The organism is Bremerella cremea, from assembly GCF_003335505.1.
In the GTDB taxonomy this organism is placed as follows: domain Bacteria; phylum Planctomycetota; class Planctomycetia; order Pirellulales; family Pirellulaceae; genus Bremerella; species Bremerella cremea_A.
In genome coordinates, this window is record NZ_QPEX01000028.1 from 115,344 (window position 1) to 173,014 (window position 57,671).

The following is a 57,671-nucleotide window of genomic DNA, read 5'->3' on the forward strand; positions in this document are numbered from 1 at the left end:
CGTCGCACGAAAGAGCGACGGAGCGAAGGGCAGCTTGTACTTTCAGGCGTCTCCCCGGTTCTACTACGGCTTCAAGGCAGATTGACAAGGCAGTCTCCGTGCGGCCAGCCTCGTGGTTTTGTCTCCGACCCGAGGCTGGCCTTTTCTCCATCTACGACAAGCCAAGTCGTGTTGCAGAACAAAAAACGAAACAATTCTCTTCCATTTCTTCACACCGTTGATGGGCAGGCCGGGGTTGCAGATGACTTAGCCCTGTTTCTTTTTTGTTGGTCCCCGCTCGTTTCGTTTTTCCCATTGGGCTGTGAATCAATTAGGGAAAAGCGAGATTGAAAAATCACCGCCGCCTCGAAATCTGTTGGCGGCAGGGTCCGAGACTCTCGGCGTTACAAAAGTTGTATTCGTGAGGACATGCTCAAGGCTCTGCCCGGCCTGAGTTTCTCATCACGTTTGGGACTCCTACCGAGAACACCACGGCCTGATTGAACGAACGAGCGGGGTTCGCCAACAGATACTTTTGGATTGGTCCATACCTTCTCTGCTTCTCGTGGTCAGTTCCATGAGATTTTCGGGGGAATCCGGCTGGGAAGGAGTCTTGATGGCGGCGGTTGGCCTCTCGGTAGTGGTCTCTGGCCGAAAACATGGCTCGCTGGCCAATCTTCGGCTACGCTCTGCGTAATCAAAGTAATAGCACTGTATGAAACAAATTGTTCTTCTTGTTCGGGATAGCGGTAGGTCGTTCCGACGACGGATGGCTTCGTGTAGGTGATCTGGCACGTCTGGGCTTTGTGGTTTCGCCTGCTCCATGTGCCGCTCACGTTGATCCAGCCCAAGTTCTCAAGGAACGTGCGGCAGGCAAGGTAGTAGTCGTATTCCCATTCTGGCAGCTTCCCCTCGTTGGCCAACTTTTCCCACCAACACTGCATGGTCTTCAAGGGAATGGCACCATCTTCGTGGACCGCAACGGAATGCCGGATGATGCCGTGAAGAAAGTGGGCGTGTCGCCGATCAATGACTCGGTTCCTTCCCGTGCTTTCGTGTCTTTGGCCGTACTCGTCGTACCAGACACGCACGTTGATTTTGACAGTTGCGGACCCTGACTGGATCAGATGGAACCGTGCGATTCCGAAGCACTCTCGAATCTGCTCGTCGAGTTCAGGACGTTGCGGCTTGCCGCTTCCGCACTTGGCCGGATCAAAAATGTTTGCCACATATTCAAGGCAAGACCGGAAGTTGTTGGTCCTTCTTTCAAGACCATCCTCCCACTGGCCACTGAAGCACCCATGCTCCTTGTAGGCGGCAAGGGCTTCCTCGACCGTGGCGACTCGTCTCAGACGACATGAAATCCACCAAGAGAACTTGAGCCGCCTTTGATGAGCGTCGGTGATGCTCCTGATGTCGCTGAGACCTGTCTTGCCAACTGAAGGAACCACGCCGTCAGGCCCCGAGCCACAATTGATGGCTCGCCCCAGCGAGCCATCCTTTTCCGAGCGAAGCGAGGACAAAGCTGGCTGAGGTGACTTCTTCTCCAGAATGCTCACTGCCACAGACGTTCTACGAGGTGTCCTTGCTTCATCGTGCTGCTCAGCCTCGTGACGTGCCCTGATCTCTTCCTTGTAGGCTGCAAACTTGTGGACCTTGCTCTCGTCGATTCTCTTCTCGATGTTTTCGAGAATACGATTGATCCGAGCGACGTTGACGGTCTCCTTCGCCCTGAACTCCTCAAGCCGGTAGTAGCACCAGTCATCGTAGGATTTCAACATCTCTTCCTCGAAAGGCTGCCATCGTCTGAGTAGTAGAAGACGCTCCTCGTAGCTGGAGTGAAACGGAAGCTTCGCCAGCGAGCCGGACTTGTCGTCGGTCGTGATGGTTCCTTTGGTCTCGAAATCGCACAGTATTTCATTGTGCAAGAACCAACGACGGATCACGTCTTGCATTCGATCTGCCGTGCGGTTGAAAGCAACCACAGAGTTGTAGCGTGCTTTGAGGTAGCTGTTCTCGCCACGACGGGAACGACAGAAGTACCCAAAGGGAAAGTCGGCTTCCAATAACTCTCTGGCTCTTTCTTGGTCGATTTGCCACGGATGGTGAGCGTCGGTGTCTTGGTAGAACATCGCCTGCCCATTCTTACCCCCGGTGTAATACGAGGGCCAGTTCTTAAAGATGTGCTGCTCGACGTGCCACGGCCTAAAGATATTAAGAGCGACATCACGCTGAGCAGAGAAGCCGGGAATGTTCAGACCGCCTTTCCAGAGATGGTAGTTCTTCCAGTCTTCCTTGGTGATTGTGTGGTAGACTGTCCCATCGCCCCATGTGGCTTTCTGGCCGGGATCGAAGATGTTGATGTACGGCTCGAATGCAGCAAAAGTCTCCTGTGCAAACTCCTTCCTGCTCATGGGAGCAGGGAGTCGGCATCGACGCTCTTCATGCTTTCTGTCCTTCGTGGTCAACATCGTATCGTTCAACAAATAAAGAACGCCTCAGCGGGTTTTCAGTTGGGGAACGGAAAAGCACCGGGCCGAGGCGTCCAGTTGTGTTGATCGATGTCTTCGGTGCTTTCTTGGCGTCCGTTCCCCGCACCTTTATGTAGTGTGGATTGTCCCAGAATCTCTGGAATACGTCAAAAATCTCTGTCAGTTGAAGAGATTCCACTTTGAGGCTCAAAATCGGGATCGAACCGACAGCGGCAGCCAGTACAACTTTTGGAATGATTTAGCTGTGATGCTGAAGTTCTTCGTTTACGACCTGTCGCACAAGTTCATCTGGGTCCGTGAGCATCTGCTGCAACAGCGGACCTGCTTCGGAAGACTCGTTCTTCAGGCCAGAGAGTAACCAAGCTGTGAGGCAACGTATCGCCGAGTCCTCACTCTTGGTGCCCTCGGCCATGATCTTCAACATCTCACTGTCCTTGCTGGGATCGATCCGCAGTATCAAGGCGGCAGCAGTGAGGCGGCTGTGTTCGCCGTCTCCGTCCAGCCATCTCAGAAGGACCGGCAGAGCATCTTCTGCTTTCTCAACGTGCTGGGAGACCACCGAAGCTGCACAGATTCGGACGATCCGGTCAGCGTCGTCCAACGATCTGATGACTGAGTTCAGGACCGCCGAGGTGTCGCCTTCCCACTCGTACAAGATTTCGAGGGCCATGACCCGAACGTAGTCGTCGTCATCTTCGAGAGCGTCTGCCAAACCAAGGACCGCTTCGTCACCAAACGGTCGTAAGGATTGGACGGCCTCCTCGACTCGCTCGATGTCAGTTCGATGAGCGAAAGTGCGAAGGTTGTCGATGAATTGTCCGTGGTCCTGCATGACGATGTTCTCTCGTTGTAGTTACCGCCATCGATACAAAAGTTGGAATGGCTGAACGCTCAGACGGGCTTTGTGTCCTCCGTGTCCAGAATCATGATGCCAACAGAATCTTGTGGACCCGATCCATGTCTCGGAGCGTCCACTACGACCCTGACGGCCTTCTCCAACCAAGACCGGAGATCGGCCAAGTCTGGGCGGTCGCCGTACATCTCGATGTAGAGCGGTGCGATGAAGCGATGGCAAGGACGGTCGCTCAAGGCATCAGTCATCAAGTCGTTGTAGACCCAAGCTGCGTCATTCAAGTCATCGAACAGGAGGGCAGCGGTTTCATTCACGCTCCATCCGAGACCAGTCCAATAGTTTGGGTTCCTGAGTGTGTCCGCCTTCATCAAGACGTACCTCGGATACTTCTTGGTTCCTTTCCGAACAAGAGAGATCATCGGTATGTCGTCGCTCATTCACTTTCTCCTTCTGGATGCTCGGGCACAAACTTCCCACCGTTCAGAACGGTGGACCGCCGAATGACAAGCGGCACATCGTGCTTCAGTCGCCGTGGGTTTCGGATCGCCAGATTGACGATCCCTTGGCCGGTGATCCGAACTGTCATGAACAACACCGGCACTTTCTCGCCGGTCGTCGGACAGTCGATCACTCCCGTATCGAGGCTGAGAACTTCGCAGTCGGTTACAGGCATTTTCATGTGAGAAACTCCTCTCGGTGGAAGGGGGAGAACAAAAAACGCTCCCCAATTAGCAGGTGCCTACTTTCCGAGCGGGTTGTTCCCACAGTGGTCGCAGGCGGAAAACTCGTCGGCCACGGGAGCGTGGCAGATCGGGCACAACCACTCGACACCGCAGTTCCAGCAAGGCTGGTCGAGATCAAAAACTTCAGCGTGGCAGACTTCGCACCGCCATCTCGCTCGTGGCTCGACTTCTGACGACGGGGAACACTCATCGTCTGGGCGGAACGGCCAAGGAGCCGAATGATCGAACCATGCGTCTTTGCCTTGAGCCTTGAAGTCCTCGTACTCGGGAGTCCCGCCGAAGAGGAGTCGATGGCCGAGCCATTGAATGCCGTTGTAGAGGAGAGCAACCAAGAGTGCGATGACGGCCACGAAAGGCAGAGAGAGGACTCCAGCAAGGATCGCTGGCAAACTGAAGGGCAAACTGCAAAGAAAGGCGAGAATCCAGAAGCGGCTAATGACCGTGAGGGCGTTGTTCTTGGACATCTGCGATCTCCCAGTTCGAGGTTGAAAACTGGGACGAGTAGCAGGTGCCTAATCTGAGCAGCAGTGATTGGCCAATCAGTTTCTTTCTGGGGTGACGTGACCGAGAGCATTGAAGCAGGTATGATACGCAGCATGGATGCAGCATACTACGGCCTTCTTGGCTTCTTCATCGGGGTGATTTCGGCTCTGCTCGGAGTCTGGCTTGGGAAAAGTTGGAAGAACCCCAAACCACCTAAATGATGCGCCCAATGCCTTAACGTGCGGGGCGAGACAGAATAGGCGATTGCAGGTCGAGGTGAATACCTTCGCCTTGTCGCTATCCCACATCACGGTTTTAATTCTCCACGGCAACCTAAATTCGTGTGGATTGCCCCAACAGTGGCCAATTCATCCGTTTGCTTTTTTGTCCTAACGTTGGATTTGCTGCGATTAGTGCGTGAACTTTCTGTGTTTTATCCGCCTTGAGAGTAGAACGACGGGCTTCACGTTTTGATGACTCTCAATGGAAAAAATTATGCGATCTGCTGTAATACTTGTGATGCTTTCGTTTTTCGTGGTCCAAGTAGCGGGTTGTGGATCGGGAGCAGCGCTTGAGTATGGAGACGCTGCCGCTCATTTCAATGAGGATAAACTTCTCGAAAAAGGTGAGCCGTATCTTGGAGAAAAGATCGTAGTTAAAGGCACTGTCACAAAGCATGACATCACTGACCCAGAGAACAGCAAGGTCTACTTGGGCCACTCGATTTGCTGCAACTTCGGCGATCTAAAGAAAATGGCCGAGAACTGCAACGAGGGCGATTCAATCTTTGTCATGGGCATCCTCAAGAGGCTTGAGGATGGCGACATCCTGCTGGAACCAGCGATGAAGAGAGACCCCAAAGCAGAATTCAATCCGGTGGAATGACGTGTTGGTTTGTAGCGACACGAGACACAGCGAGCGAGCGCTGGTACGATGCGGGTTAGAGGGAACTCGCCTCCACTGGGAGGCTGTCCCAGATCACGGGTTCGATGCCCGTGTGTCAGTCACCGAACTGGGTGTCAGTTAGCGTGTCAGGTTAGCAGAGAGGCGTTTCCGTAAGTCCTTGAATAGCAACAGTTAAGACGGCCAAGTTGGACCCCCGCCGCCTCCACTAGAGCCGAGTTGTGAGAAATCGCAACTCGTTTTTTCTTTGGTTTTACGTCCTTTGGCACAAGTTAGACGGTCATTCGGTTATTGCGCCGACACCCCTGTCATTCGGGACTGGATTGACTCGCTAGTCGCGACGTACTGGACGGGCGAATGGCGTTATTAGCGGTGTTTACTGTTCTTTAAGCCATAAGCCAACTTGGAAGCCGTTGTAGTAGTCTTGTATACAGTTCCCAATGGGGCTGGCCTGATCCGTTTGTGTTGCAAAATAAAGAAACCAAAAGCTCCCTGCAAAACCCCTCCATTTCAGTTCCACCCATCGACGACCATGAGCGGCTACGTCGGTTCTTTTCTTTATTGGACTCATGAGGATAAATACTCCCATGCGGTTCACTTCGTTCACGGAATACGTTCACTGGCGAGAAGGTTTCCTCGCACCAGACAAGTCCAGATGGGTTGGGATGCCTCGCCTGAACACGACTTCGATGACGAACCATCAGCGGCGGAAGCTCTATCCCACGAAGCCGCCAAAGCCGAAAGCGGCAATCTCCGGTGTGCCGGTCTTCCGACCATATCAACCAGCGAAGCCGCCCCGCTTTGTCCCTTACAAGCCTGCCCAGCCAGCCAAAATCGTGATGACAAAGCCGAAGGCGTCGTCATCCGATTAGGCGTTGCCTTGAAGTTCGTCGAAGGCATCATCGTGAGACATGCCGTGGATCGTTTCCCATTGGCTGGAAGCGTTCGGCATTGCCAAGACCGATTGGCGATGGGGATTGCAGACCTGCTTCACTCCCAGCCGTTGCAGCAGCAAGAGAAGATGGGCTGGGGTGGTTTGCTGGGCCAGCCGGTCTTCATCTTCTGTTACAGCAACGACTGTGAGCAAGCCGAACTCACTCGAAGGCAATCGCAAACGAAGTTTCGTTTCATCAGTCCAGAGGTACATCGCCCGAAGTGAACCGATCAACTTCAATCCCGAAACATCGTCCGTCACGCCAGCCCACATCTTCCCTCCCCGGTCATTGAAGAAAACCAGCGGCAGGCGATAACCAAATCCCATATCACCGTTCTCGCACAACCATTGCGTGAGAAGCTGGTAGAGAAGGTCAGCGGGCCATTCAGCGTGTTCGTTCGCACGAACTGCAAACTCCCAAGGATATGCTTGGTCAGACTCTCGAAGCGGCTGGGTCAAACCAAGCGTCATCGTCAAATAGTCGTTGCGTGCTGCCGTTGGCTTGAAGGTCAAGGCACATGCACCGGGAAGGGTGTATTGCTCCCATGAGAACGGATACACCGATCCGAGCGGTTCGGTGTCACCCAACACCCTGCGAACCGCATCGCCTCGTTGTTCCCACCGTGCTTTCCATTCAAGGTCTTGCTGTTGTTTTGCCATGGTTTTAGTCGGTTCAGTCAACGTGTTTCCAGTTGTCCCATCATGTGACAAATAGGATCACTTGAAATCAGTTGCGGCAACTCCATGGTTTTCAATGTAGTCGTGTCCCAGACAGGCATGCCAAAAAGACTTTACGCAAATGGGCGGAAAACCAAAAGTTCCTATGCTAGTTCTGGCTTAGAGCGAGAGCCAGCAAAATGATCATCGCTTGTTACGTTCGAGTTTACAACAGCCACCAGCAAGGCAACCGTCAACGTGCCGAAATCCAGAAAGTGGCTGGAAGCAAACGGCATCGACTAAAAGCAGATTGAATGGGCTGTTTTACAATATCATACGTCGCATCGTCTGATGCCCTTCTTCTTCGCTCAGCCGAATGGCCACGCTGATCGATCGAAATGACTTCGCGCCCGTTATCCTTCGTCGTCGCTTTTTCACGCATGGCCAACAGCCATAGATCGAAGCATTTTTGAAACGCGTTTGGCCTGAGCAGCGCGAGCAGGCGACCAATCGTGTCGCGCGAAGGAACGCCTGCAGGTAACGCCAGTCGCTTCTTCAACCAGTCGGCATGCGAATTGGCCCAGACCGTAATCTACCGCGCCCCATCCGCCCCAGCGATCACCGCCAGCACGCAAATGACAAGGAGGTCGCCGAGCAAGTGCTGACGATTAATATGGCAATGTGGATCTTCAAGCTCTTGAAAGTAGTCAAGCATTGAAACAACATCATCTGATCCAACTGACGAGACATCAACTCTTCCAGGCGACGCATGACACGATTGGGAAAAAGCAATATCATCGCAGAAAGAAGACAACCTCGCTGCCGCAGATTGCCCAAAGTTCGTGCTGGCCGTGCGGAGGTTACCGTCTCCCATCGCTTAAACGGGGATGTTGAATAAGATGAAGGATCTAGGATACCGAAACCAGGTTGGTAGCCCTAGTTGGCCATTGGAGGAAAGGTGGCGTAGGTTGGGGCCATTGCTCATAGAACGTCGAGAACGAATTTGATTTATCGATTTTGCTTATACGGATTTCTGAAGAACCAACGCTATTTCGCACCGTTTTGGATCTTGGCGTTTTTGGACAAGGGGCTATCGTTTGCCACAATTGGCATACTGATAGGATTCCGCGAGATCAGCGTGGCCCTGCTTGAAATTCCCACAGGTGCCGTGGCCGACACGGTCGGTCGACGCTGGGCGATGATTTTCTCGCATGTGGCCTATGTGGCGGCGTTTCTGACGTTTGGGTTTACCACGTCTCTTTACGCTTTGTTTGTGGCCATGTTTGCCTTTTCCATTGGCGAGGCATTTCGTACGGGAACTCACAAGGCAATTATCTTTGCTTGGCTCAAAAGCCAAGGGCGAGAGAAGGAAAAAACGCAAATCTATGGAATCACCCGCAGTTGGTCGCAAATGGGATCGGCAATTTCGGTGATCATTGCGGCGGCGCTCGTCTTTTGGTTGGAAAACTATACCGTCATATTTTGGATCAGCGCTGTTCCGGCCGCGTTGAACATCTTCAATTTTCTGAGCTACCCGAGTTCACTCGACTTTGCAGGCGACAAAAAGCCGCAGCGGATGGAGGCGATGCTCTCTCTGTGGCAAGCAACATTAAGTTGTTTTACCTCGAAGAATCTTCGCCGTCCGATCAGCGAGTCGATGGCCTACGAAGGGATGTATGGGGCGAGCAAGGATTACCTGCAACCTTTGCTTCAGAGTGTTGCGTTGGCGATGCCGCTGTTTACTGCCTGGGAAAATACACAGCGAACGGCCATTTTAATTGCCGTGGTCTACGCCGTTCTCTACGTTCTGGGCAGTTTCGCTTCGCGATATTCCGGGCCAATCGCCTTGTACTTAGGGAACGAGCAGAAAGCCGCGCGTTATCTCTGGGCTGCGTATGGGGGGACGTTTGCGTTGCTGCTGCTGGGGACGATAACCCATTGGAGCATTCTGGCGATTGGCAGCTTTATTGTGTTGGCCGTGATGCAAAACATTTGGCGGCCGATCCTCGTCAGCCGAGTCGCCGACGAAGCGGATGAGCATGCCATGGCAACCGTTTTAAGTGTTGAATCGCAAGCGAAGTCGTTGGGAGTCTCACTTCTGGCTCCTCTTATCGGCTTTGCCATCGATCGGATGCCGACGGAATATCAGTTAACCCCGATTGCCATTTTGGGGATGGCGATCGCTTTGGTGGCCTTACTTACTTCGCCTAAGCTTCCTTCGCCTGACCAGGCAGAAGCGGGCTCGCAAGGATCCGATCCAAGTTGAACTCTATCGGAGCATTGCGTTTTCGGTCGTGGGATGATTTTGTGACGTGATGTTATTCGGTTCCAGCCCAATGCCTATCGTGCAGGCCAAGGTTCATTTTCAATTCCTTGAAGCCAGCGAAGACGACCGGAACGACGAAGAGAGTTAATAGCTCGACCGTCATGCCACCAATCACCGGCCAAGCCATCGCTTTGGCGACATCGCTTCCCCGCCCGGTCGAAAGGATCACCGGGATCAGCGCGATGATGGTGGTAAAGGTCGTCATCAAGCAGGGGCGAATTCGTTTCATGCCTGCTTCGACGGTTGCGTTGCGGATATCGGTGATGGTTTCCAGGCGTTTGCGCGTGAAAACCTGGTCGAGGTAGGTTGCCATGACCACGCCATCGTCGACGGCGATTCCGAACAAGGCAATGAACCCCACCCAGACCGCCGTGTTCACTTCCACCGAGTTGACGGCCAGGCACAGCATGCCTCCGGCAAAAGCGACAGGAATTCCCGCAAAGACCGCCAGGGAGATTGGGATGTGACGAAATTGTAAATAGATGATGAACAAGTTGATAAAAATAACCAGTGGAATCACCCACATAAGACGCTGATTGGCTTCTATTTGATTTTCGAACGAACCGACGGGCTCAAACGAGTAGCCGGGGGGCAGTTGCAGCTTTCGGTCCTTTTGTGCGGCCAAAAGACTTTGCTTGACAGACTCTGCCGTTTCCAAGTCGCCCATCGTGCCCGAAGGCTGAAAAGAAACATGGGCGACAAGTCGCGCGTCTTCGCTGTTGATAGCCCCAGGGCCCCAAGTCGTTTCCATGGTGGCGAGATTCGACAGCGGGATGACTTCGCCAGAGTGGGTTACCACTGGCAAGTCATCCATTTCGTAAAGTTGTTCACGTAGTTGGCGTTCGTATCGCACGCGGACCGGATAGCGTTCCCGCCCCTCGACCGTTTGGGTGACATTGGCCCCGCCCAGGGCGGTCTCGATCACTTGATTTACCATTGCGGTCGACATCCCATAACGGGCGGCCATATCGCGATTGACATTGAATTCGACATACGGTTTACCGAGCACAATATCTGGATTGACCGTCGAGGCATTCACTTGAGGAAGAGTCTTCAGGTACTGGGCAACTTGCAAGGAAGCGTCGGCAAGCCCGGCCAGGTTGTCACCAAAAATTCGAATAGCCATCGAGGCTTTGATACCACTTTGCAGCATCACCACGCGTCCTTCGATTGGCTGTAGGGGCGAGGCTGGCGTCACGCCGGGCAAGGTGGCCACGGCGTTGATTTGTTCCCAGATATCTTGCGTTGTCACCCCCTCTCGCCATTGATCGGCAGGCTTGAGCATCACGTAGGTTTCGATCATTGCGGCAGGGGCTGGATCGAGCGCGGACTCTACGCGGCCAATCTTGCCCAGCACATCTTTGACTTCTGGGATTTCCTTGATCAGTGCATCTTGGGTTTGCAGAACTTCCATCGCTTGAGAAAAACTTGCTGCTGGATAAAGCGACGGCATGTAAAACCAACTTCCTTCATCCAAAGCAATCCAATCGTCCGACTCAAGGCCGGTAAAGGTATGTTTCAACTCAACATAGCCCGGAACTTCATTCAGGTTGGCGCCTAATAGTTTGGCCCCCTGCTCGGCTGGTTTCAGCACGGTGGGGAGTCCGATCCATGCTCCTAGCCCCAGCAAAATCACCATGCTGGGGATCAGGAGAAAAGTACCTTTGCGGGCCAAGAACAAACGAAGCAGCGGTTCGTAGATCCAAAGAATCAAACGGCTGGTCGGGTTCTCGTCGACCGGTCGCAGGCGTTCGCTGGTCATCCAATACCCCAGTAGGCCGAACAGAACCGCCATGATTATGGAGAGGGGAAGCTGGGAAACCCCGGTTGCCGCTTGCAGCATATCACCGAAGAAAAAGCCGAGCGTGAGGCCGGTAATTGCCAGGCCCATCGCTGCCAAGATTCGGAGTTTGCGGTTGGCCTGCGAAGACCGCAGTAAGTAGCGACTTAGTAGTGGAACCAGCGTCACGGCGACAATTAATGCCGCGATCAGAGAGAATGTTTTCGTCCATGCTAAAGGGGCAAACAGTTTGTAGTCGCGTCCTGTGAGCATGAAGACGGGGAGAAAACTAACCACCGTGGTCATCACGGCCGTCACCACAGCCGGGGCCACTTCGCTGGCAGCTTCAACGATGATCTGCCGACGGCGCGGGCTTCCGCCAGGTCGTCCTTCGCGCTCCCAACTGGCTAATTGGTCGTAGATCGTTTCCGAAACGATGATTCCCATATCGACCATGGTGCCAATCGCGATCGCGATTCCGGCAAGCGACATGATATTGGCATCGATGCCAAAGATGTACATCGCCACAAAAGCCATGAGCACGGCGACCGGCAAGGTAAGTGCTACGACCAAGCTTGCGCGTACGTGCAGCAGGAACAGTAAGATCACAAGCGCCGTGATCATGATCTCTTGTGTTAGTGCCGAGGTGAGCGTGGCAATGGTTTCGTTGATTAAGCCGGTTCGGTCATAAACAATGTTGATCTTCACGCCGTTCAGGCTGGGTTCGACCTGTTTGATCTTTTCTTTCACTCGTTCGATCACGGCCCTGGGATTTTCGCCATAGCGCATCACGACCACCCCGCCGACCGCTTCCGTTCCGTTCAAGTCGATGGCACCACGGCGGAATTCTGGTCCCAGTTGGACATGTCCCAGGTCGCGAATCCGCAAAGGAATTCCATCGCGTGAACGGACGACGGTTTCTTCGATATCTTCGATCGCGGTAGCGCTATCTTGATTGTCGCCGATGAAACCCCGCCCCCGTATGATGAACTCCATTCCGCCAGATTCGACCGTTTTGGCGCCGACATCGATGTTCGACTTCCGTACCGCATCGACTAGTTGGTCGAGCGGGACGTTATGAAAACGGAGACGATCTGGATCGATTTCGATCTGATATTGCCGCACGTAGCCCCCCACGCTGGCCACCTCGCTGACACCAAGAACCGATTGCAGTTCGTACTTGACGACGAAGTCTTGCAGCGAGCGAAGCTCGGCAAGGTTCATCCCTGGCGGAGGATCAAGCGTGTAATACAGCACTTGTCCTAGGCCGGTCGCGTCGGGTCCGAGGGTGGGCGTGACGCCCTCGGGCAGCATAGCCGACGCCGTCCCCAGTTGTTCCATCACCCGGGAACGAGCCCAATAGAAATCGGTGCTGTCATGAAAAGTAACCTGGACGAAGCTATAGCCAAACAGGCTCTTACCGCGCACCGATTCCGCTTCCGGCACGGCCAGCATGGCCACAGATAAGGGGTACGTGATCTGGTCTTCGATGTCCTTAGGAGAGCGACCTGGCCACGCTGTAAAGACGATCACCTGGTTCTCACCGATATTCGGAATCGCGTCGATCGGCACGTGCTGTGCCGCAAACCAGCCAAAACAGACCAGCGCGGTTGTCACCACGATCATGATCAGGGGCTCATGAACACAGAAGGAGATAATTCGACGCATCATGTTAGCGAACTCCTGCTGGCGAGGCTGGCTGGTTAGGGGCTGGTTGGCTTACGGTGGTCTCGGGAGGAATCGCCCGGACGTGCTCGCCGCAACGAAGCATTTCGCTGCCGTAATACGGATTAAGCAACTGATCGCTAAGCTGTAGCCAATCTCCTTCCCCTTCTGGCACCATCGGGCAGAAAAACTGGTGGAACGGTTGCGAAGAACTGCTCCCCCGAACTTCTGTCGACAAGGTCAACACGGCATGGCTGATTGGTTTGAAATTCTTTCGCGCTTCGGCCAGCGAAAGATGGTGCAGATGCTCGGCGTGCTTAGCAATCGTGGCCAGTTGTTCGCGTACCGATTCGCTGAATTGCTGGTCGTTGGAAAGATGCGTGGCAAGTTGGAACAAATGCTCTGCGGCTTCAGGGACAGGAACTTTATCGGAAGCGAGTTGGTTTTGAATTGCGAAGTAGGTTTGATACATGGCTTCCAAAGCTTCTCCGCCGGCCCCTTGGATGTTGGCAATTTCGATGGAATCAAATTTCATGGGGGTGTTGCGAACCTGGGGTTGGACGTAGCGAGTCGGATCGATCAGGCTTGGCTTACCGGCAAGTTGCATTTGCGAATCGATCAAGAAGTTGCCAGTGGTCGCCACCATTTCTCCAGGTTCAACACCTTCCAGAACGACCGCTTTGTCTTTCAAGATGGGGCCTAGCTTGATATTGCGGAGCTCGAAGCGGCCAGGTTCCGTCTCGACGTACACCACGCTGTTTTTACCGGCGGTTAGCAGGGCCGAACGCGGGATGACAATCGATGGTTGGCGTCCAATGGGTTCCTTGGTAAAGCCATAACGTGACGTCGGGACGAGATCCATGCCGCAGATCGGACACTGACCTGGGGCATCGCGGATGATTTGTGGATGCATGGGGCTGATCCACTTCCCGGCAAGCTGCTCGTCATAGACTTTACCTTGCGAAGTAATCGGTATTTCGATCCGGGCTTCGGCGTAATCGCCAGGGCGAAGCCTGCCATCTTCGTTATTCAGTTCGACTCGAACCCCAACGGTGCGATTTTTCTGATCGACTTTGGGATCGATAAAGGCGACGCGCCCCGTCAATGTTTCCCTGGGACGAGACGTTAGCTCGGCTTGCACTTCTTGACCGAACCGAATCCGGGAAGCATCTTCCGGATAGAGTTCCAACATGAGCCACACGGTCGAAAGGTTCGCGATTCGATAGATTGGTTCGCCAGCCGAGATGTACTTCCCCTCTTCGGCCAACTTCTCGATCACGGTTCCGCCGATTGGTGCATAGATCGTAAGACGAGATTCAGGCTTGCCGGTCGTTTCTAGCTCGCTTAACTGCTGCTCGGTCATGCCTAGCTCGATCAGTTTTTGGCGCGAGTTACGCAGTAGTTTCTCTTGGGCATCGCGAACGGACTCTAAGGAAGCAACGTTCATGCGCTGCGCCATCGCGCGGGATTCAAGGTACTCGGCTTGGGCCGCGTAAAGCTGCGGGCTGTAAACAACCGCCAAGTGATCACCCTGAGCGACAACAACTCCGGTGTAATCCGCAAAAAGTCGTTCAACCCGGCCGTTGATGTAGGCTGCGATCGTGGCCTGGCGGCTCTCATCGATTTCGATCGCACCAATCGTTGCCACGCTTGTGGAAACAGGTTCGGAAAGAACCGGCGCTGTTTGAATCTGGGCCAGGCGGCGCTGGGCTGGCTCGATCTTGACGGCGAATTGATCCAAGTCGGCACTTCCACTCGAGGCTGGCACCAGTTCCATGCCGCAGATCGGACAGCGACCTGCCCCTGGTTGCCGAATTTGAGGGTGCATGGGACAGGTGTAAATCTGCTGCTCGCCTGCCGAGGAGGACGCTGACGAAGAGTCTGCCACGCCGATCCAACCGACTCGCTGGGCAATTCCCAGGAGCACAATCAAGAGGACGCCGGTTGCCAGAAACAAGCCAAACGGTACCAGACGTCCGATCCACCAGTGCAGCGTTTGCCGTTTTGGTTCGGGAGGGGAAGACGCATTTCCAAGAGGGGATGACGTGGTCATTGCGAGGTTTCCGCAAGTAAGAACGTTCGGGAAAAAAGGAGCGGCTGGATCGAGACGCCTACCTGACGTTTGGACCGCGCCGGAAATTGCTTCGACCAGCCGCTCGCATTCAAACTACCTGGCGGCTACGAATGATCGTGCTCGCCGTGGGGGCGAGTATCGGCATGGTCATGCCCTGCCGAGGCCAGTTTCTCGGTCGTTTCTTCGTCGGAAAGGGCATCCCACTTCGGCAAGCAGTCGGGACAGCAGAAACCAACCGTGGTCCCGTTCCATTCTGTGCGCCCGCCGTCCGCAACCACTTCGCCACCCATAATGGGACAGAGAGTGTTCGCGGTAGCAGATGTGTCGGAAGCGGTTGTCGGCTCGGAGGAAGACTGAGAACAACCGACCACAAGGCCCATAAGGACAACGGAAGAAAGTAAATAGCGCATGGTGAACCTAATTAAAATTAAGAGAGACAGATTGCAGACCTAATGCATCAAGCGCGCGTAAATTTCACGCCAGATGTAAGAACGCGAGAAGCGAATGAAAAGAGATGCAACCGTATTAGGTCAGCCAGACGCAGAGAAAAATTCGTCGGAAGCTCGTATCCGGGATGGCAGCCGTGGGGACACGCGATGCCAACTGGCAAGGACTACAAACCACGACGAACGGAGTCGTTGAGGTATCGAAGGCCAGCGTGCTGAGGCAAACCGTCTCAGAGGTTTCGGTATTGAAAAAAGAAGCGTTCGTCGCCGGGGCTGTCAAATGACAGTGACATGCTGAGTCAGCTTGAAGGGAGTCTCCGGCGACATCCGGACGAGGTGCCGCTTCTTTACGGCAATGCGAGCAGCCTGCCGTTGATGGGGCTAAGGGAGCCACATCACAACAGCCACAAGATGTTGTGCAGGCGGCTTCTCGGAGACAAGGGCAAGAGGACGTATTGGCCAAGCATATTGTCTGAACCAACAGCATGATGGCTGTCGTAAGAACAGACGCTTTGCCAAGAACCCCAAACACGCTTATCTCCTGAGAATCATACGGAAAAGCCGCGCTGTTCGTTCTGTTTTGGAAGAGTAAACAGCGCAGAGCTTCATTGAAGTCTAGGCCCGCAACACTCTTGCGTCAACGTCGAATAGCGAGCCAGGCTTCATGGCGTATCGCTAATTCGAGCCTGGTAAACCAGTTAAGGCGATATCTTGCCCGGCGGCTTGAGAGAGTTTCGCGAGCGATGTAGCCAAATCGCCGATGGCCTGATGGTAACCAACTTCTAAGGTCAAGAGGCTGCGGTAATCGCGAATCACACGATCGAACTCAACCGTGCCGTTGCTATAAGCTTCTTGGTCAGCGGCCAGCGTTTGACGGGCTTGAGGTAGAATGGTGGCCTGATAGAGCATGGCCGTTTCGTGGGCTCGATGAGCCTCGGCCAAGAGATCGACAATCAACGCTTCATAGCGATCGGTCAGTTCTTCTACAGAGTTATGAGCCGCTTGGTGTTTCCATTTCGCTTCGTTCTCGATCGCATCGTATTTTTCACGCCAGATAGGGATGCTCACTTGCGCTCCGAGAGCCCAAGGGTCTTGTCCCACGTCGACAATTGTGCTGGGGGGGCGATTGTTATCGGTGGGGTAGTAGCTGGCCGAAAGAACGAATTCGGGACGCCGCATGAGTCGGGCAACTTCTACGCCCCAGCGCGAGGCCTGAGTCCGCATTTGGGCAGCTTCAATTTCAGGCTGATTCTGTAAAGCTACCAGAGTCATTTGTTCCGCGTTGGCTTCGGGCAAAATCGGACTAAGCGTTTGCGGAGAAGCGATGTGTGTTCCCGCTGGCTGGGCCGTTAAACGATTAAGTTCCGCTTCGACACCTTGCCGTTGTCGACGATAGGTCAGCAGGCGTTCTTCCAGTTGAGATAGCTCTAACGTGCCGAGCAATACGTCTCCTTGCGAAGCGGCCCCGGTGGCGATCCTGGCATTGGCGACGTCGATTAGTGATTTCAGGAGTTGCTGGTTCGCTTCCGCAATTTCGATTTGTCGAGCGAGAACGTACAAACGATACCAGCTGGTGCGAACGGCGGCTTGCACCCGTAAGGCTTCGGCTTCTAGTTCCGCGTGAATGGCGTAGGCGTCGAAAACCGCACGCTGTTCGTCGGCGCGCAGTCGCGCCAACCAGGGGACCGCTTGGCTGAATGCCATATTAGCTCGCTGCGAGCCGGAGGCGGTTTCCAACGCATTGCCAAATGCGTTCACACCGAACCTGGGATCGGGTAGCTTGTCAACGTACTGTGACTTGGCAACGGCGCTTTGGTATTCGTGATAAAGACGCGTTAAGCGAGGATTCCGATCACGGGCCCGTTGTTCCAGCTCAGCCAAGGCATCTGCTGGGGAGTATTGTTGGTGGGCCACGAGCGTTATCGTGGAAGGCACGATCTCATGAGCGAGGACATCCGCAGCTTGAGGTATCCGAGCCGTCGAGGCGGAAGGTGCGGGGGACGCGATGAACTGCTCTGCAGCGGGAGCTAGGGGGCCCATGTCGTCGGAACGAGAGGGTTCGGTCGCGGCACAACCACCCAGCAGGGCGAGTGTTGCTAGCGGAAAAAAGTTGATCTTGCGAAGTGCCAACATTCGGCAGTCTCACCATGGATAGACGGAGCCGGATGGATCTTGTTCCATCGGTCCGCTTAGAGATTCGAGTTGGGCACGGTCCTGCAGAAAGATCGGAATATAACGAAGGCCCGGAACGACCGAAGAGAGCGGCTGGGCGCGTTTTTCCAAAGATAACGGACAGGTTATTCCGTTTAGGAAGACTTCACAGCCTTGCTGCGTTCAGGCCAAGCTACCTGAACGCAAGGAGGGTGGAGTAAAGAGACAGCTATTGCAGATCCCATTTCAAATTTGTATTGGGCTCTGATTTTACGTCGAGCTCGTGTTTGCTATTCACATTGCAGGAAGGTGGCAAGGTCTAGGAGTCCGGGACCTGACGTCCGTCTTCCCAAGTGATCCTCTTGCCGTTGGGCCAGCTGGCATAAAACTCGACACGTTTCTTGCCAGGAGTCGATTCGCCATCGAATTGACCGTTGGCGATCATGATAACCTGAGTTGGTCCTGCGCCTGCTTCTTTGGAGTTGGGCATCAGGACAAGCTTACCTTCTTCGATGGGTTTGCCTCGAAAGGTAACCGTACCGGAGACAGAAAAGCGATGCAGACCGTCTCCGGCTTTGCCGCAGCCAACGATTGTGAAGTGCTTTTCGCTGGTCATTCTCTCACAGAGACACTTACCGAGCGGGCGATCCGCCCAGACAGGTGGTTTCTAGTTCAACATTCGGTCTAACCCTGCCAAGGCCACAGGCCATGCCACTTGTTGGGTTTCTTGAGTCTGCCACCACCGCTGCACGATTTCCGCGAGTGCTTCGTGGCCGGCGTGCGCGACCTGCCAAAGCTGCAGGGCGTCGGCGAGGGTAACGGTCCCTGGCCGGATCAATTCCACCTCTTCGGCGGCATACAGGATTGCCGGCAGAGTTGCCAAACGGGCGACCAGGGGAACTCGGCTTGGTTCGATTAGTTCGCTGTACTTGGGAAGGTCGATATTCAGCTGAGAGATCAACCAACCCAACCGCGCAACCTCCGGCAATTGGGGGTTGGGATCGTACAGTACCGCTTCCAGGCGAAGGCTATTGTAATTTAGGTGAGCCGTACCACGGCCAGCGCTGACCGGGAGAACCAGGATGACGGTTGCCAGTTCTGGAATAAAGTCTTCAGGCAACACGCGATTTAAGAAGTAAATCAAGCCTGGTCCGCGAGCTTCCCAGGCCTCTTGGATGGGGCGTCTACGGAGAGAAAGCTCGTGCGCTGCTTTGGGAACTGCCGCTTGGTAGGCGTTGGCTAAGTCGGCAAGGGCTCCTCCGATGGTGGTGACGTAGGAAGATTCACTCATTTCGAGGCCACGCGTCTTGCGCAGCACGGCGCTGGCTAGTTCGGTTTTGCCGCTGAGTTGAGCCGAAAGTGGCAAAGCGTGCCGCCAGAACAGTTTCGGCGCGATCCCGGCTCGTTCAACCTCGTCGACTAAACGCCTGGCTGGCGGAGCAACTTGGTCGATTAGCGTTTCCGAGACGTTCTCTGGGGCTTTTCCCGCAAGAATTTGAGCCGCATGCAAGCAGCTCGTCCAGGGACTTTCTTGCCAACGAAGTTCCAGATTCATCCTTAGGTTCCTTCCGTTGGGGCAGGAATATGTTCTAAAATCATCTCTTTCGTCCGGACCGGCTGGTAGCTGACAAGGGAAGTTGCTTCCCGTAGGTTACCAGGCCGATTCCCCAACCTTACGTTCTACACGCGCCTTGGGAGAGTGGAACTCATGCTGAAAGAAAACGGAAACCGGTGGACTATCGCCGATTCTACCGATTTGTACGAGATAGACCGTTGGGGAAAGGGCTATTTTAGTATCAACGAGGTAGGCAACGTTGTTGTCCATCCTTCCAAGTCGCCGGCCAGCAGCATCGATTTGAAGGCAGTCGTCGATCGGATGGAAGATCGTGGTATCGACTTGCCGATTTTGCTCCGTTTTAGCGAGATCTTGCAGAATCGTCTGAAAGAGATTCACGATGCTTTTGCGACGGCGATCAATGATTATGAATACCAGAACAAATACTCGTGTATCTACCCGATCAAGGTGAACCAGCAGCGGCATGTTGTCGAAGAAGTGCTGGACTACGGCCGCCCCTACGGTTTTGGGCTGGAAGCTGGTAGTAAGCCAGAGCTATTGGCCGTGATTGCGATGACGGACGACACCACACCCATCATCTGCAACGGCTTCAAAGATGCCGAATACATCGAAATCGCCATGTACGGCCAGAAGTTGGGCCGAACGATTATTCCGGTGGTCGAGAAGTATACCGAATTGGAGTTGATCCTCCGAACGGCTGAGCAGATCGGCGTTCGCCCCAAGATTGGTTTCCGGGTGAAACTGGCCTCGCGTGGTAAAGGCCGTTGGTCGGCCAGTGGAGGCTACCACAGCAAATTCGGTTTGACCGTGACCGAAGTCTTACGCGCACTGGACGAACTCAAGTCGCGTGGGATGGAAGATTGCTTCCAACTGCTGCACTATCACCAGGGAAGCCAGGTCAGCAACATTCGTTACGTGAAGGCCGCCCTGATCGAGGCCGCTCGCATTTATGTTGATTTGTCTAAGCGAGGCGCCGGCCTGAAGTATTTGGACGTCGGTGGTGGCTTGGGGGTCGATTACGATGGTTCGCAAACCGACTTCCATTCCAGCATGAACTATACCCTAGAGGAATACGCCCGCGACGTGGTCTCGCACGTGCAATCGATCTGCAACGAAGCGGAAGTGCCTCACCCTCATCTGCTGTCGGAAAGTGGTCGAGCGGTCGTGGCGTTTCATAGTGTGTTGGTCTTTGGCACGCTTGGTGTTGCTGAGCAGGGCTTAGGCGAACTGAAGAAGGAGTTCGACGACGAAACGCCGACTCCGCTTCGTGATCTGAAAGAAGCGTACGCTTCGGTCAGTCCTCGGACGGTGCTCGAGAGTTTTCACGATGCCCAAATGGCCTTAGACATGGCCCTGTCCATGTTTGGCAACGGCAATTTAACGCTCGAAGAGAGAAGCGAAGCAGAGACGTTGTATTGGAACTTGTGTTTCAAAATCCGTGGTTTGATCTCGGAATTAGAGCACGTGCCGGAAGAGTTCGAAGGGCTCGACCGGATGCTGTGCGATACGTACTTCTGCAACTTCTCGCTGTTTCAGTCGTTGCCCGATAACTGGGCGATTAGCCAGTTGTTTCCCATCATGCCGGTCCATCGCTTAGATGAAGAACCACAACGGCACGCGGTGATCGGGGATATTACTTGCGACAGCGATGGTAAGATCGACCAGTTCATCGATCGTCGCCACATCAAGCGTACCCTGCAGTTGCATCGCTACGATGGCAAGCCGTACTACATGGCCGCGTTCCTGGTGGGGGCGTATCAAGAGGTGCTGGGTGATTTGCACAACCTGTTTGGCGATACGAACGCCGTCCACGTCGAACTAGACGAACAAGGCGAACCGACCTTCACGCATATCATCAAAGGGGATACCGTTCAGGAAGTGTTGCACTACATGCAATACAACGAAGAAGAACTGACCCGCCAGATGCAGCGGAGCGTCGAGCAATCGATCAAGAAGGGAGTGATCGAGCAGCGCGAAGCCGGCACGATCATGAAGTTCTACGAATCAGGTTTGCGCGGCTACACCTACCTCGAATAAAGCTTCGATCGTAGGACGCTTTGCTTCGATAGTAAAAATACCCTGCAGCATTCTCCGATTTTCGGCAATGCTTGCAGGGTTTTTTTGTGTTGGAAATCAGGGGTTAAGGTTCGACAGGATCGACCGTTTTTCTGACTGTGTAGTGAGCCTCTTTCGGCCACATGGTTTTTCCTTGGCCAGCGACCTCGTTGTCAAGGAAAATCTCGTACACAAAGCCTTCCCGAAGAGGGGATTCAAGTGTGATGGTGATGGCAAGGCGGTCAGCGGACACTTGGGCGGACGTAACGTTTTCGAGACGTCTTTCCTTATCGTTCCCTCCATAAGCCGGCGTTGATTCGCGCGTATAAGAGGCAACCGTGAAGTTCGACGGAAGGCTACCCAGCGAGGGATCGATTTGTTGGGTAAAGCGGATCTGAAACCCGGTTGGCGTGAGCGTGACTTCATCGATACCTGCCGGCAGATGGACTGACTTCGGCCGCATACGGGTGAATGTGCCGACATTGTTGCCGCCTCCCCAGCCGGCGTCGCGGATATTGCCGATGTAGACATCTCCATCCGGGGCCACGGCGCAGCTAACAGGGCCTAATAGTCCTTGCTCGGCCTCTTTCGGAGGATCAACGGTTAGGGGATAGACGGCCCCTTGAATGACGTCGCCAACCTTTTCAAAGCTCATACGGACGAGACGCCGAGTATCGTACTCGCAGCCGATCATATCTCCTTCCCACGGCCCGTACAGGTCGTAGCCGAGACGATCTCTTTCCTGCGCCGGCGTTTCCAGGAAGCAGATCCCATTCACGCTCCTCGTCCAAGGGTGTGGAATAGCGATCGACGGTGGCGTTTCAACTGGGGCAAAGCCGGGCTGGCGATCAATCTTGTTAATGAACCCATACCGTAGGCCAGGCACCACATGGTTTAGTTCATTGAATGGATTCCAGTTGCCTTGGTTGTCGGTGACAAATAGTTCGCCAGCTTTGTTGCGGGCAATTCCCATCGGAAAACGATGCCCGGCGGTTAGCTCTTCGATGCGGTATGTTTGCTCGGCCGGGTTCGCGGAATCGGGAATCAGCTTCAGTACCGTACCGCGATACTTGGCTGCTGCCGCATTACGATCGTCTTGCTGGCATGGAATCGCCAGGTAATAGTTCCCTTCTTCATCTTGGGGCAAACCAACCACCCAGTCGTGATAGTCGTCGGTGTGTCCCCACCCATCGCTGAGCGTCGTAACACGTTCGATCTGACCATCGCCATTTTCATCCCAAAGCCGCAGCAACGCGTACTTGTTGGCGACGTCGATATATTTACCGTGCGCCTTGATTCCATACGGGGCGGCGTATTCGTCGCCAAATTGTTGATAGCTGTCTTCCAGGCCATCGCCGTCGGTGTCGGTAAGTTTCCACAGCCGCCCTTTAAGCGAAGCGGCAATCAAAGTTCCATTGGGCTGCCAATCCATCGCAATCGGCATCATTTCGGTGGTAAGCGGAAGACGCGTGGCATCCCAGCCTGGAATGATATCAAGCGGAACAGCTTCCGATTTGCGAACAGGAATCGCAGGAGTTGCTGGCAAGACTTCGCCAGGAAGGTCGAGATAAAACGTTAGCGAAAGCGTGGCTGCCGCGTCTCCGGAAAGCCAAACGATGCCTTGGTCGTCGACGCTAACCCCTGGTGATTTGTCGACATCGATGTGCACATCGCCTGCGGCAAAACGGTATGTGCCCTGAACGTTGGAATCGAGCTTCAGCGGGCCTGTGACCGTTTGGCGAGGAAGCTGCAAGCCAATTGTGCCCCCGGCTGGGACATTCGCGAAGGTCAGCACGCGGCGAAACGCGTTGACAGGCTCATCCTGACTGGTCCATTCTGGCGACAACATTTGCTCCACTTCAACCGTGACGGGATCGGTCTCGCGGAACGTAAGCTTATGCGACCAGCTCAGCCTATCCCCTTCGTAGTCGATCTCTTGGAAGCGAGTGAAGAACTGGCCGTCTCGGATCGGTTTAAGGAGCTTGCCGGACGCGTCTTTAAGCAGCACTTCAGGACCATTGGCAGACGCTTGTAGCAGGCCCCGCCCGCCAGGCTCCCAGTGCCACGTCTTGCCTTCGCTTCGTTGGCGAGCGACATCACCCACCCACCACTGTGCGAGCGCAGCTTTTTCGAGGTCGTAAAGCACGTTGTTTCGATTCGGAAGACCAACCAACAATGGCTTGATCATGGTCTCTTTCGGACCGAACTTGATGACATCGGTGAGGACGATCGGCCTTGCGGCGGCATCGTGTAACCCATGTTGCCGGACGATCCGTAAAGGATCGGGTTTCGGCGGCGTAAAGCCTGGCGTGTTGAGTACATGCCAGACGGCGGCCAACTGGGTGTCGACGTTGTTATCGAGAATACCTTGCACAGGCAGCTTGACACTGGGCATCTCCATCCGCGGGACGATACGGGCCGGATCATGCACCCAGCGATAAAACCACGGTTCACGAAGGCGTTTGCCGAGCATCGACAAGTCTGGGCCTTTAGCATTAAGGGGGGCCTTAGGAGGAACCATTTGGCCTACCTGGTGGCAACTTGTGCAGCCGAAGCCATCGGTGGTTACCAAGCGAGCACCAGCAACCGTCGCGGCCAGGCCATCGGTATGAGGAACTTTGACCCTGTCTGGTCCATTCGGAGGAATGCGATCTTGCGCTACGAAGTAATCGACCAGGGCGGCTTGTTCTTCCTGCGAGAGATCAAACTTGGGCATTCGCACTTTCAGCCAAGGACGGTGGATTGGCTCGCTACGGCGAATGGCCGCGAGCAACGCCTCGTCATGGAGTTTGTCTCCCACGCTGTTGAGGGAAGGAGGAACCATGGCCGGTAGCAACGAAGACAAGTTGCTATGAGCCTCCGTCACTTGCTGAGCGACTTCCGCTAAACCGCCACCCACACCACGCGGATGGCAGGCCAGGCAGTTGTTCTTGGTCAAAATCCAAGAAGCGTCGGTCTGGGTGTTGGTTTGATGGGTTGCACGCGAGCGTTGACGGATATAGGTCTTGATGGCCTCTTGATCGTTTTCGGAAAGCTTATACCCCGGCTGTCCTGTCGCGGCGATGGGCTGGGCGAGGCATGCTTCACGCCACAGATTGCCTGGGCCTAGCGAAGGAACCTCCTTGCCAGGTGGAAGGTTCGCTGCCCCTGGCATCTGGTGGCAGGCATTGCAGCGATTGGCGGCAACCACTTCCCTGCCCCGCTGGATCTTGCGCGCGTCGAAGGGGCGAATGGGGGTTCGTGCTTTGGAATTGTCAGAGCTGAGGGTTGCTAGGAATTGGGCGATGTCATCCCGTTCTTTGGCATTCAGGTCGTAAACCGGCATGCGGTGATCGGCGTTCAGCTTCGCGGGATCTTTCAGCCAGGTTTGGAAATAGCCAAGCGGGCGTTTCTCGGCAATGTTCGTTAGATCTGGTCCACCCATGACATGGGACGTACCGAGTTCTCCTAACTTGTGACAAGCGGTGCAGCCCAGGGTAAGGAACAAATTCTTTCCGCTGGCCGCCGATCCTTTCACGGGCAACGATTTTTCTGGGGTTCGCGATTTCGATTCGGCAAGAAGATATTCGACGACCGCTTCTACGTCATCTTCCGGCAGATCGAAGTGAGGCATCCTGCGAAGGGTGTCGTCTGCGTTTTCTTGCTGGTGACTGCCAAGCCAATCACGGAGCCAGGGCTCGGAAATGTTGCCGTCTAGGAAAGCCAGCGAAGGCGCTTGTAATGCTGGCGGTTCTCCTTGCATTTCATGGCAAGCAACACAGCGGAAGCCTGCGACGAGTTCCCGTCCGCGCTCGAACGGCTCTTCGATCGAGTCATCAATATCGTGATAGAAGTACTCGGCGGGGATCGGTTCGAGCGGGAAGTCTGGGCCTGACCAGAAAAGCCGCAACTCGGCCTCAGGCTGGGTCTTGGCAAAATCAACTTGAAATGGGTGCCAATCAAATTTCATCGCTAACGGTTTGCCGGATACCCACTGTGGTTTGGCGGTATCGACATCGAGAATGACCTCGCCTTCCAGCGTAACACGTGCTTTGCCGCAGACGTGGGCATGAATGGTGTACTCCCCTGGCGTGCGGCTCAAGAGAAGGCCATCCCAGCGCGCACTAAACTTGCCATCGCTGATCCGTGGATCTGGCGAGGCTTTTTTCCAAGCAAAAGAGATCGTTGGATCGATGCGGACACATTGCGAACCATCGGTTCCGCGCATCGTGGTAATTAGTCCCCGGCCGAAATCTTCATCGAACTGGGCTTGGGCTGGCGTGGTAAAGCAAGGAAATGTTGAGAAAGCTAGAGCCAATACGGGCGCGAGAAAACGCATTCACGGAATCCTGAAGAGGCCGAAATTGAGGAGGTCGAGCGAAGGTGGGTGGTTAATTCAACTTAGCCCAAATCGAGAGCCGGGTCGAGCATTATTGGTGCCGTACCCACCTTCCCCCGCTGGATCTAGCAGATTTACAACAAATTTCGGGACACTGGCGCGTTGTCGTCATGCGATGGTGCATCGATCGCAGCTTTGTTTCGGCCTGCCTCGCAATTCGGGGGAGATGCAGGCAAATCAGGGCTGGCATTGATCTTGCTACGAACTCTGCAAACTTCCTACACTGCCGAAGCGACGGATTTCGGGCTTGATAGGGGGTAAAGAAGATGGAAACGATTCACACCAATGTTCTGATTGTCGGCGGCGGGGCAACTGGCCTCTGGCTGCTCGATCGTTTGCGCCGCGATGGACGCTCGGCTCTCCTGCTCGAAAGCCACGCCTTGGGAACCGGACAAACGATTGCCGCCCAGGGAATTTTGCATAGCGGGCTAAAATATTCACTTCAAGGACTGCTGACTGCGTCTGCCCGGCAAGCTCGTGAAATGCCCCGGCTGTGGCGTACTTGTCTCGAAGGAACTGCTCAGCCGAATCTTTCCCGAACAGAGGTGCGTTCACAATCGTTCTATCTGTGGGGAACTAATTCCGCTTCTTCCAAATTGGGGATGCTCGGAGCACGGCTGGGATTACAAGTTACCCCCAAGGCGGTCAGCCCACACAACGCTCCAGAAATTCTACGAACCTGTCCAGGGGCCATTTTTCTTGTCGGAGAACAGGTCATTTCGTGCGGTTCTTTTTTGGAGAACCTGGCGAAAACGAATCGACAACAGATCGTACAGGTCGCAAAACAGAATGGAACGCGTCTGATTACCGATAGCGCAGGGAACGTGACCTCGGCTGTGGTGACTTCTGCGGATAATAGGCAGGTAGAAGTCACCGCCGATTGGGTTGTGCTGGCAGCCGGTCAAGGGAACGCTGCTTTGCGTCAGTCGATGGGACGAGATCCCAAGCGACAACAAACGCGACCGCTGCACATGGTGATGGTTCGGGGAGGGTTGCCTGAATTTTATGGCCATTGTGTCGAAGGTGCGACGACACGGGTCTCAATTACCTCGGCCAGATCGGAACAAACGGATATCGTTTGGCAGGTTGGTGGTCAATTGGCTGAGGAAGGCGTGACAATGACCCGTGCAGAGTTGATCGCCAAGGCCCAGCATGAGCTTTTAACGACTTTGCCGGGGCTTGATCTGTCGGCAACGCAGTGGTCGACGTATCGGGTTGATCGTGCTGAAGGGGTAACCGTTACCGGTGGTCGGCCTGAATCCTATCGAGTCGAAAAAGAGGGCAATCTACTGACTGCTTGGCCAACAAAGCTGGTGCTTGTGCCTCAACTGGTCGACCACTTGGCCGATACGATTGCCAAAAGAACTTCGAGCGTGCCTCGTATTTCGCCGGCGATAATCGACTGGCCACGGCCAAACGTCGCGCAAACGCCGTGGGATCGTGAAACGGAGTGGACCACCCTCCCCTTGCCTGCTTCCGCTGCGGCTTGAAAAACAAAGAAAGTAAGGCCACATGCCAACTAGGCCACTTGGGAAAACAGGGCTCAACGTAGGGCCAATCGGATTTGGGGCGTTCAAGATCGGACGCAACACCAAGATCAAGTATCCATCGGCCTACGATCTGCCAGATGAAATTGACGTCGCTCGATTGCTTGATGGACTAGTGGAACTGGGGATTTGCCACTTTGATACCGCTCCGGCCTATGGGCTGAGCGAAGAGCGGGTTGGAGCTTGGCTTGCGCAAAGTTCAGCGTCGGTCGTCGTTTCCACGAAGGTGGGCGAACTCTTTGCCAATGGAGAGTCGCGATACGTCTTCGACGAACTCTCGGTGAGAACGAGCGTTGCCAATAGCTTGCGGCTTCTGCGGCGGGATGTTTTAGACATCGTGTTGATTCACACTCCAGCGGACGATGTACGTGTGCTAACGGAGACGCCGGTTGTCGAGACCTTGCGATCGCTACAAGAAGCTGGGGATATCCGTGCGATTGGTCTTTCAGGTAAGACGCCAGCGGCCGCGACGCTAGCACTCGATTGGGCCGATGTGTTGATGGTCGAGTTCCACGCGGAAGATTCGTCCCATGCTAAGGTGATTCAACAAGCGGCAGAACGAGGGCTTGGGGTGTTGGTCAAAAAAGGACTTGCCGCAGGACATCTTCCGGCAGAGGAAGCGATTCCATTTGTCCTCGGCCAGCCAGGCGTAACGAGCTTGGTAGTGGGAGGGCTAAATCTTGAGCACATGGCCGACAACTTGAAGATTGCCCGTCGCTGTTTAGCAACCGGTTGATTTCATCGGATCGGCAACCTGATGGAGATAATTTGCTGGCAGGCTATCGCTTGCGAACACAACGGAAGCCGGTGAAATTGTTGCTCATCTCTGGGGCAAGTTTACTGCGGTACCAGACCATGGCCTCGCTGGTTCCCGTTTGATCGGAGCTAAGCCAACTGCCTCCCCGCGTCACTCGTTTCTCACCAGTGCTGGGGCCAGTGGGATTGTCGGTAGCGATTCGGTCGTAACTATCCGCTGCGTACCAACACGCGGTCCATTCAGCCACGTTCCCGGCGAGATCAAACAGGCCATTTTCGCTCGGAGGGTAGTTTTTTACGGGAGACGTTCCTGAGTAGCCATCAGCGGCAAGGTCACGGATGGGAAAAGTCCCTTCCCAGAGATTGGCTAATTCTGGGCTACGATTGTTTCGCGACTTGGGCCAAGGATAGTTTTGTTCGAGCCTCTTTCCTCTGGCTGCGGCTTCCCATTGAAACTCGGTTGGTAAGCTCTTTTCTGCCCAAGTGGCATAAGCCTGGGCGTCGTACCAACTGACTTGGACGACGGGGTGATCTTCCTTACCAACAATCGAAGAACCGGGGCCGGTGGGGTTTTTCCAGTTTGCTCCTCGTCGCTGAGAAAATTGTTGCGTTGGAATGTCGAAGATAAGCGATTCGCCACGTCGCTCGGCATCGGTGATGTAGCCGGTCGCTTCTACGAATTTTGCGAACATGGCATTGGTGACTTCAGTTTGTTCGATCTCGAAAGGGGCCAGTTCGATTTGGCGTGTCGGACGAACGTCGCGCGGGCCAGACTCGTGCCCGATCAGATAGATGCCGCCTGGGATGGTGACTTCATTCAGATTGTCTTCCGGCGAAGCAAGAGACAGCACCGGCAGGGACGCCGTTGGCTGGCCAGCGATGTTTCGATAGACCGTCGTACCTACGATGGCCACGATCAGTATCGCAGCAACCAGAACGATCTGTTTGTTAAAGCCAAGGTTCATCCATGCTCCTCGGGCTGACGTTGCGGAACGTCAGCTCAATTTCTGCCGCATTCGCCGGCTGTAGGCTTCGAGCTTGCGTCGTTCGGTCTCGCTGAGCGAACCCATGCCCGATTCGCGGACTTTGTCCAAAATACGTTCCGCTTCTTCGTCGGAATCGTTGTACGGATCGTACTCGTCTTCCTCAGTATGAACCCTCAGACGTGGACGGGAACGCAGCGACCATTTCGGTAGAGAAATCTTGCTGGGGATGATTCTTCCCAGGTTAATGCCGCTGAAAAAGTAAGCCAGACCGAGCCCGATACCTGCTAAGTGAGCCGAGTAAGCGACCTGTTCATCTTGGCCAAACAGGTTTAGCAGCAAAATGATTACCCCTGCCACCCAAGCCGGCACCGGAAAGATCATGCCGAGGTAGAGCGTCATTTTGGGATAAAGGCAAATGAACAACGTCATGATCGTCGAGATTGCCCCCGACGCCCCGACCATCTCGTAGACGGTGGTGGGAACTTTGAAGTTGAACTCAGCCAAGGTCACCAAGTTCCAGACCAGGCCACAGAAAACAATGCTGATGAAGTAGATCTTCAAAAACTCAGCTTTGCCATAGCGGTCTTCGACGAAACGTCCAAACATCCACAAGACGAACATATTCATCAGAATATGCCAGACGGTCTTGGTGTAATGGAGAAAGCCGTAAGTAAGAAACTGGTACCAGAGCTTGGGCTCGTAAAGCGTGTCGGCATGGACGCCGAATGTATTGATCAGCTCAAGTTGAAAGACCCAGTCGATCAAAAATATGCCGACGTTGGCATACACCAACAACATGGTGGCGGACTGCCCTGACATGTTGAAAGACATCTGCCCTTCAGGTTCGCGGTAGTATTCCCGATCGTAGAGACCCATTTCCTAGCCCAAGCTGGGTGCCGAATCATTGCACGTAGAGTAGTGTGACGTGCCTTCACACACCTTATCTTAGGTGCGCCGAGGAAAAAAGTGCAGTGCAGTTCAAGAAAGGAAAGTTATCTCGCTTGAAGTCTCGCGCGGGTGCCAATGGCGAACAAGTGATAGCTTAGGAGGAGGATCGGCAAGAATGCCCCGCAGGAATCTCCTGGAACTTGAATCGCCTACCCATGGACAAGGTCAACTGGATAACTAGTTGATCTTGTTCAGTTGGCCAGTGTGAGCGAGTCAGAACTCGATTGCTCAAGCCGCTGCTGCTCTAGCCTTTGCATCACTTCGTCGCTGGCCCGCTTCAGTTCTTCGACCAACGTTTGATTGGTACGGTAGAGCTGGCTGTTGATTTTCAGCGTTTCTGTGAGATAGTCCATCAGCCGAGTCTTGTACTTGGCAATTTGTTCCTGTTCGTAGACGACCTTGGACTTATCATCTTGTAGCTTGGCCTTCTCTTGGCTGCGGTAAGCCACAACGTCCTTGGCGATTTGTTCCGATTTTTTGAACATTTCGATCGACTGGTTCAGGACATAGGCCGTGTCTTGCAACGCTTCGACCTGAGCTTTGTAGGCGTGAAACTGGAAGGCAAAGTCGTTTAACGGGCGGTAGTACAGTTTTTCATCGATCGTCACAATTCCCTGATCCACCAAGGCTTTCCCTTTTTCGCCGGCAAGGGACATGATGACCTGCGTGCCTTTGGTGATTTTGGTCGGAGAGCCCTGCTTCAGGAAGCCAGCGATGGCAAGGCCCGAGGCTGGCTCGAACTCTTGGGTGACGCCGGTGGTTTCCGTTTCGGCGTCGACCGTGACTTCGTAGTCTTGTTGGAAGGTCACCTTGCTCATGACGGTTAGTTCAGGATCATCGTTCTGGGCGGCTTCGCCGGTACGTTGGAAGCGGACGACCATTTCGTCAGACAACGGTTGGGGCAAGCCCAGACGAGCGCCGGCATCGCGAAGCAACGTGGCCAGTTGTTCGTCGTCCATGCTTTCAAAGATTTCATACTCGTCGACCGGCATCTTGTCGTACAGCATCCAGGGATTCGACTGGCTGATTGCTTTTTGCTGGATGGGCTCGAGCTTGGTGGTCGGTTCAACGGTTAGATTTTGTGCGTTAACTGCTTTCACGACAAATTCGCCAATGAAATAGGCCGGAACCTGAATTTTGGGCTGTTCGGGCGATAAGGGCATCTGGCCAAACGCATAGACGATATCGTTCACTGCTAACGAACGAGGTGGCTGAGTTGCTGCGGGCGCGGCTGCCGGGGCTTCTGGATCGCCCGAAGCTGCGACTTGGATAGGAGGCAGCGACAAATTGATTTGATTGTTGTTGATGGCCCCTCGGCTTACGTTTCGCCAGAGACGACCACGATCGTACATTATTCGCTTTAGTTCGGCTTCTGCGCCGGAAAGGCTGTCGGCTTCGTTTTCAACAACATTTAAACGCCCCGTACGCGGATCGAGCGAAAAACCGTTTTCTAGCTGTTCAATCTTGGCTTCTTGGACTGCGACCTGCTCTTGCAGCTTTTCGGCTGTGTTTTTCCAGGATGTTTCGGTTCTCAGCGTGGCAGCGGCTAGCACAAGGTAAGCAAAGCCAGCGCCAAAGGTCAGGAACAAGCCCAACACGTGCAGAACATTCCAGTTGGCCGCGTTCAGGTACGAGAAGAACCCAAACAGCAGAACGAGCACGGCAATGACAATGTAAAAGACGGTCATGTGGGCCTAGGTTCTGATAGTTAACGGTCGTGACGGTAATAGAAAAGGATTGGGGCCAGATCTGCGTTCTAGCATCCATTGCCCTCCATGAGGCAAACGAGGGATGCGCAAATCCATCCGTGTATTGTACTTCAGACCCTTGGCATTTCACGCAAAATGCGTAAGCATTCTGCAGAAATCACCTTCAGATCATAAATTGGGTATTTTGGGTCGTCAAGTCTGTTGTGTTCAACGGCCATTTTCCTAACTGCAAATCTTAAAAAAGGTTAGGTCACAAAATGACTTAACTACCGGTCTTACGATCGACAAAATCGTTCAAGTTCGAACGATTGTTTGTCGAAAGATATCGACAGCGGAACGTTCTCCCCCGGAATGGTTCGCTGCAAAACGAACCCAAGCTTCTTATGCCTTGCCGGCCAAGTGGTCGGACAGGCATAGGCTGTCTCTACCTAATATTCCAGGGATGGAATTCATGGCAAGTTCCGAGCCAGCGATGCCGCAGGACGCGGTTGAGCTGATAGGCATGGCGATCGAGATGGCATCGTGTGAAAAAACGATGCGGGCCGCGATTGCGCAAGTAGTTGCTCCGTTTAATCTTTCGGAAAACGCCTTTTTTATTCTAATCCTCTGCCATCAGAATCTGCGGAAGACGCTTTCGCAGTCTAGCTTGGCCAAAATGGTAGGGATCTCGCCTGCCCAGCTAAGCCACTTGGTAGAGCAACTGCGGCAAGAAGACTGGATTCATCCGCAGCGCGATCCGCATGATCGGAGACGGCAGTTTTGGACGCTGACCGATAACGGCAAACAGCGCCTGGAAGAGATACTGCCCCAGTTCCACGACGCCTGGCAGTTCGATCAGTTGCCAGTCGATCCGCGGACACTAGTTGCTGGTTTGCGAAAGCTCGTCTCCATCTTAGGGGCATCGCTGAATTCCCGACCGGTCGCCTCCCGATCGGTTTCCCTTTCCAAACCCCACGCCGCCTAAAGGGAACTAGGGTCATCATGAGAAACCATACAGTTCATTATCGGAACGCGTCATTCGCCAACATCCTGGTCTCTTGGACGATGTTGGTCGGTTCGCTCATTGCAGGAGCCCTGCTGGCCGGTTGCCGGTCGCAGGCGTTTTACCGCACGCAAGCAGACAACGATGCTTATTTTCTGGTCGCGGAAAAGAACAGCGATCCACGCTGGCATTTGGATCGCACTTCAATCACTCCGGACCCTCGGTCGCGTATGTTCGATCCGTTTAGCCCCGACTGCCCGCCGATGCCAACCGACGACCCGGCAGCCCATCAGTTTATGGAAGTGGTGGATGGGAAAAAGGCCTACTGGGGCTGGGAACGTAACGGCGTTACCAACGAAGTCGCGAACCCCAACTGGCTGGCCTACTTGCCACTCAACGAAGAAGGAACACTGCTTCTCGATGGTGATAAAGCCGTGGAAATCGCTCGCTTGAACTCGCCTGATTATCAGCGAGCACTCGAGGATTTGTATATCTCAGCGTTGAATGTCAGCTTCCAGCGATTCCGGTTTGATGCGCAGTTCTTTGGGGGTTACGAAACCTTCTTTACGGCAACTGGTCCGGCTCGGGCTGGCTCTTCTTCCAGTGTGTTGGAAGCGAACACCCGTAATATCCAAATGGAAAAGCTGTTCGCCACCGGTGGTCAATTGGTGGTTGGCTTAGCCAATAACATTATGTGGGAATTCTCGGGCCCGGACACACATTCGGTGAACTCGTTGATCGATTTTTCGCTGGTGCAACCGCTTTTGCGGAATGGTGGCCGCAAAGTGGTGTTAGAGAATCTGACCCAGCAAGAGCGTGATCTCTTGGCCAGCGTGCGTTCGATGGAACGCTTCAACCAGTCGTTTTACTTAGACATCATCGCCGGTCGCGGTTTGGCCCCTGGACCAGGCAACGTGGGAGGCGTTCCTTCCATTGGCCCCAACGGTGCGTTCAACGCCAGTGGCTATTACGGGCTATTGCAGCGTCAACAAACCATTCGCAACCAGGAAAGCAATATCGCTTCGTTACGGAGCAGCTTAGCCCAACTGGAAGCGTTCTTTGAATCGGGGCGAATCGACTCGTTCCAGGTGGAATTGACCCGGCAGTCGCTGTTCCAGACGCAAAGCTCGCTCTTGTCGAGTAAAACGACCCTCCAGAACTCGCTTGACCAGTTTAAGATCACGATGGGGCTTCCGCCGGAAATCAATGTCCAGCTAGAGCGAGATCGTTTCTTTGAACAATTCAATCTGATCGACCCGGTGTTTACACCAATCACCAACAAGTTGAACGATATTCAAGGGACCGTTGGTACGTCGCTGCTGGAAGTCCTGCCTGATCCTGAAGAGATCGATCCCAACAAGCCATTCAGAGGCGAACTGGTATGGGACGAGAACGTGAAGCAGCGGTTTGAGAACCTGCGCGCACTGACTGCCCAATTGAAAGCCATCTTGCAGTTGATTGATGAAGACCTGTATCCGTTGGTGGAAGAGGACGTTGCTTACCTAGAAGAGGTTTTGCCTACGCGTGTCGAGGACTTGCAAAAGATCCAGGAGAAGCTGGCCGGCTACAGTGAGGAAGTGCCGCAGGAAACGGTTTCTAACGGCGTGCTCAGCACGAAACGCTTGGAAGATCTGCCGCCGCAGCTGCGTATCATTCTAGGAGACTTGAAGCAGCGATTCGCACAGCATCGAGGCATTTTGGATAAGATTGACCAAGAGGTCGCTGTGCTCTTGGAGCAGGGCCCCAATCTGACGCCTGATCAATTGTATACCCAGGCCAAGGGTGTTGTTTTTGACCCGGTTCCGGATGAAGTGCAAACGTTGATTGCGGATGTTCTAGGCTTGTCTCTTGTTCAAGCGCGTGCCCGAACCGAGACGGTCAGCCTAGTACCGGTCGATATTAATTCCGAGACCGCTTTGAAGGTGGCTCGTATTCATCGCCTTGATTGGATGAACGCCCAAGCGGCCTATGTCGACGCCTGGCGAAATATTCAAGTTGTGGCGAACGATTTGCTTAGCGATCTAGACGTCGTCTTTAGTGGGGAAATTGGCAACGTTGGAGGGGACAATTCGGTTAAATTCAATAGCGACAATGGTCGCCTGCGGGCTGGTTTGGAATGGGATGCTCCTTTGACTCGCTTGGTGGAACGTAACAACTACCGAGAATCGTTAATTGCTTTCCAGCGGACACGACGTGCCTATTACCAATATCGAGATCGAATCAGCCAAGGGCTACGAAGTACGCTTCGTACGATGGACTTGAATCGCATTAACTTCGAGCTACGGCGAGCCGCCGTTCAAGTGGCGATTTCTCAGGTGGAACGGACACAATTGCGACTTCAAGAGCCTGCCAAGCCGAATCAAACCAACCAACAGTTCAATTCCAGTACGGCTCGAGACTTGTTGAATGCCTTAGATAGTTTGTTGTCTGCTCAGAACGATTTCCTCTCGGTGGGCGTGAGCTACGAGGTTCTTCGTCGCGGGCTGGATGTCGATATGGGAACGATTCAATTGGATGATCGGGGGATTTGGATTGATCCAGGTCCCGTCGACGGTAAGTTCTGGGAAGAACAGGTCGAGAATATGGGGCCTCAAAGCGATCTGCCCGACTTCCACCAGGAACAGAGAGCCTTGGAAGGAATTGAATCGCGAACCGAGGCGAACCCTGCCGACGACCCAGATACGCCGGTAGAGATTTTAGAGGAGTTGCCACCTGGGCAACTGATGCAGCCAGAAGGCGTTCAGCCGGTTAATCCCAATTTAGAACCTCCGAACTAAAACGGGGTCAGTGGATTAATGTTGCCCCTAAACCCCATTATTCTCTTAGTTTTGCGGAATTAGCCGAATTGCCTGTTGCTTGATTCTGGTCCAGTAGAAAGAATTTAGCTAGCGAGGCTGACAAATGTTTCGACAATCTTTGAGCCTGAAGGGAATCTTTTAGCGATTCGCGGGGTTTCATCTCCTAGGCGCGCCGAGATGGCCAAGGATTTTTCTCGGTGCACAAAGCTGCGACTGAATTGTCGATAACATTCGGCTATTGCACGATTTAGGGGCACCGCCTTCGACAAACAGCGTCAAAAAATGGCGTGCAAATCGGAGGCTTGTCGGTTAGAATGGGGGACGCCTTCCTCAGGGGCGATCCCTCCCCTTCTTTACATCCTTGTGCATGGAAATCCATGGTTCGCTCCATGCACCCTTCCCGCATTGAGAAATTGTCCATGGCTAGCGCTAAGTTCGGAAATCCAATTTCATCGACTGCTTCCCCAGCGGCTCATCGCGCGAGGCGAATGTCTCGGCGGGGTTACTTCGCGAAGGTGGCGGTGGCTGGGCTCGCACTGGCAGGTGCGGCTGGCTACTTCTTTATTTCCACGGGAAAGCCAACCGTAGTCCTCAACGAAGAAATGTTTCACTTGGTTGAAGTGGGAGATTTCGTTCACGACGTTGTGGAGCAAGGGGAAGTCGAGAGTGCCCGGAATGTGGATGTGATTTCCCAGGTACGTGGCACCCGCGAGTCGAAGACGTTTGAGATTCTGTGGGTGATCGAAGAGGGAAAGGTCGTCCAAGAAGGGGATCTCCTCGTACGTCTCGATTCCTCGGCACTGGAAGAAGAAGCGAAACTGCAAAAATTAGATCTCAGCGGGTCGTTAGCCGGTTTAGCCAAGGCCCAGAACACATTGGATGCGGCTCAGATTGCGATGACCGAGTATGTCGACGGTCTTTTCGTGCAAGAGAAGCAGGAAATCGAAGCCGAGATTACCTACGCTCAGGAAACTTGGAAGCGGGCACAAGAATACTTCCACTATAGCTCTCGCTTAGCGGCTAAGGGGTACGTGACCTCGTTGCAGCTAGAGGGGGATGAATTTGCCGTCGAGAAGGCACAGACCGAATTGGCCAATGCCAAGCTCAAGCTGAAAGTTCTGGTCGAGAACACCAAAGAAAAGAAAATTAAAGAGCTGCAAAGTGCGATTGGTGTGGCTCAAGCCGACCTCGAATCGGCCAGAGAGCGAAATAGTATCGAGCAAAAGCGGCTTGAGTTCATTGAAGAGCAAATCGAGAACTGTACCCTTCGGGCACCTGCTTCGGGCCAGGTGGTTTACGCCAACGAGCGAGGCAATCGTGAAGCCTCGGAATTTATCGTCGAACCAGGTGCGACGGTGCGAGAACGTCAAACCATTATTCGCCTGCCTGACTACAGCGCGATGCAAGTCAACGTAATGATCAACGAGTCGCGGGTTTCGCTGGTGGATGTTGGTATGCCGGCGACTATCACGCTGGACGCGTTCGACAAAATGACCCTTAAGGGCAAGGTGATTAAGGTTAACGAATACCCCGAACCGATCAGCCGTTTCGGTCCCCAGGTCAAGCGTTACGCCTCGATCATCGAGATTGCAGAACCTCCGAAATTGATTAAGCCGGGACTAACCGCGAATGTGGCGATCCATGTCGAGTCCTTGGAAAATGTTGTCCAGGTGCCCGTGCAATGCGTGATGCCTCATGGAGATCATTATTACTGCATCGTACGTAACGGCGAAGAACTCGAGCCACGCCAAGTCGAAGTCGGCTCGAACAACTCCCGTTTTGTGGTGATCAACAGCGGACTACAGGCAAACGAGTTGGTTTCGTTAAGCCCCCGCCGCATGCTAGATATGGTGGTAATGCCCGAAATCGCTCCGGGCGAGAAGCCTGCACGTGACTTGCAAGGGGGGGATTCCACGGAAGGTCCTAGAGGCCCCGGCGGTCCTAGAGGAGAAGGTCGAGAAGGCCGCCCTGGTGGACCAGGAGGACGTGGGCCAGGCCCAGGTGCCCCGAGTGAAGGTGGCCCTGGTGGGCGCCCTTCGCCTGGCGCAGGACCAGGCAGCCCAGGCGAACAGGATACTGCAACGGGAGAAGAACGCCTCGTTGACCGTGCTGCTCGGGAAAGAGGCCCAGCCGGCGATGGCTTTGCTGGCGAACCGTCTCGCTTCTCCCAGAAACCCGATTCCGCTGGTCCGGCAGGCTCGCAGGATGATACGGTCCGGGTTGCCGAAGACCAGCCTACCAAGCCAGTTGGAGGCGCCCAGTGAATTACGCCACGCGCGTAGTTGAACTCAAGAAGATTTATCACCTCAAAGGGGAAACCGTTCATGCCCTGCGAGGCATTAACTTCGATGTTCCTGAGGGTGACTACGTTTCGATCATGGGAACCTCAGGTTCCGGCAAAAGCACCCTGCTGAATATGCTCGGTTGCCTCGACCGCCCTTCATCAGGCCAGGTGGTCCTGGGTGGTCACGATACCAGTACGCTTAGCGACGATCAGCTTTCCTACTTACGGGCGTCGCGGATTGGCTTTGTGTTCCAGTCCTACAACTTGATCCAGCAGTTGACGGTGATCGAGAACATTGAAGTTCCTCTTTTCTATCGAGGCAACGTTACCGCTGCCGACCATCGCCGCAGCCGCGAGCTGGCCAAGATGGTTGGCCTGGGCGATCGGATGGGGCACCGCCCGACTCAGCTTTCAGGTGGGCAGCAACAGCGTGTGGCGGTTGCGCGAAGTTTGATCAACAACCCTGATTACATCTTGGCTGACGAACCGACTGGCAATCTCGACTCGAAGACCACCGAAGAGATCCTGCAGTTGTTCGAGACCCTCAATAATGAAGGGCGAACGATTATTCTCGTCACGCACGAAGACGATGTTTCGCACCACGCCAAACGTTCGATCCGCTTAATGGACGGGCTGATCAAAGAAGATCATCCGGTGGAGAATCGTCGTTCGGCCATGGGGCGTGGTGGCATGGATACTTCGGCCCTGAGTATGACTTAACCTAGAAGAAGACGTTTAATATGCTCGGACTTCGCATCTGGAAACTTGGAATCAAAAGCTTGCTGCTGCACCCCATGCGGTCGCTGCTGACGATTCTTGGTATCTTCATCGGCGTTGCGAGCGTGATTTGGTTGCTGGCAATCAGCGAAGGCATTAGTGCCAAAGCACAGCAGCAGATCGAAAAACTGGGTGCTGAAAATATCATCGTTCGCACCGTAAAGCCGCCGTCGGAAGCCACGGCAGAGCAGCGCGGGCCGTTAACGTACGGGCTAACTCGCGACGACTGGCGTTTGCTCGACGAAACGTTGCACTCGGTCGATACGGCCACCCCTATCCGAGAAATTCGCCGGCAGATTCGCCGAGGACCGAACACCGTTCATGGACGATTGGTCGGCTGCACGCCGGAGTACGCACAGCTGAATCACTTGGAAGTCCAAGGAGGCCGGGGGCACTTTATTTCTCAGGTCGAAGTCGAACGTGAGTCAAACGTTTGTGTGCTTGCCGCCGAAGTTGCGGAAGCTTTGTTTCAGTTTGAAAAACCGATCGGCAAAACCGTTCACGTTGACCAAGACGAATATGTCGTCGTCGGCGTGCTGAAGCCTAAAGGGGCGACGGCTGCTGTGGGGGGAAGTCTCTCAGGCCAAGAGTTCGATAAAGATGTTTACATTCCGATTACCACATTGTGGCAACGGATGAGCGACTACATCATTACCCGTGAAAGTGGGTCGTTCTCGGGAGAAATCGTCGAGCTTAACCAAGTGACGCTCAAAGTCGGCAATGTGGATCATGTGATGAACACCGCCGAATTAGTCCGCGAAAGTCTTTCGCATCACAATCGGCTGCGTGATGTCTCTGTGGTTGTTCCGCTAGAGCTGCTGGAGCAAGCGAAGCAGACCAAGTTTATGTTCATGGTCTTTATGGGTTTGATTGCGGCCATTTCTTTGCTGGTCGGTGGTATTGGGATCATGAATATCATGCTCGCCACGGTCACCGAACGCACGCGAGAAATTGGTATTCGCCGCGCTCTGGGGGCCAAGCGAGGTGATATCATTCGCCAGTTCCTGGTCGAAACCATCGTTCTGTCGGTGGTGGGTGGTTTGACTGGGGTGTTAGGGGGGCTGCTTTGCATTCCTGCGGTCGACCTGGCCCGTTTTCTCGCCAACGCCTACGATCCTGCCCTTGTGGCCGAACTGCCAGATACCATTCGAGACGTTCGCCCCTTGATCGTGCCGCTTTCGATTCCGTTGGCTTTTGGAATTTCGGTGATTGTGGGGGTCGTGTTCGGACTTTACCCCGCCAGTCGAGCCGCTGATCTCGACCCGATTGAAGCCCTCAGGGCGGCGAATTAGAGCGTTTCCTGCACTTATGCCATCACTGCTGCCGTGTTTCGGCATGCTACCTCAGTTCCACAGTGATCGCGTTTGTCTGGGGGAAGGCCATTCTCGAACCGGGCGAAGTGCGTTATTCTGATACGTTCTTCGCAATGCGGAAATTTCTCCCAGATTCCACAAGTTCTAACGATCAGGCGGCGAGGATGGCCAAGAAAAAAGCCCCGAAGAAGGAAGCTCCCAAGTCAGACGTCGAGTTGACGAAGAAGGACGTCTATACGCTGAAGCAACTAGTCAGTATGGCTGACAGTGTTGTCACGGCAGCTGGACGGGTTCGTGATCCGAAAATGGATATTCCGACTCGGACGCTCTCGAATGTGCGTTTCAATAAGACGCAACGAATTTTGGAGATGGGCAAGAACACCACCGGGCGACAGCTCTTTAACTTGAATCAAGCCAAGAGCTATATGCAAACCATGCTGGTGGGCAGCGGTTGTAAACAGCTGATTGAAGAAGGCAAGTCGACCAGTATCCGAGGTCTCTACTACCTGCTTAAACACACCATCGCCGGCACCAAGGAAGAAACCTTCTCTGATCAGGCCGAAAGTGATCCGATTATCGAAGACGTGGAAGTGCTGTTGAATGTACTTCGCGAAGAGCTGCACCTCTATGCTCAGAAAAAAGGGGACATGGTCGGCAACATTGTCCTGCGAGACAAAGGGGACGAGATCGACTGTTCGCGAATGGGGAGCGGCGGTTACGGCATACCTTCGATTGTCGAGCCAGATACGATCGAGTTCGTAAAGTGCGATGCCAAGTTTGTCCTGCATGTCGAAAAAGGTACCGTGTGGCAACGGTTCAACGAGGACAAGTTTTGGCGCAAACATAATTGCATTCTGACGCATGGTGGCGGACAGCCATCGCGGGGTGTGCGGCGGCTGCTGGCTCGTTTGAACAGCGAACTCAACCTGCCGATTTACTGCGTACTCGATAATGACCCTTGGGGGTACTACATCTACAGCGTGATCAAGCAAGGCTCGATCAACCTGGCATACGAATCGAAACGTATGGCCGTGCCCGATGCCAAGTTCATTGGCCTGCGCTCCATCGATTACGAACGCTGCAATCTTTCTCCTAGCGTGCAGATTACGCTGAACGATTCCGACCGCAAGCGGGCAAAACAGATTGCCAGCTATCCTTGGTTCGAGCACAAAAAGACCTGGCAGAAAGAAATCCAGAAGATGCTCGACAACGGGTTCAAATTAGAAGTGGAAGCGTTGATCAGTCAGGGTGTGAGTTATGTCACCGAAGAGTACGTACCAGCCAGATTAGACGAGCGATCTTGGCTGGACTAAACAGCTCTGAAAAATTGGCATCAGTAGCCCACTATTGAGGTTCAGATGCTTGCCATGATCCAGGGCAAGCACTTCCCGTTAGGACGAGTAATGTACGATCTTGAAAATCTCCCCCCGGAGTTAATCGACTTTCCGGCGGTCGCTAAGGTGCCGGTTCAGTGGGGGGATATGGATTCGTTCCAGCATGTCAACAACGTGGTTTACCTGCGTTGGTTCGAGACCTCCCGCGTTTGCTACCTGGAAGTTTCTGGATTGAATCCAATTCTAGAGGGCTCGGGCTGTGGTCCGATTCTCGTTTCGGTCCATTGCAACTACCGCAAGCAGTTGCGATACCCTGATCAGGTGCTTATTGGTGCCCGGATGGTTAAGCTCGGTGGAACAAGCATGAAAGTCGAGCACATCGTCTACAGCACGGCGCAGCAAGCTGTCGTGGCAGACGGAGATTCGAGCGTCGTGTACTTCGATTATGCTAATCAAAAAGCAGTGATGATTCCGGACGAAGTCCGCACGATGATTGGGAAAGCCGAAGGCAAAGAGGTTTAACAGCCTGCTAGTTGTCTACCTCAATTGCTTGGGGCTGGCCGCTATTTTGCCAGCCTCCTCTAGGCCCGCGTTGGCGGTTTTGGTTTTGCGGCTGATTGCCGTTTGGCTGTCCGTTGGGATTTTGATTGGGCTGCTGCTGATTGGGGTTTTGCTTTTCTAGCAACTGATTCAAAAGCTCGCGAATCTTGTCCCCCCCGACTCCTGTTCGTAAGTTAACGACACGAACGGTGGAAGCTTGCTTGGCAGATTCGTCGATTCGCTTGATCATATCCATCACTAAATTCATCAACGGCTCTCCCTCGGCAGAGATCAGCAGCGTGTTCGAGATATCGTCGACGCCGATCGACAGCTTGCCATTAAAGCCTGAGCCAGTCTGCGAGATGTAATCGCTGGCATAGCGTTCCGGAGTTTTCTCGCGGTCGCCACCTCCTTGTTGCTGCTGCTGTAGCGATTTGTCGTTGGACGACAGAAGATCGCGAAAGACTTCCTTAACCGATTCGGCAATGGCCGTAGCCCGGGAATAGCGTACTGCATAGGTTGAGTTCAGACGCGTTCTTTCTTCGGTGACCGGCTCTGGTTTGTCGTACAATTTGACCAAATCGCGGACCGTCGCCAATTGCTCGGCGCTGGCATTCTGCACGACGATCGTGTTGGTATCGGTGTCAGCCAAGAACTTCAGCTTTTTGCGTTGAGAAAGACGTAGAGGATCTTCTTTCTTTTCATCTTGGCCGAAGCTATAAAACCATCGCGGCATCCCAGAGTCTTCTTCCTCTTCTTCATCAAAGAAGTCTTCTAGATTGAGGGAAACCCAGTAGGCGTTCGCGTATTTCAATTCAAAGACTTCCCAGTCTTTAGGCGGAGGGGTGATTTCCGCGAGAACTTCTTCCAGCAAGTCCAGCATGGCCGGGTTTTTTGAGGAAAGCGTTAGCCGTCCATTGGCATCGACCTGGATCACGACGGGCTGATTGGATGCCTGCTGGCTGTCTGGTTTCTCTGAAGTGTCTGGAAAATAGCGTTGCTTGAGTTCTTCTTGCGAAAGCTCATCCAGTTCTTCCTTGTCCGGGGCTTGCTGGGGAGCTTGGGCAACGGTTTCATCGTTGGCGGGTGGCAACGAGTCGGACATTACCGCAGCCAAATGAACTGGGACACGAATGCGGGGACGATGCGAGGCCGTGTCATCCTTGGTGGGCTGGTCTGTTTTCTTGGCTTCGTTGGCTTCACTGGCTGGCTTTTCAGGACATTCGGCCTTAATCTGGGGAGCTTCAATTTCCAGCGGGGCCGGAGAAACTTGTGGCCAAACCTCTTTGAGTTTCTTCAGGATTTTCTCGGCATCGTCGGAAGAGCCTAGCTCCAGCGTTCTGAGACGCCCACCTTGCGGATCGCCGTTCGCGGGGATTTCCCCCAGTTGCACCAAGAGATTTTCGATCGATTCCAACTCGATGTCGTTGGCCCACAGCAGGAGCCGATTGTTGACGACATCGGCATCGACGCGAAATTTATCTTTGCTTTTGTTCTCTTGCTGTTGCTGACCATACCCGTAATAGGAGTAGTAACCACGGCGACTGTTGCTATCGTCCTCTTCTTCGCCTTCACCCATCATGAAACGGATTGAACCGGCGACGTAATCGGCTTGCAGGCGACGAAGACGTAAGACTTTGAATTGACGTCCGCTGCCGTCCAATTTGTTAATCAACGCTTCGATAGTGATTTTGTCGGCTGGGGTCGCGTAAGCGATTAAGGCCTTGTTTTTTTCGTCAGCTACGAGTTGAGTGGACGGATCGAGATTGCCTGCCTGTAGAAGCATCGCTTGCAGGGCTTTGGGGTCGAGTTGGGCTAAACGAAAGACTTGCACCCGTTGGAAGTTAGCGCCGATGGTCGCACCTGGTTGCGGCGGAACATCAAACATCTTCACGGCTTCAGCGATGATCACCAATTTATCTGGCGGAGCGTTGGCGATAATGCTGTTCTGGCGCGAGTTGATGACCAAACGAATATCGTTGTTGCCGCTCGAGCTTCGTTTGGCTTTGTTGCCCCCTTGTTGTTGGGCTTGCTGCATCTGCTGCATCATTTGTTGCTGCATCTGTTGCATTTGCTGCATCATTTGCGGATTCATCGCACCGCCACCCCCACCGCTTGCTTTTTGCATGCCGAGCAGGGATTGCAGTTGGTTCATGACATCCTCTGCCCGGGTATAGCGAAGGAAGAATTCATGGACTTTGGCCGAGCGTACTTCTGCTGATTGTTCTTCTTGCAACATATGCTGCATCTGTCGAAGATTGGTTGCCACGTCCATTACTTCCAGGCGATTAGAGGTCGCCAGCGCAGACATGCTGCCGTACTTGCTGAGCATTGGCTTCAATTCTTCTACGGCATCTTCGGCGATTAGCCAGCTGAGCGGAAACGAGACTTTGACAAACTCGTGCTCGTCGCAATGACGTAGGTCTTCTGAATGGACCCGCGGAACGCGGGCCGGGTTAAGCCCTTCCAATTTGGCCACGACCATCCCTTCTTGTTGTTGCAAGATGGTGTAGCCGCGTGTCATTAAGCGTTCGTTCAGCAAATCACGAACTTCATCGACCGAGTATGCCCGTTGGGTCGTAAGGTTCAGATAGTCGCTGGGAAGCTCTTGCCAATCGAGGCTGGTATTCGAGATATCTGCGAGCCAGTCCAGCACATCCGGCCAAGCTTGGCCACGGAAGTTGAATCTCACCTTGCCCTGATCATCGGGGCGTACTTTTAGCTCTTCAGGATCTGCTGGTTTATCGGGTTCATCTTTTCGCTTGATTGGCCCTTGGGGGGCTTCGTCAGGTTTCTTTTCGCCTTCAGGTTTGCCTGCGTCTGGTGTTTCTGCTGATTTGCCCTCTGCTGGCTTCCCCTGCGGAGGCTGGCCTCCCGGCTGGGGGCCATCTGGCCGAGGCCTTGGACCACGACGTGGGCCGCCTGGGCTCGCTTGGGCTTCCACAGTACCACCAAATGGGTCTGAGTTAGCTTGACCGAACGCTGTCGACGTAAGAGATACCGCAAGAATCGAAGCGATGGCAAAGAGCATCCAGATGGGTCCGGCTCGAAATTCCGTGCAGGGCTTCTGAAAGTACATGAGGGCAATGGTCCGGCTGTGCGATAGGCTGGGAGACGAGAATGGTTATCGAAAACACCAATTATCTGTGCATGATGCTTAAACTGCAATGAATTGCCAGTGAAATCCCCTAAATATGGAGGATTGCTGGGTATCTCTGCAGGCGGTCAGGCAAGTCAAATAGTTAGACGCAGGAAAAACCACTTTGGTTTTCCCGCTAGCTCTTGTTTGGTGAAAGGAACCCTATAACTTAGAGGAAACTTACGGCGCCACAGGGGGGACGGCGATAATGCTAGTAGAGCTGATTTCCCTAGTGAAGAAGTTTTGCCCTGGTTTTGGGGAACTTTCCTCGCTACAAGCCCATCTACTGCTTGGCACGAGACGATGGTCTCTGCTGTCAGTAAGGAACTGTTTTTGTAAGTCCTTGCTAGTAAAGAGTTTTTGGTTGATTGTATTGAATTATCGTACTTCGCTCGGCATCGTTCCATGAATTTGCAACTTAACGACGAACTTCTTTCTGCTTTCCTGGATGGGGAAGTTTCGGCGGAAGAGCGTCAGCAAATCGAAGCCATGCTTGCCGCATCTCCTGAGTGGCAAAGGCGTTATCGCCAGATGGTCGAAGCCGTTAATCTGGTACGTACCCTGCCTGAGGAACCTTTGCCCCGCGATTTTTCGCAGGGCATCCTGGCTCAGATTGCCCAGCGTCAGCAGGCAGAGCGGCCTGGCGAGCTTCCGCCTAGTCCACCACTAGCGGAGGGGACTGCCTCGCTCGTGACGGTTGCTTCTTCTGCAGACCGCTCGAATGCCAATCGGTTACGGAAGAAAAAATCGACCGTCTCCCCAGCTTGGCTGGCCTTGGCGGCCTGTGTGGTGGTGGCAATGGGGTTAGGGATTGCTTTGCAGACGGGCATGTTCGAGCAAGATCAGAACCAGGTAGCGGTAAATGGGGGAGATCAAACCCCCATTAGCGCTCCTAAAGGTACCCTCGCTGCGAATTCGGATTCGCAAAAAGAAAGCGAAAAACCTGCGATCGAGAAAACACCGGCGGATCCTCAAGGCTCACCTTTTCCTGATGTTGAGCAACTAGCCAACCAGCAAAATCCACTTCCCCAAGAAGAGTCGGCGATGGACGCTGGGGAAGAAAAGAATCGAAATGGTTTTCGCATCCGCGTTCGGACAAAGCCTGGTCAAGGTAAGGATATGCCAGAGACCATGGTTCGTCCCCCGGCAATTGCCCGCAGTGTGTACAACCTAGAGAAGCAAGATGATCAGGGGCTCGACCAGAGCGAATTGATTCCGATCGATGATCCGAACGTCTCGACGGAATTGGTCAATTGGATTGATGCGGATCAAAATGGCGATATATCTGATCCTGAAATGCAGCAAGCTTGGTTTCGGTTCTCAAAACCAGATATGCAGGCCCCTGCGATTACCGAGCCAACGTTGAAATTGATCGATCATGATATGAACGAGAAGATCTCGGCTGCTGAATTTCACTTGACGATCGCTTCGGTGCGGTGGAATTCATCCGAGGAGATTCGGCGAATTTGGTTCCGCTTAGATGCCAATGCAGATGGCTACTGGTCGCGAGAGGATTTCGCCGGCAACGTTCGTTTCGCACCCATTCAAAACGAGATCACGCAGTGGCATACGCTATTAGATCGTTCGCGTAATGGTAGGGTCTCACGCGTTGAGTACTTGCTTTCGGCGGGCTACATGCAATTAACCTTGAAGAACTGGGAACGGAAAGTTCTCAATCCTCGAGTCTTTGATGAAACGCAGAAGCTTTTCGTTGAGTTCGATCGGGACGGCAACGGCCAGCTAGCGGGGCGAGAACTGCGGCGATTAAAGGAGAGTCGTACCGAGCTGAAATCGCTTCTGGACGATGTCGATCAGAATGGAATTTCCGCTTACGAGCTTTATCTTTTAATCGAATCGAAGCAACTCTAGCTGAACCTTCGTTGGATAGAAGGAGTAGATAAGCTGCGGGCAACCGTGTGCAAAACCTACGCGCCGGGGGATTTGGAGGTCTACTTCCTTTCTTTCCTCTCCTGAAGGCGTAGAATGAGTGTTCTTAGACGGACATGGGCCAGCATGTTTGTTTGAGTCAAGGTCGAGAGCGTTCTAGCAAATACCCACTAGGCATGGGCAGCCTGTGGTGAGCCAGTAACGCCCGGGAGCAGAGGCGAAGATGATCGATGGAGGCAGCAGCGTTGCACGGAGTGGCAGCATTTCCGGCAGCGTAAATTCTGATGCGACTACGGACAGATTTGATACAAGTATCTTGGCTCCGGTAGGAATGCGTAGCCAAGAGAAAGCGATCCAAAGCAATGCATCGCAAAGTGGAGAACCAGAGTCGCTTCGAGCTTATCTGACCGAGATGGGGAAAATCCCTCGGCTTACGCCAAAGCAGGAAGTGGTTCTAGCGCAGCGAGTAACGAGAACTCGAATCGCTTTCTTGCGGAGATTGCTGGCGTGCGGTGTCGTCTCGACGCGCATTTGTGATTTGTTGGTCGAGGTCCTCGAAGGGGATCGCCGGCTGGACCGTACCTTAGAAGTTACGATCAGTAATGCTCAGGAAAGAGCCCTGTGGCAAGATAAGATCAAGCATGCCATCGAAAGGCTAACCGAGGCGGCCCAGCAAGATCACGAAGATCTTTCCGTCGTGATGACGGCAAAGGAGCAAACCGCCGAGCAACGCCAGCGGGCTATCGAACGGTTGATGCGAAGGCGTCACGGGATCGCTTGTTTTCTGCATTCGTTGGGTTTGCGAGAAAAATTCTTTTCCGCGTGGATGCGCGCCATTGAAGATACTGCGGAGCGATTGGCAGATGCCGAAGGAAACGCTACAGGTCAAGCTACGGATATCTTTCGTATGCCGACCTCGGCTGAGGGGATGAAGGTTTTCGGGCTGTACCAAGAAACCCCCGGAACTCTAGCCTTTCAGTTGCCCCGCATTCGCCAAATGCAAGACGCCTATGCTGTGTCGAAGCAACAGCTTGTCGCGGCCAATTTGCGTTTGGTCGTCTCGATTGCCAAGTCGTATCGTAATCGCGGACTAAGCTTCATGGACTTGATCCAGGAAGGAAATCTTGGCCTGATCCGGGCGGTGGAAAAGTTTGACCAATCGTTAGGCTTCAAGTTTGCTACTTACGCAACGTGGTGGATTCGCCAAGCGGTCCTCAAAGCAATTTCAGAGCAGGCCAAGTTGATTCGTGTCCCCGTGCGGATGCAGGAACGGATTCAAGCGGTACAAACAGCCAAGGCTTTCTTACGGCAAGAGGAGAGTCGAAATCCGACCATTGAAGAGGTCGCTCGGCACGCCAAGATTAGTGAAAAGGAAGTCCGGCATGTGGATGCACTGATCGGTGGCACGCTTTCATTAGATGCCAGGCTGTGGGAGGAAGATGATTTCGCGGATATCTTGCCGGAAAATAACGGCGCGCCCGCGTTGAGCGAATCGGGCCGGACAACCATTCAGAAGTTGTTGCAAAAAGTCTTCAATGTGCTCAATCAGCGCGAGCAGGAAATTCTCCGACGCCGTTTTGGCATTGGAGATGGTCGTACGCAAACGCTGGAGGAGGTCAGCCGCGTGTTTTCTTTGACTCGGGAGCGAATTCGCCAGATTGAAATCGCGGCGCTTCGCAAGTTACGAAAATCAAGCGACTGTGCCTGCCTCGAAGATTGGATTGATGAACCGGTGACGCTATAAGAACGCACTGTGTCGATGGGTTGCCTGTGCGGTGGCTACCACGTATCGCATTCGTACGATAGCTGCCGCAGATAGTCGATTGCCTCTTCCAGTTCCGGCACTTCGACACCCGTTTGCCGTCCTTCGCGATCACAACGGGCCAGTAGCATAAGCTCTTCGTAGCTTTCGGCTTGTTTGAGTCGCTGCTTGGCCCGAGCCCCGAGCGTGCCATCAAGGATCTGCCCCGCTTCCATGTGATAAGCGATCAGCCAGCGCGTTCGGGCGGTGATGTCGTCTCCGAGTGCGTTAAGCCCAGCCTCGACGTGGTTGTAAGGATCGATTCCTTTGCCTACATCGTGCAGCAATGCAGCCAAGAGAAATTCCTCGTCGTAGGGAAGCTGCTTTCGTGCCAACTCAAATACCTGGAGGCTGTGATAAAGCACATCTCCTTCCGGATGCCATTTAGGGTTTTGCTTCACGTTTTCCAGCGGAAGCATTAACGCTTCGTATTGGAGAAAGCGGTCGACCTGGTTTTCGATCGCGGCTAACCCGTCTTCGTACTGGGCACGATCGTATTGTGTTTGTAAAAATTGTTCGAACTCGGCGAGGCTCATTCGTTCTTGCGGTTTACCGGTGATCGAGCTGCGCGAAACGACCGATACGTCTCTGCTGGCTCGTACTGTGATCTCGAAGGGATATTCTTCCCGAATGTGAATATGTACGTAGACACCTTCGGCACCCGGTTTATGGACATGTTTTCGCTCGACATCGTAGCGTACCCCTTCTCCATCGAGGGCTGCGGTTACGCTAGAAACACTATCGCTGAAAACATGGAGGTCGATATCCGATCCTTGACGAACATGCCCCGTCAGCACGCTGCCGACAATCTTAGGGCGAAAGCGTTCGAGGATCTTCATCATGCGCAGGCCTTCCAGACGCATGGCCAGCAGGTGATTTAGACGCGAGTCCCCTTCAAACATTCGAGCCATCGATTGGACTTCATCTCGAATTTCGGCGTTCGTAGGGAGATCCGCTTCTTTGACCCAACCTCGTTGGACGCGGCGAGCCGCTTTCATTTTGGCCTGGTAGTATTCAGAGACTTGGCGGTCATACAACAGGCGCGCAGCTTCATGGGCAATCTGACGACGCAGCTTTGACGGTTCCGACATGGAGAGGCAGTGAATTGAATCACTGTCAGGTCGACGAGTAAAGAAGTTAAGGGCCGTCTGGCCGACAACAGAACGGCTATCTACATAATATACAAAACGGGCAGATCGTCATGAGGCTACTTTCGAAGATTGTAGCTTTGGGGGACATCGGCAATATGAGACATGGCCCTGGAAAAGGGGGTAGGCTACGCCGCACCGCGCCGATCCGGCAACTCGGTGCCCTCTCCCGACAACCAAATCACCGGCCGGCAACGGTGCGCACGTCAGCCGCAAGATGCACTCCTCGCTGCGTCAAAGTCGGCAACTTCCTTCGTATGCTTCCCAAGTGGGGACTTGGGTTTACCTAGAAAAAGGAACGCAACCGGTCGTTGGGAAAAGGGGGTTGGCGTCTTTGGGCCAGCGGATGGATTCGATCTTTGCAAAAGGCATGCCGCGACCGGTATAGCGTGGTAGGAATTCCCGATGGCCAAGTGCCGTAGGCACTGACTACAGCGGAAGTTAGAAGCGATTTCCGTCTCTTGCGGTCCCCTTTGATGAACATTTCTTCATGGGGATTGCCAAGGATGCGCGCCGCTTGTGCCTATTTCCGGGGCAGAAACGAACTCGCTGGGATTACTACATTCCGATCCGTCCGGGCGTTAGAATACGGCGAAACTATTCGGCCCCACCTTAACTGAGAGAATTCGTCATGCGTCTCGCAAAGTTCATCGGCACCCACGGTACCCCTGCCGTAGGCCTGGTTCGTGACAATGAAGTCGTGCAGTTCTCGTCGCACGAAGTTAGCTCGTTGTTCGACATTTTGAATGCCGAGAGCCCCGTTCAGATGGTCGAGTCGTTGCTCGGCAACGCCGAACAAACCATCCCTTTGGACCAGGTGGCCTGGCTTCCTCCCATCGATCAGCAGGAGGTTTGGGCGGCTGGGGTGACCTATAAGCGAAGCCAGACCGCTCGGATGGAGGAGTCGGAAGCGGCCGCCGATTGTTACGATCGAGTTTACCAGTCCGACCGGCCTGAGTTGTTCTTCAAGGCCACACCCCATCGGGTGACAGGCACAGGACAAACTTTACGAATTCGCAAGGACTCGAAGTGGAACGTGCCAGAGCCGGAATTTGCGTTGGCCCTGAATTCTCGGGGGCAAATCGTGGGTCTTACCATTGGCAACGATATGAGCAGCCGGGACATTGAAGGAGAGAACCCCCTTTATCTCCCTCAGGCAAAAGTTTATGACCAATGTTGCGGCTTGGGGCCGTGGGTTGTTTTGGCTTCGGAATATTGGAAAGACTTCCCACAGCTATCCGACATCCAGGTTCGGCTCGAGATTGTTCGTGGTGGCGAGGAAGCTTTCAGGGGAGAAACGAGCCTCGATCAATTGGCTCGCTCGCTTGAGGGATTGGTTGAATACCTCTTCCGCGATCAGCATTTCCCACGTGGAGCCTTTCTGCTGACCGGGACGGGAATTGTGCCGGACAACGATTTCACCCTCCAGCCACAAGACATCGTGAATATTACCATTTCGGGCATTGGTACCCTGAGCAGCGAGATTATTCAGGGTTAGTCCGCGTCCATTTTTGAATACGGGAAGGTTTTGGGTTCATGGCGGTTCAGCAAGTTTTCATTGGCGGAAAATGGCGTGACGCGAATCATAGCGAGACATTTCAGGCCGACAATCCAGCGGAGAAGCAGCCATTGGCAGACGTTTTCCCGGTAAGTACCTGGCAAGACGTCGACGAAGCCCTGACGGCGGCAGATGTTGCTTTCCGGGAAATGCGCCAAATGGCGGTCGATCGCCTTGAACTGTTCCTTAACCTGTTCGCGCATCTGCTGGAAGAAAACGCCCAAGCGTTGTGCGAACTTGCCCATCAAGAAACCGGTTTGCCGGTTTCGCCGCGGCTGCTCGATGTCGAGTTGCCTCGCACGGTCAACCAGTTGAAGATGGCCGCTCAAGCAGCTGGCGAAGGAAGTTGGCGGGTGCCGACGATTGATACCAAGGCCAACATCCGCTCGTACTATGCAGGCATTGGTCCTGTGGCCGTGTTTGGACCCAATAACTTTCCGTTAGCATTTAATGGTGCTTCGGGGGGGGATTTTGCTGCGGCGATTGCGGCAGGAAATCCTGTGATCGTGAAAGCCAATCCTGCGCATCCTGCGACCACGCGTGAACTTGTGAAGTTGGCCGCTCAAGCTGCCAGCGAGATTGGTTTGCCGCCTGCCGCGATTCAGTTGGTTTATCACATGGCGAACGAGGACGGCCTGCGCATGGTTTCGGATCCTCGACTCGGCTCGATTGGGTTCACCGGGAGCGGCATCGCGGGACGCAAGCTGAAGGAAGCAGCGGATAAAGTCGGCAAGCCAATCTATTTGGAGATGTCGAGCATCAACCCGGTTGTGATCTTGCCCGGTGCTTTAGCAGAACGAGGGGCAGATATCGCCAGCGAATTCAGCACAAGCTGCTTGATGGCGGCAGGGCAGTTCTGCACCAACCCTGGCTTGATCATCCTTATGGACGACGAGCACACTACCCAGTTTATCACCACCGTTAAAGAAGCGTTTGGTAAGGCGCCGGCTGGCACACTTTTGACCAAAGGGGTAGAAGCTTCGTTGGCGAAAAGCCTGCAGCAGTTGATCGATGCCGGTGCCGACGTAGAAGTCAGCGGAAGCGGCGAGTCTTCGTCCAAGGGATATTCCTGCCCGAATACTTTGCTCAGCACGACCGGGGATAAATTCCTAGAGCAGCCAGAGGTCTTTCAGACGGAGGCGTTTGGCAACTCGTCGTTAATCGTGAAGGCGAAAAACCTTGATCAGGTTTGCCAGATCATTGATTCGCTGGAAGGTAACCTCACGGGGACGATTTACTCGGACCAGGAAGGTGGCGATGATCCTGCATACGATGCGGTTAGCCTAGTGCTTCGCCAGAAGGTGGGGCGTTTGATTAACGATAAGATGCCCACCGGTGTTGCTGTTAGCCCGGCAATGAACCACGGAGGTCCTTTCCCTTCGACCGGACACCCTGGTTTCACGGCGGTCGGCATTCCGGCGTCAATCCATCGCTTTGCCATGTTGCAGTGCTTCGACAACGTCAAGGAAGGGCGTTTGCCGCGCGAGCTGCACAACGAAAACCCAACCGGTCGGACTTGGCGTTTGATCGACGGGGCTTGGACCCAGAACAGCATCTCGTAGTTTGCCCAGGAATTGTCCTGATCCGATTGCTGGAGTACTGTCTAGCAATCGGATATGATTGCGGTAGACGAGTCGCCGTAAGGTTCCTGTTCGTAGCGATATTCATCAGGCAAGGTATTACCGCATGATCGACGCATTCCTATTATTCGCCCAAGAAGGTCCGCTTGTACCTTGGTATTTCTGGGCAGGGGCGACGTTCATGCTGGTCGTGCTAGGCATAATCATTTTGATTGTGCTTTTGAATTACGGTCAGCTGTGGTTTCAAGCGGCAGCGTCGAGCGCTGATATTTCGCTTTGGAGCTTGGTCGGAATGAGCTTGCGGCAGGTTAACAGCCGGCTCATTGTCAAAGCCAAGATCATGGCCAAACAGTCGGGGCTCGATATCGATCGACGGAATGGGATCAGTACCAGACGGTTGGAAGCCCATTACCTAGCTGGCGGTAACGTGATGCACGTGATCCATGCGATTATTGCCGCGCATCGTGCTGGGATCGATTTAGACTTCGACCGTGCCGCAGCAATCGACTTGGCCGGTCGCGATGTGGTGGACGCTGTGCGAACGAGCGTATTGCCCAAGGTGATTGACTGCCCAGATCCACGCCGCAGCGGTAAGAGCACGCTGAGTGCTATTGCTAAAAACGGTGTTGAATTACGCGTGCGGGCAAAGGTAACGGTGAAGACCTCGCTGGAGCAGTTGATTGGTGGGGCAACGGAAGAAACGGTGATTGCCCGTGTGGGTGAGAGCATTATTTCCGCAATCGGTTCTTCCGAGCATCATACGCATGTTCTCGAAAATCCGGACGTGATTACCCGAGCGGTGTTGGCTCGTGGTCTGGATGCCCATACTGCTTACGAGATTGTTTCGATTGATATTGCTGATATCGACGTGGGTGAGAATGTCGGAGCCCGTTTGCAGAACGATCAGGCTGAGGCCGATACGCGTGTGGCCCGTGCCAAGGCGGAACAGCGCCGGGCGGAAGCGATCGCTGCCGAGCAGGAAAACAAAGCGAAAGTCGCCATGAACCGCGCGAAGCTGGTTTTCGCCGAAGCAGAGGTCCCCAAAGCGATGGCCGATGCCTTCCGCAGTGGTTCGATGCACGCGCCGCACGAGAATGGTCAAGCTTAGTTAATTCGTTACCGCCGGGATTGAAGCGGACGTAAAGAATCGTTTCCCATGAAACAAGCCATCGCTGGCCTCTCGTTAAGTAGCCAACACGAAGCAACCGCCATTGTGGTGTGGCCATCGGTTTCTGCCTCGGAAATTGGGCAGAAGCTGGGGAGGCTTTATGAAAAGAAAGAAGGCAAAGGGATTTTCACGTTGGGGAATCTCTTTGTGCTGCTTTCGATTCCATTGGCGATCCCCCTCTATCTCTGGAATTTTCTGCCGGTTGTGGGGACTCGGTATCGCATCACCAATCGCCAGGTAATTGTTGAGCGAGGAATTCAGGGTGTGTCTGAGAGGCAGATGGGGTTGGGGGACTTTGATCGTATTGAAATCGTTCAACAGTCAGGGCAGGCTTGGTTTCGCTCAGCCGACATGATTTTTTGGCAACAGAAGCCTTCCGATGTCGGTGAAAGCCCGCAGGAAGTCGAAGTACTTCGTTTGCCAGGGGTTCCCTACCCGGAAGTGTTTCGGGCGGCCTGTCAAAAAGCGGCCATGACCTATCGTGGGTTTCGAGAGATTCACCAACGTCAAGCAACCGGCCCTTGATCTTGGGCGAGATGTCCCTCGATGAGCTGTATTAGACGAGTCAGCATGCGCGAGCCGCTGCGAATCGCTTTCTCTTGCTCGGCCTCTTCTCCGGTGATGAGTGGGACATGAACAAACAGGCTACGATGGGCGATGCCGCGCTGCAGAAAGGCTTCCGTCGACCAATAATACGACGCATTGCAGAGATAGGTGCCCGCGTGAAAACTGACGTCGGTAGGGATGTCGTGTTGGCGTAGATCATCCCGCCAGTCTTCGAGCGGCAGTTGGCTGGTATACGCCGCCGGGCCATGGGGGTTAAGCGTAGCGATCGGGGTGTTCGGGCCGCTCTTGAGGTTCAGGGCGACCATCTCCAAGTTGTAACGATCGATGCGTGGCGATTGTCCCAGGTGAACGGCAAAGTCAAACGAAAGTTCATGCAACTTGCGGATTCGCGGTTCGGCAAGTTGGTAGTCGACTGGAAGAATTTCCGTTGTAAATTCGCTACGCCGAGAGCCAGGCGTATCTTGCAGCCAATGCAGCAAGATTTGCTGGGACGCGTTGGTCGGGTATTCAAGGAATGGTTCAAACGCTGTGAGCAGGATGCGTTGCATTCCGGTCTATTCCGTAGGGCGTGTGTGGGCAGGGCGGCGAGGTTCGTAGCGGCAACAGTTGGCCGGACAGGTGTCGTGCGATGGTCCGAAATTTCCAATCGCAGGCTTTTCTTCCGTCAGCCCGAGGCGTTCCTCGATTAATTGCCGAATCATCGCAACAAACGTTGGGTGGGTACCGGCAGTCTTGGCTCGCGCGAGAGGAATGCCAAGTTCCTGGGCGAGTTTGGCGGCCTCGTCGTCGAGATCATAGATTACTTCCATGTGGTCAGAGACAAAACCAACTGGAACTAAAACGATTTGACTAGCGGAACCGGAACTCGCCAACTCTTTCATTGCGTCGCAAACATCTGGCTCTAACCAGGGCTGAGAAGGAGGCCCGCTCCGGCTTTGATAGACCAGCGACCATTGGTCAATTCCGGCCGCTGCGGCAATAAGGCTTGAGCATTCTTGCAATTGCTTTTCGTAATCGCAATTTTCAGCCATCCCATTGGGGATGCTATGGGCGGTAAAGAGAACTTGTCGTTTCTCTGCGCCATCGGCGGGCAGTTCGCCGATCGCATCGCGGACACGGTCGGCCATCGTCTCGATGAAGGCTGGATGGTTGTAGAACGTGCGGATTTTGTCGAAGACCATCGCTTCGAGCCCCAGTTCGGCTTGGGCTTTTTGAATGTCTTCGCGGTATTGCCGGCAGCCAGAGTAAGAACTGAAGATCGAGGTAACAAAAACGAGCGTCTTACGAACCCCGTCGGCGTCCATTTGCCGCATGGTATCGGTCAGTAAGGGATGCCAATTTCGATTGCCCCAATAGATAGGCAAATTGATTTCGTGCTGCTTGAGCTCTTCGGTAAGCTGCTCGATCAGGGCTCTGTTTTGATCGTTGATAGGGCTCTTGCCGCCAAAGTGGTAATAGTGCTCGGCGACTTCTAGCATCCGCTCGCGTGGAACGTTGCGACCATGTAAGACATTTTCAAGAAATGGGATTACGTCGTCTGGTTTTTCGGGGCCCCCAAACGAGAGCAGCAGCAGGGCATCGTAGGGTAGGTCGTTCATGATGCTTTGGATTTGGCTAGGGGCAGATGGCTAAAGCGAGAGTAACCGCAGCAGTCAGGCTAAGGTAACTTTTACGGACAACATCATTCTATAAGTCAGGGCATAAAAAAAGCCTTCCGTTTAACGGAAGGCTTTAAAAAGTGACCCCAACGGGGTTCGAACCCGTGTTACCGGCGTGAAAGGCCGGTGTCCTAGACCACTAGACGATGGGGCCGTTTGTTGAAGGGCTTGAGTATATTAAATAGTCGGCTGTGTCTTCAAGTGGGGGTAGTTGAAGAGGCCGAAAAAATGCCCTGAAATTCTCTGGCTTAACACTTCGAAATACGCAAAGGCAACAGAATGCAGCTTATTTTTGCGAACTTGCTGACTGATTAAGATGCGTGATGAGAGGGGGAATTATTATTTAGGCAGATAACGGCACAGCGGTTTCGGAATCAATTATTCCGAATCGATGTTAGCCGAAGCACCCGGTTCCGATTGCCCGTTCTCATTGCGTTTGATGGCATCGTATACTTCGCGCCGGTGAACAGGTACTTCTTTGGGGGCTTCCACACCCAAACGGACCTTATCTCCGCGGATTTCCACAACAACAATGGTGATGTCGTTGTTGATTACGATGCTCTCGTTCTTTTTCCTCGATAATACCAGCATTTTATGCTCTCCACGCAACCGCCAAGGGGGATACTCTCTCTCATTATTTTGGCGGCACTGCCTTGTCGAATGCTTGAACCTTCTGTCGCCCTTCGTTAGACTTGAGCAGAAATCAAAAGGTTCGAGTCGCGTTATCACTTTAGATGTTTAACGAAACAGCAAAGCGTTTAACTAAGCAGCGACATCCTCGAAAATTTCCTCAAAGCAAAGCAGGTACAGCCTGAAGTGCGCGAGGAAACTCTCACTTCACTCTACGCGCTAAATTAGCGGCGTCAAGCAAGCAATCCCCGGACTTTAATGAAATCTGGTATGCTTGACGAGGAATGTGCCGAAAAAACGGGAGCATTTACCTTTCCTGCCTCCCTTCTCCAGACTCTCCTTTTTGGGGCAATTTGTCCCCGCAATATGGCAGCTTGGTACTGGATTGAAGGAAGTAGAGGAATCGCCAATACTATGCATAACCCCACTAGGCTGATAATTCAGCGGCTAAGGGGTTTTGCATTTACGTAACATGAGTTCGCTAAGGATCACTGGGTGACTGCATGGCTGACTGGTGGAAAAACCTGTATCGCGCGATCTCGACCGTTTTTCAAGGGTTGCTGGTGACGTTGCGCGTTTGGAAGTCGACCTACGATTCCTCCAGAAAAACATTTACGGAACACTTTGAATATCCAGAGCTTCCGGCGAGGGTTGCCCCCCGATATCGTGGTTTTCATCGCTTTGACGTGACAACCTGTATTGGATGCGACCAATGTGCCAAGGCGTGTCCGGTCGACTGTATCTATATAGGCAAAGAACGTGTCGAGAACGGCAAGGGGTTTCGTTTAACTCACTTCACCATCGATTACACCAAGTGCATGTTCTGTGCGTTGTGTGTTGAGCCGTGTCCCGTTGATTGCATCTTTATGGGGGGAACGCTCGATTTGAGTTCCTATAGTCGAGACGGAGCCCTGGTCGACTATTCTCGCCTGCCTATCGATGTTGCTTGGGGACGGGCCACGCTAAATCCTACAGCGGTGGCCGAGTCGAAAGCGGTGCTATTTCCGGTGCATGGCGGGCCTTCGCAGCCGGAAGGATAGGCCAAGGGCCGTTGCACCTTTTTGCC

General features: G+C 53.8%; 43 protein-coding genes, 1 tRNA gene and 1 pseudogene (1 of these 45 only partly in view). 21 read left to right on the forward strand and 24 right to left on the reverse strand.

What is annotated here, in order from left to right:
* Positions 1–85, forward strand: partial view of a hypothetical protein gene (locus DTL42_RS14210; RefSeq protein WP_114369394.1) — the end only. Its footprint begins 161 nt before the window's first position; only the last 85 of its 246 coding nucleotides appear in the window; the start codon falls outside the window, past its left edge; the stop codon is at positions 83–85.
* A gap of 463 nt (positions 86–548) precedes the next feature.
* Here DTL42_RS14210 and DTL42_RS14215 read toward each other — a convergent pair whose 3' ends face one another.
* The 5 genes from DTL42_RS14215 to DTL42_RS14235 form a co-directional block, all read right to left on the reverse strand.
* Positions 549–2,450, reverse strand: coding sequence for a hypothetical protein (locus DTL42_RS14215; RefSeq protein WP_147274285.1), 1,902 nt, complete (start codon positions 2,448–2,450; stop codon positions 549–551).
* 259 nt (positions 2,451–2,709) lie between these two features.
* Positions 2,710–3,303, reverse strand: coding sequence for a HEAT repeat domain-containing protein (locus DTL42_RS14220; RefSeq protein WP_114369396.1), 594 nt, complete (start codon positions 3,301–3,303; stop codon positions 2,710–2,712).
* A 59-nt stretch (positions 3,304–3,362) separates the two neighbouring features.
* A complete protein-coding gene (locus DTL42_RS14225) occupies positions 3,363–3,761 on the reverse strand; it encodes a hypothetical protein (RefSeq protein ID WP_114369397.1) in 399 nt (132 codons plus the stop codon).
* Entirely contained in the window at positions 3,758–4,003 is a 246-nt protein-coding gene (locus DTL42_RS14230) for a hypothetical protein (RefSeq protein ID WP_114369398.1), read from the reverse strand. Before DTL42_RS14230 ends, DTL42_RS14225 begins: the two co-directional genes overlap by 4 nt.
* Before the next feature lie 60 nt (positions 4,004–4,063).
* Positions 4,064–4,531 (reverse strand): hypothetical protein, encoded by a 468-nt coding sequence (locus DTL42_RS14235; RefSeq protein ID WP_114369399.1) that lies wholly within the window; start codon positions 4,529–4,531, stop codon positions 4,064–4,066.
* 514 nt (positions 4,532–5,045) lie between these two features.
* Here DTL42_RS14235 and DTL42_RS14240 point away from each other — a divergent pair.
* Both DTL42_RS14240 and DTL42_RS14250 read left to right on the forward strand, forming a co-directional pair.
* The gene (locus tag DTL42_RS14240; protein WP_114369400.1) at positions 5,046–5,435 is read left to right on the forward strand and encodes a hypothetical protein; all 390 of its coding nucleotides are present in this window, start codon (positions 5,046–5,048) and stop codon (positions 5,433–5,435) included.
* 605 nt (positions 5,436–6,040) lie between these two features.
* A complete protein-coding gene (locus DTL42_RS14250) occupies positions 6,041–6,325 on the forward strand; it encodes a hypothetical protein (protein ID WP_114369402.1) in 285 nt (94 codons plus the stop codon).
* On the opposite strand, the gene DTL42_RS14255 is transcribed toward DTL42_RS14250, so the two are convergent.
* On the reverse strand, positions 6,322–7,068 hold the full coding sequence (locus DTL42_RS14255) for a hypothetical protein (RefSeq protein ID WP_147274286.1): 747 nt from the start codon (positions 7,066–7,068) through the stop codon (positions 6,322–6,324). The genes DTL42_RS14250 and DTL42_RS14255 overlap by 4 nt on opposite strands.
* 364 nt (positions 7,069–7,432) lie before the next feature.
* Positions 7,433–7,794 (reverse strand): annotated as a pseudogene (locus DTL42_RS14260) (transposase family protein); the annotation flags it as partial.
* Between the two features lie 253 nt (positions 7,795–8,047).
* On the opposite strand from DTL42_RS14260, the gene DTL42_RS14265 reads away from it, so the two are divergent.
* On the forward strand, positions 8,048–9,310 hold the full coding sequence (locus DTL42_RS14265) for an MFS transporter (protein ID WP_158545380.1): 1,263 nt from the start codon (positions 8,048–8,050) through the stop codon (positions 9,308–9,310).
* Positions 9,311–9,362: 52 nt separating this feature from the next.
* Here the strand turns inward: DTL42_RS14265 and DTL42_RS14270 are convergent, their stop codons facing one another.
* From DTL42_RS14270 to DTL42_RS14295, 7 genes are all read right to left on the reverse strand, one after another.
* Positions 9,363–12,821 carry an efflux RND transporter permease subunit gene (locus DTL42_RS14270; protein ID WP_114369405.1) on the reverse strand — a complete coding sequence of 1,153 codons (3,459 nt, stop codon included), beginning with the start codon at positions 12,819–12,821 and terminating at the stop codon, positions 9,363–9,365.
* A gap of 1 nt (position 12,822) precedes the next feature.
* Positions 12,823–14,868, reverse strand: coding sequence for an efflux RND transporter periplasmic adaptor subunit (locus tag DTL42_RS14275; RefSeq protein ID WP_114369406.1), 2,046 nt, complete (start codon positions 14,866–14,868; stop codon positions 12,823–12,825).
* Between the two features lie 125 nt (positions 14,869–14,993).
* Positions 14,994–15,299 carry a hypothetical protein gene (locus tag DTL42_RS26045; RefSeq protein WP_147274287.1) on the reverse strand — a complete coding sequence of 102 codons (306 nt, stop codon included), beginning with the start codon at positions 15,297–15,299 and terminating at the stop codon, positions 14,994–14,996.
* 115 nt (positions 15,300–15,414) lie between these two features.
* Positions 15,415–15,729 carry a hypothetical protein gene (locus DTL42_RS26320; RefSeq protein ID WP_158545381.1) on the reverse strand — a complete coding sequence of 105 codons (315 nt, stop codon included), beginning with the start codon at positions 15,727–15,729 and terminating at the stop codon, positions 15,415–15,417.
* Positions 15,730–16,010: 281 nt separating this feature from the next.
* Complete coding sequence (locus DTL42_RS14285; protein ID WP_114369408.1) at positions 16,011–17,468, reverse strand: TolC family protein; 1,458 nt, start codon at positions 17,466–17,468, stop codon at positions 16,011–16,013.
* 337 nt (positions 17,469–17,805) lie between these two features.
* Entirely contained in the window at positions 17,806–18,102 is a 297-nt protein-coding gene (locus DTL42_RS14290; RefSeq protein ID WP_114369409.1) for a hypothetical protein, read from the reverse strand.
* Between the two features lie 51 nt (positions 18,103–18,153).
* A complete protein-coding gene (locus DTL42_RS14295; RefSeq protein WP_114369410.1) occupies positions 18,154–19,041 on the reverse strand; it encodes a hypothetical protein in 888 nt (295 codons plus the stop codon).
* Between the two features lie 153 nt (positions 19,042–19,194).
* Between DTL42_RS14295 and speA the strand changes: the two genes are divergently transcribed.
* On the forward strand, positions 19,195–21,099 hold the full coding sequence (gene speA / locus DTL42_RS14300) for a biosynthetic arginine decarboxylase (RefSeq protein WP_114369411.1): 1,905 nt from the start codon (positions 19,195–19,197) through the stop codon (positions 21,097–21,099).
* Between the two features lie 103 nt (positions 21,100–21,202).
* On the opposite strand, the gene DTL42_RS14305 is transcribed toward speA, so the two are convergent.
* Complete coding sequence (locus DTL42_RS14305; RefSeq protein ID WP_114369412.1) at positions 21,203–25,435, reverse strand: c-type cytochrome; 4,233 nt, start codon at positions 25,433–25,435, stop codon at positions 21,203–21,205.
* Positions 25,436–25,761: 326 nt separating this feature from the next.
* On the opposite strand from DTL42_RS14305, the gene DTL42_RS14310 reads away from it, so the two are divergent.
* Together DTL42_RS14310 and DTL42_RS14315 are read left to right on the forward strand one after the other, a co-directional pair.
* The gene (locus DTL42_RS14310; RefSeq protein WP_114369413.1) at positions 25,762–26,985 is read left to right on the forward strand and encodes an FAD-dependent oxidoreductase; all 1,224 of its coding nucleotides are present in this window, start codon (positions 25,762–25,764) and stop codon (positions 26,983–26,985) included.
* 22 nt (positions 26,986–27,007) lie between these two features.
* Entirely contained in the window at positions 27,008–27,778 is a 771-nt protein-coding gene (locus DTL42_RS14315) for an aldo/keto reductase (RefSeq protein ID WP_114369414.1), read from the forward strand.
* 43 nt (positions 27,779–27,821) lie between these two features.
* Here DTL42_RS14315 and DTL42_RS14320 read toward each other — a convergent pair whose 3' ends face one another.
* From DTL42_RS14320 to DTL42_RS14330, 3 genes are all read right to left on the reverse strand, one after another.
* Complete coding sequence (locus tag DTL42_RS14320) at positions 27,822–28,763, reverse strand: formylglycine-generating enzyme family protein (protein ID WP_114369415.1); 942 nt, start codon at positions 28,761–28,763, stop codon at positions 27,822–27,824.
* 30 nt (positions 28,764–28,793) lie between these two features.
* Entirely contained in the window at positions 28,794–29,660 is an 867-nt protein-coding gene (locus tag DTL42_RS14325; protein WP_114369416.1) for a rhomboid family intramembrane serine protease, read from the reverse strand.
* Between the two features lie 263 nt (positions 29,661–29,923).
* A complete protein-coding gene (locus DTL42_RS14330) occupies positions 29,924–31,420 on the reverse strand; it encodes a hypothetical protein (RefSeq protein ID WP_114369417.1) in 1,497 nt (498 codons plus the stop codon).
* 472 nt (positions 31,421–31,892) lie between these two features.
* Between DTL42_RS14330 and DTL42_RS14335 the strand changes: the two genes are divergently transcribed.
* The 7 genes from DTL42_RS14335 (at position 31,893) to DTL42_RS14365 (ending at position 41,451) form a co-directional block, all read left to right on the forward strand.
* Positions 31,893–32,405 carry a MarR family winged helix-turn-helix transcriptional regulator gene (locus tag DTL42_RS14335; protein ID WP_158545382.1) on the forward strand — a complete coding sequence of 171 codons (513 nt, stop codon included), beginning with the start codon at positions 31,893–31,895 and terminating at the stop codon, positions 32,403–32,405.
* 17 nt (positions 32,406–32,422) lie between these two features.
* On the forward strand, positions 32,423–35,200 hold the full coding sequence (locus DTL42_RS14340) for a TolC family protein (protein WP_114369419.1): 2,778 nt from the start codon (positions 32,423–32,425) through the stop codon (positions 35,198–35,200).
* 440 nt (positions 35,201–35,640) lie between these two features.
* A complete protein-coding gene (locus tag DTL42_RS14345; protein ID WP_158545383.1) occupies positions 35,641–37,485 on the forward strand; it encodes an efflux RND transporter periplasmic adaptor subunit in 1,845 nt (614 codons plus the stop codon).
* Positions 37,482–38,225: an ABC transporter ATP-binding protein gene (locus tag DTL42_RS14350; RefSeq protein ID WP_114369421.1), complete on the forward strand. Its 744-nt coding sequence runs from the start codon at positions 37,482–37,484 to the stop codon at positions 38,223–38,225. Before DTL42_RS14345 ends, DTL42_RS14350 begins: the two co-directional genes overlap by 4 nt.
* 20 nt (positions 38,226–38,245) lie before the next feature.
* On the forward strand, positions 38,246–39,574 hold the full coding sequence (locus DTL42_RS14355) for an ABC transporter permease (protein ID WP_114369422.1): 1,329 nt from the start codon (positions 38,246–38,248) through the stop codon (positions 39,572–39,574).
* 185 nt (positions 39,575–39,759) lie between these two features.
* The gene (locus tag DTL42_RS14360; RefSeq protein ID WP_114369423.1) at positions 39,760–40,908 is read left to right on the forward strand and encodes a DNA topoisomerase IV subunit A; all 1,149 of its coding nucleotides are present in this window, start codon (positions 39,760–39,762) and stop codon (positions 40,906–40,908) included.
* A 90-nt stretch (positions 40,909–40,998) separates the two neighbouring features.
* Complete coding sequence (locus DTL42_RS14365) at positions 40,999–41,451, forward strand: acyl-CoA thioesterase (protein ID WP_114369529.1); 453 nt, start codon at positions 40,999–41,001, stop codon at positions 41,449–41,451.
* 7 nt (positions 41,452–41,458) lie between these two features.
* On the opposite strand, the gene DTL42_RS14370 is transcribed toward DTL42_RS14365, so the two are convergent.
* Positions 41,459–44,500, reverse strand: coding sequence for a secretin N-terminal domain-containing protein (locus DTL42_RS14370; RefSeq protein ID WP_158545384.1), 3,042 nt, complete (start codon positions 44,498–44,500; stop codon positions 41,459–41,461).
* A gap of 513 nt (positions 44,501–45,013) precedes the next feature.
* On the opposite strand from DTL42_RS14370, the gene DTL42_RS14375 reads away from it, so the two are divergent.
* Together DTL42_RS14375 and DTL42_RS14380 are read left to right on the forward strand one after the other, a co-directional pair.
* Positions 45,014–46,477, forward strand: a complete 1,464-nt coding sequence (locus tag DTL42_RS14375) for a hypothetical protein (protein ID WP_147274288.1) — start codon at positions 45,014–45,016, stop codon at positions 46,475–46,477.
* Between the two features lie 349 nt (positions 46,478–46,826).
* The gene (locus DTL42_RS14380) at positions 46,827–48,239 is read left to right on the forward strand and encodes an RNA polymerase sigma factor RpoD/SigA (protein ID WP_158545385.1); all 1,413 of its coding nucleotides are present in this window, start codon (positions 46,827–46,829) and stop codon (positions 48,237–48,239) included.
* Positions 48,240–48,274: 35 nt separating this feature from the next.
* On the opposite strand, the gene DTL42_RS14385 is transcribed toward DTL42_RS14380, so the two are convergent.
* A complete protein-coding gene (locus DTL42_RS14385; RefSeq protein ID WP_114369427.1) occupies positions 48,275–49,387 on the reverse strand; it encodes an HD domain-containing protein in 1,113 nt (370 codons plus the stop codon).
* Between the two features lie 688 nt (positions 49,388–50,075).
* Here DTL42_RS14385 and DTL42_RS14390 point away from each other — a divergent pair.
* The 4 genes from DTL42_RS14390 (at position 50,076) to DTL42_RS14405 (ending at position 54,275) form a co-directional block, all read left to right on the forward strand.
* Positions 50,076–50,942, forward strand: a complete 867-nt coding sequence (locus tag DTL42_RS14390) for a fumarylacetoacetate hydrolase family protein (RefSeq protein ID WP_114369428.1) — start codon at positions 50,076–50,078, stop codon at positions 50,940–50,942.
* Positions 50,943–50,980: 38 nt separating this feature from the next.
* Positions 50,981–52,564, forward strand: a complete 1,584-nt coding sequence (locus tag DTL42_RS14395; protein WP_114369429.1) for an aldehyde dehydrogenase (NADP(+)) — start codon at positions 50,981–50,983, stop codon at positions 52,562–52,564.
* Between the two features lie 199 nt (positions 52,565–52,763).
* Positions 52,764–53,690, forward strand: coding sequence for a flotillin-like protein FloA (gene floA, locus DTL42_RS14400; protein WP_234824220.1), 927 nt, complete (start codon positions 52,764–52,766; stop codon positions 53,688–53,690).
* Positions 53,691–53,738: 48 nt separating this feature from the next.
* Complete coding sequence (locus DTL42_RS14405; protein WP_114369431.1) at positions 53,739–54,275, forward strand: PH domain-containing protein; 537 nt, start codon at positions 53,739–53,741, stop codon at positions 54,273–54,275.
* On the opposite strand, the gene DTL42_RS14410 is transcribed toward DTL42_RS14405, so the two are convergent.
* The 4 genes from DTL42_RS14410 to csrA form a co-directional block, all read right to left on the reverse strand.
* Positions 54,257–54,865 carry a hypothetical protein gene (locus tag DTL42_RS14410; RefSeq protein WP_114369432.1) on the reverse strand — a complete coding sequence of 203 codons (609 nt, stop codon included), beginning with the start codon at positions 54,863–54,865 and terminating at the stop codon, positions 54,257–54,259. The two genes, DTL42_RS14405 and DTL42_RS14410, sit on opposite strands and share 19 nt — an antisense overlap.
* 6 nt (positions 54,866–54,871) lie before the next feature.
* Positions 54,872–55,915: a ferrochelatase gene (locus DTL42_RS14415; RefSeq protein ID WP_114369433.1), complete on the reverse strand. Its 1,044-nt coding sequence runs from the start codon at positions 55,913–55,915 to the stop codon at positions 54,872–54,874.
* A 141-nt stretch (positions 55,916–56,056) separates the two neighbouring features.
* Positions 56,057–56,129: transfer RNA gene (locus DTL42_RS14420), tRNA-Glu, on the reverse strand.
* Positions 56,130–56,353: 224 nt separating this feature from the next.
* A complete protein-coding gene (csrA, locus tag DTL42_RS14425) occupies positions 56,354–56,566 on the reverse strand; it encodes a carbon storage regulator CsrA (protein WP_114369434.1) in 213 nt (70 codons plus the stop codon).
* Between the two features lie 542 nt (positions 56,567–57,108).
* Between csrA and DTL42_RS14435 the strand changes: the two genes are divergently transcribed.
* On the forward strand, positions 57,109–57,645 hold the full coding sequence (locus DTL42_RS14435; protein ID WP_114369436.1) for an NADH-quinone oxidoreductase subunit I: 537 nt from the start codon (positions 57,109–57,111) through the stop codon (positions 57,643–57,645).
* Positions 57,646–57,671 lie beyond the last annotated feature (26 nt).

Bases quoted from the DNA above. Each gene is read 5' to 3' on its own strand.
- DTL42_RS14310 (WP_114369413.1), top strand. From the start codon at position 25,762: ATGGAAACGATTCACACCAATGTTCTGATTGTCGGCGGCGGGGCAACT.
- DTL42_RS14285 (WP_114369408.1), bottom strand. From the start codon at position 17,468: ATGTTGGCACTTCGCAAGATCAACTTTTTTCCGCTAGCAACACTCGCC.
- DTL42_RS14270 (WP_114369405.1), bottom strand. From the start codon at position 12,821: ATGATGCGTCGAATTATCTCCTTCTGTGTTCATGAGCCCCTGATCATG.
- DTL42_RS14305 (WP_114369412.1), bottom strand. From the start codon at position 25,435: ATGCGTTTTCTCGCGCCCGTATTGGCTCTAGCTTTCTCAACATTTCCT.
- DTL42_RS14220 (WP_114369396.1), bottom strand. From the start codon at position 3,303: ATGCAGGACCACGGACAATTCATCGACAACCTTCGCACTTTCGCTCAT.
- DTL42_RS14370 (WP_158545384.1), bottom strand. From the start codon at position 44,500: ATGCTCTTTGCCATCGCTTCGATTCTTGCGGTATCTCTTACGTCGACA.
- DTL42_RS14250 (WP_114369402.1), top strand. From the start codon at position 6,041: ATGCGGTTCACTTCGTTCACGGAATACGTTCACTGGCGAGAAGGTTTC.
- DTL42_RS14360 (WP_114369423.1), top strand. From the start codon at position 39,760: ATGGCCAAGAAAAAAGCCCCGAAGAAGGAAGCTCCCAAGTCAGACGTC.
- DTL42_RS14215 (WP_147274285.1), bottom strand. From the start codon at position 2,450: ATGTTGACCACGAAGGACAGAAAGCATGAAGAGCGTCGATGCCGACTC.
- DTL42_RS14355 (WP_114369422.1), top strand. From the start codon at position 38,246: ATGCTCGGACTTCGCATCTGGAAACTTGGAATCAAAAGCTTGCTGCTG.
- floA (WP_234824220.1), top strand. From the start codon at position 52,764: ATGCTGGTCGTGCTAGGCATAATCATTTTGATTGTGCTTTTGAATTAC.
- DTL42_RS14385 (WP_114369427.1), bottom strand. From the start codon at position 49,387: ATGTCGGAACCGTCAAAGCTGCGTCGTCAGATTGCCCATGAAGCTGCG.
- DTL42_RS14395 (WP_114369429.1), top strand. From the start codon at position 50,981: ATGGCGGTTCAGCAAGTTTTCATTGGCGGAAAATGGCGTGACGCGAAT.
- csrA (WP_114369434.1), bottom strand. From the start codon at position 56,566: ATGCTGGTATTATCGAGGAAAAAGAACGAGAGCATCGTAATCAACAAC.
- DTL42_RS14320 (WP_114369415.1), bottom strand. From the start codon at position 28,763: ATGAACCTTGGCTTTAACAAACAGATCGTTCTGGTTGCTGCGATACTG.
- DTL42_RS14380 (WP_158545385.1), top strand. From the start codon at position 46,827: ATGCGTAGCCAAGAGAAAGCGATCCAAAGCAATGCATCGCAAAGTGGA.
- DTL42_RS14410 (WP_114369432.1), bottom strand. From the start codon at position 54,865: ATGCAACGCATCCTGCTCACAGCGTTTGAACCATTCCTTGAATACCCG.
- DTL42_RS14365 (WP_114369529.1), top strand. From the start codon at position 40,999: ATGTACGATCTTGAAAATCTCCCCCCGGAGTTAATCGACTTTCCGGCG.
- DTL42_RS14335 (WP_158545382.1), top strand. From the start codon at position 31,893: ATGGCAAGTTCCGAGCCAGCGATGCCGCAGGACGCGGTTGAGCTGATA.
- DTL42_RS14275 (WP_114369406.1), bottom strand. From the start codon at position 14,868: ATGACCACGTCATCCCCTCTTGGAAATGCGTCTTCCCCTCCCGAACCA.
- DTL42_RS14375 (WP_147274288.1), top strand. From the start codon at position 45,014: ATGAATTTGCAACTTAACGACGAACTTCTTTCTGCTTTCCTGGATGGG.
- DTL42_RS14225 (WP_114369397.1), bottom strand. From the start codon at position 3,761: ATGAGCGACGACATACCGATGATCTCTCTTGTTCGGAAAGGAACCAAG.
- DTL42_RS26045 (WP_147274287.1), bottom strand. From the start codon at position 15,299: ATGCGCTATTTACTTTCTTCCGTTGTCCTTATGGGCCTTGTGGTCGGT.
- DTL42_RS14340 (WP_114369419.1), top strand. From the start codon at position 32,423: ATGAGAAACCATACAGTTCATTATCGGAACGCGTCATTCGCCAACATC.
- DTL42_RS14390 (WP_114369428.1), top strand. From the start codon at position 50,076: ATGCGTCTCGCAAAGTTCATCGGCACCCACGGTACCCCTGCCGTAGGC.
- DTL42_RS14240 (WP_114369400.1), top strand. From the start codon at position 5,046: ATGCGATCTGCTGTAATACTTGTGATGCTTTCGTTTTTCGTGGTCCAA.
- DTL42_RS14235 (WP_114369399.1), bottom strand. From the start codon at position 4,531: ATGTCCAAGAACAACGCCCTCACGGTCATTAGCCGCTTCTGGATTCTC.
- DTL42_RS14345 (WP_158545383.1), top strand. From the start codon at position 35,641: ATGGCTAGCGCTAAGTTCGGAAATCCAATTTCATCGACTGCTTCCCCA.
- DTL42_RS14230 (WP_114369398.1), bottom strand. From the start codon at position 4,003: ATGAAAATGCCTGTAACCGACTGCGAAGTTCTCAGCCTCGATACGGGA.
- DTL42_RS14415 (WP_114369433.1), bottom strand. From the start codon at position 55,915: ATGAACGACCTACCCTACGATGCCCTGCTGCTGCTCTCGTTTGGGGGC.
- speA (WP_114369411.1), top strand. From the start codon at position 19,195: ATGCTGAAAGAAAACGGAAACCGGTGGACTATCGCCGATTCTACCGAT.
- DTL42_RS14290 (WP_114369409.1), bottom strand. From the start codon at position 18,102: ATGACCAGCGAAAAGCACTTCACAATCGTTGGCTGCGGCAAAGCCGGA.
- DTL42_RS14405 (WP_114369431.1), top strand. From the start codon at position 53,739: ATGAAACAAGCCATCGCTGGCCTCTCGTTAAGTAGCCAACACGAAGCA.
- DTL42_RS14295 (WP_114369410.1), bottom strand. From the start codon at position 19,041: ATGAATCTGGAACTTCGTTGGCAAGAAAGTCCCTGGACGAGCTGCTTG.
- DTL42_RS14435 (WP_114369436.1), top strand. From the start codon at position 57,109: ATGGCTGACTGGTGGAAAAACCTGTATCGCGCGATCTCGACCGTTTTT.
- DTL42_RS14330 (WP_114369417.1), bottom strand. From the start codon at position 31,420: ATGACCGTCTTTTACATTGTCATTGCCGTGCTCGTTCTGCTGTTTGGG.
- DTL42_RS14325 (WP_114369416.1), bottom strand. From the start codon at position 29,660: ATGGGTCTCTACGATCGGGAATACTACCGCGAACCTGAAGGGCAGATG.
- DTL42_RS14315 (WP_114369414.1), top strand. From the start codon at position 27,008: ATGCCAACTAGGCCACTTGGGAAAACAGGGCTCAACGTAGGGCCAATC.